This window comes from Terriglobus roseus, assembly GCF_900105625.1.
In the GTDB taxonomy this organism is placed as follows: domain Bacteria; phylum Acidobacteriota; class Terriglobia; order Terriglobales; family Acidobacteriaceae; genus Terriglobus; species Terriglobus roseus_B.
On sequence record NZ_FNSD01000001.1, the window covers coordinates 4,091,279 to 4,148,949 of the forward strand.

Here is a 57,671-nt window from a genome sequence, read left to right on the forward strand (position 1 = left end):
GAACCGCGTGGAGAAATCCACTTCGCGGGCCTTCCAGGAGAGATAGAAGGGATCAATGGGAATACAGTGGCCACCCAGTCCCGGCCCGGGATAAAACGGCTGGAAACCAAAAGGCTTGGTTGCGGCAGCCGCAATAATTTCCCAGATATCAAGGTTGATCCGCTGGCACAGTAACTTGAGTTCATTGACGAGCGCGATGTTGACACACCGATAGATGTTCTCCAGTAACTTCGTCATCTCGGCTGCGCCGGTGCTTGAGACCTTGACGGTGCGAGTGAAGATTGTGCTGTAAAGGTCCGACGCAATCTGCTGGCTCAACGTGCACGGTGCTCCCACTACCTTCGGAACATCCTTTCGCGCAACCAGGTCATTGCCAGGATCTTCCCGTTCGGGAGAATAAGCCACGTGGAAGCAAAGCTCTTCCTGCGAATGGTCGCGGAAGCAATTCAGCTTTGAGCCTCTCTCCAGCAGCGGAATCAAAACCTCTTCCGTCGTTCCTGGATAAGTGGTGCTTTCAAGAACGATCAACTGCCCGGGTTGAAGGTACGGTGCGATCGCGCGTGCGGTCTCTTCAATAAAGCTTAGGTCTGGCTCGCGATGCTCGTTCAGCGGTGTTGGCACACAAATGATGACGGCGTCCATCTCGCGGATAGCGGAAAAATCGGCGGTGGCGCGCATGCCGCTGTTGACCATGGCTGCGATTTCTTCGGAGGTGATTCTTTGGATATAGGACCGGCCCTCGTTCAGCGCGGCCACCTTGCGGGTGTCAACGTCGAATCCTGTCATGGTGAATCCGGCGTCGGCGAGCAGCATGGTGAGTGGCAGGCCAACGTAGCCCAGACCGACGATGCCTATCGATGCAGTGCGACCGATGAGCTTTCCAGTTAATTCCGTTGCTGACAGAAAGCGCTGATCGTGTTCGGCGGTGAGCAGGTTCATTGGTCTCGTTCCTTTTCGTGTCAATGCGTAAACTTACGGCCGGCTTGCGTGTTCAAGTGCCGGATCTGCGGTCGGTGCAACTGGAGAGGTGGAGTCGGCGGGACGATTTCGCTGTAAAAGCCGCAACTGTATGTCGACGAAGCGACTGTCACTGCAGCGCATCTCGAATTTGCCGACCGTTCGCTTCGCTTCACAACCAAGAGCCTCGCGCAGATGCGGATCGCGAAGACTGAGGATGGCGGAAGCCAACGCAGAAGGATCGCCCGGCGGGATCAGCAAGCCGGCTCCACCGAGTGCCTCACGGTTCCCACCCACATCCGTGGCAACGATCGGAAGGCCGAAGGACATGTACTCCAACAGGGAATTGGAGAAGCCTTCCGCCCGGGAACTCAGCACTCCAATATCCATCCCGGACAGCGGGGCACGAACATCCATTGCCGGATCGCAGATGGTGAAAACATCCTCCAGGCCAGCGGAGCGTATGCGCTCAAGCAGGGCATCTTTTTGATCGCCTTCGCCCACCACTACGAAGCGCATCAGGGAGGTGTGGATGCGCAGATGAATGGCAGCATCGATGAAGGTGTCGATCCCTTTCACCAGACGGAGCCCGGATAGATTTCCCACCAGCAGATGATGGGGACCCAAGCCGAGTGCGCGGCGGAACCTGCTGCGCTCTTGCGCAGAGGGCTGCATCGCCCGCAGGTCTATGCCGTTGTAGACCAGGTGCAGTTTGCGCGAGGGGACTCTTTCAAGCGCCAGGACACGTTTCCGTACTGCCTCGGAGTTCACGACAACCGCATCCACCGCCAGGTTGCTGAGGCGTTGCAACAGGATGAGTGGTGCCATGGGGGTACGAAACTCGCTGCGCAGGTTTCTGCGATGCCCGACGACGACACTCACGCCCGCGATTCGGGACAATACTGGAACAATCAGGTTCGACTCGGGAAAGAGCGCATGAACAATCGAGAATTTACGATGCTGGAGATAACGCAGAAATTCCAACGCACGGACGACGGAACTGATGGAAAAGAGCGAGGCCCATTGAAAATGCTGTACGGGGCAGCCAGCAAGGTCGGCCGTTAACCACTTTGTTCCTCGCAACACGGCGACATACGGCCGCATCCCAGCCGCCTTGCACACCTTGATCAGGTGCAGCAGCTGGCGTTCTGTGCCACCTGCCGTAATACTCTCCATCTCGTCGATGACAAAGAGAATGCGTGTCTTTGGAATCGCAGTCCTTACTTCGTTCATGCCGTGTGAAGCCTTTCGTATTCAGACATTCAGGAAGCAAGCGCTCGGCCATTGTGCGCCAATGAGCCGGCCGACGTGGTTGGTCATTGTCGACAGCATCTGCTGCCTGTCGAGGCGGCTGGTTGGCAGGTTGCGTGCGTAAACACCAATATGGATTTGGCCATCAAGACAACAGGCGCGACCCTGCTCTACAACAGCGGGGCCTTCGCGCTGGCGGATCACCTGGGTCCGCGCAATGGTGGCATGATCCTGAATCTGCATCGTGTGTTGCCGGCCGGGAAAGCTGAGCTGGCTTACGATGCACACACGGTCATGTCGGCCGAGTCCTTCCGCGCCTTATTGGAATTCCTGGGACGTCGATACAAAGTCGTCGACATGGAAACTTTGCTGCATGACCGTGAGGAAAGTAAGTCGCAAAAGATTGCACTTACCTTTGACGATGGTTGGATTGATACCTTCGAGGTCGTGCGTCCCTTACTGCTGCGTTTCGGCATGGCGGCTACCGTCTTTGTTTGCACAGACCTCGCTGGCACAGTGGCAATGCTCCCGGAGGAGCGACTGACAAGGATCTATGACCTATGCCGGAAGGGCGGCGTTTATGATGTGTTCGTCAATACCTTGCAGACCTGGGCGGGCAGGCATGACTGTATCCCGCTGGAAAACTGGTCGGCCTTCGCGAAGGGCATGACCTTGTCGACCAAGCTCTCATTTGCTGCGCACATGGAAGAACGACTCGGCATCTGTTGTGGACGGAAAGCAAGCTTTATGAACTGGAATCAGATCCGCAGCATGGCTTCAGCAGGCTTTGAGATCGGCTCTCACACGGCATGTCATGCCACGCTCGGTGCCGAGGACCGAGAGGTCGTTCGCCTGGAGATGACTCGCTCCCTTCGGAGAATCAAGTTCGAGACGGGGGAGAAGCCGAAGTATTTCGCATATCCCAATGGTTCCCTCAATGCGGTGACGGAGCAGATCGCGATGGAGGTTGGATACCAACAGACCTTCAGCACCGTTCCTCGCGCGATCTCCAATCGCTATCGGGGCGGCGCCCGTCCTCGCATTCCGATGGACGATACCCTTATGCTCGACGCCAATGGCAGGTTCAGCGCAGCACGTGCTGCGTTTCATCTGCTGCGATGGCGACGTTGATCTGACCGACGTCGAGGGCTGCATCTTTGAATGTCTGCGGGCCTGCTCCTGATATTGTTTCCATCAACATGCCGGTGCCGAGCCCAAGATGTATGACTGGCAAAATAACGGCGGCAGCAAAAGCTGACCTTCGGCGATCGTTCCACGTAGTCACCGTTGCAAGCAGGACGATCACCGCCACGTAAGCGACGAGTGGCAGCGCGCATACCCAACTAAACCAGACGCCAGTAGCAGTCATCAGCAGGATGACAAGCATTGCAGGGGCCAGGCTGCGAATGCTGCGTTCGGATCGGTGCTTTCTGGCGAGACGAACGCGGCCCTGGCCGTAGCGCACCATCTGCCTCCACAAACCCCTGATCGTGGACCTCGCCTGGTAGTCGATCGCAAGGTCGGGATGCGCGTACGCAAGTTTGCCACTGAGCCAAAGGCGCGTATTGAATTCCACGTCTTCACACGCGTCAAAGCTTTCGTCATAAAGGCCCAGCGCTTTGAAGACTTCTCGTCGGTAGACAGCGCCTGAGCTACGCGGATCGCACGGCCCGATGAAGTTGCGATCGTAAATCAATGAAGCTGAGCCGTGGCCGAAGCGGGATGCCCGCGTAGCCGCGATGTTCTCGCTCCAGCGGTTGCCAGGGAGACCAACTAAAGGTTGAGCTCTGCAGAGGCAATGGGCCCCTGTCGTTTCAAACAGCTCTGCGGTACGAAGGAGCAGTTGGGGATTCTGGACGCGAGTATGGCCGTCGATGAACGCAACAATCTCTCCGCGAGCGGCTTTCACCCCGGCGTTCCGACCCGCGCTGCTGCGTCTTCTTAAGTTCGGTACGAGCGATAGTGCGACCGGATAATCTCCGGATTGAGAGCGGACAAAATCAACAGTGCCGTCCACGGAGCCACCGTCCGCGACGATGATCTCCCATCGGTCTCGCGGGTACTGCTGCAATGCCAAGTCCTTCAGGAGAAGTGGCAGGCAAAGCCGTTCATTCAGCACCGGGATGATCACGGAGAGAAAGGGGTAATGCACCATCAGCGTTCTGTCCGAGTCCATACGCGTTGTCTCAGATGAACAAGCGCCTGCCATTGGGCGCTCGCGATTCGAGTCGCATACTTCATTTCTTCCAAGGCGCTGTGATCTCGCGAGGACCGTGTCGCTATCAGAATGGCGGCCTGCGCTGCGGCTGAAAGGCCGATCAAGCTTACGATAGCCGCTCGGAATGCGGGCGGCGCAAGGATCAGACCGCCGAACGTGAATATCAGGGCATACGCAGTTGTGACTCTGCTGTTGCAAAGCAGAAGCAGTGCGCCGTGCATCGCGAAGGTGTCGCGGAAGCGTAGAGCCCGATAGGCGAGAGGGCTGAGACGCGTGAAGAGCAGGTGCAGATTACCCTTCGCCCAACGAATGCGCTGTGAACTGCAATGGGCCGCTAGCGCCGGAAGGCGGGCGCTGATGCTGACCCGATCGATATATCGGACCGCGATCCGATGCATCATCAGGTCCAGTGTGTATTCCATGTCTTCTGCGATCGAGTCCGCACGCCATGGGACGGCTTTCAAGACGCTCTTTGGAAGACAGAAGCCATTTCCCTGAAGGACAACGGGAAGACCCAGGGCCATTCGCGGATGGTGAACGCTCCGGTGTTCCAAATCCTTTGCATTTATGCTCGCGTTGGAAGCCCACGCATGACCCTCGGCATGAAACCGATATCGAACCTGGTAGGCCACGGTTCGCTTCGCTTCCTCATCCTTGCGAAGCTCATCATCCAAAACTCTTAACAGGTTCGGGTCGGCGATGGTGTCCGCATCCAGAACCACCACTGCGTCATGCTGCGTACGTGTCACGCTCTCCAGCGCCCAGGCGAGCGCGAACCCTTTACCAAGCCTTTCAGAGTCCACACGAACCCATACCTCTGCGCCAGCCCTGCGAGCAAAGAGACCGGTTGAGTCGGTGCAGTTATCGGCAACGACGATCGTCCGGACGAGAGACGGGGGATAGTCCAGCGACCGAAGATTTCCCACCGTGTCCGCAATATCAGCGCCCTCATCATGTGCCGGCACAAGCAAAATGAAGCGCGACAGAGGCGTTTCACGGAATGGCGGACAGCGCGTATCTGCATCGTCGATCCGTTCGCCCAGTATGGTCAGGCAAAGCTGAATCGTGGACGTAAGAAGTACTACGGTCGCCAATCCGATCAACAACGTGCCGACAAGGATCACTGTGCACCCCGACCAATCAGGCACATCTTGACTGTCTTCAAAAGGATGAACAAATTGAACGAAAGGGTACGATGCTTCAGGTAATAGAGGTCGTACTCGTGCTTGGTATACGCGTCGGCAATCGATTCGCCATATCGGGAACAGACCTGTGCCCATCCGGTCACACCCGGTGTGACGGTATGCCGAAGTGCGTAGAACGGCACCTGATCGCGCAGCACTTCGGTGAAGTGCTTTCTCTCGGGCCGCGGGCCGACCATCGACATCTCACGCCGAAGCACATTCCATAACTGCGGCAACTCATCCAGATGATATTTGCGCAGCGACCGACCGATGCGTGTGACGCGTGGATCGTCTTTGCAGGCCCAGATAGGACCGGTGGAAGTCTCTGCGTCGATGCGCATGGTCCTGAGCTTGATGATGTTGAATAAGCGTCCGTCGCGGCCCACGCGCTCCTGCCGATAGAGGCAGGGGCCCCGTGACTCGAGCTTGATCAGGATCATGCAAATCAAGATGGCTGGAGCAGCCGCCATGAGCATCAGCGATGCGACAATCAAGTCCATTGCGGTGGTGGCCAGGGCAACCCAGCCGCTTGCATTCAGTGCCGGTCCATGGGCTACGTCGGCCTCGGTAAGGCTACGGATGGGAAGCCGGCCGGTGATGGCTTCATAGACGTCCGTCGCATCTTCCACACGGACTCCGCGCTGGCGTAGACCGATAAGTTGCGTGGCGAGGTCCGGACGAAAGCGCGCTGGCTGGTCGACCGCGATCCACGTCGGATGAAAGCTCCTCTCCAACGCCCCCAGGGTGCTCCGGAGCGGGGAAGACAGTCGCATGACCGAGGTGATACTGACCGGTAAGCTTCGTTGTGTGCGGACGTGGCGCGCCATCTCGTCGATCAAGGGACTGTCTCCGATCAGCAACAGCTTCTCGCGCGACGCCGGATGCGAGTAACGCTCGTAGACCAGGTGAAGACAGAGCAGGAACGAGACGATGCCCACGAAGCCTGCGCACAGCCAGGTGGCGGAGCGTGATGGTGCCAAGGCTATCGCGCTGAGTGGCGCGGCGGCCAGGGTGGCGACGCCGACCGTCAGAAAGACAGTGCGCGCCAGTCCTTTCAACCCGTGGCGAAGATCAAGGTCATAGAAGTCGAAGACATAGAAGACGAAGAGACACAGGCACGCTGTCGCCGCGACCCAGGCTCCCTCGGCAGGAAGAAGGTTTGATCCGGGTGTATGGAATCGCATCAGTTGCAGCAGACATGCCGACGCGATGATGCCGTCGAGTGCAATCATCAGGAACAGTCGGCGTGGATAGTAATGGCTGAAAATACGGACCATCGAATAACTCCAAGCTATTGATAGCTGTAGTAATGTTGTTCGTGCTTCAGGTGTTTCACCTTGTTCAGGACCACCCCAATGGTCTTGTCTCCCAATTGCTCGAGGGCGTCCTGTATGTCGCTGATCCGTGTGTGTTCAGCCTTGACGACAAACAGAACATTCGCAACGTGCGGCAGGATACTTTGGGTGTCGACTGTCGCCAGCAACGGTGCAGTATCGATGACGACCATGTCGTATTGAGCGCTTGCTTCCCGCAACATACTGGCCAGTCGTGGGGACTGAAGAGCTTCGTTTGCCCGCGGAACACTGTCAAACACCAGCAGGGCATCCAGGTTTTCGCGGAGATGAATCACTGCGTTTTTCCAGGGCTCCGTTGATTCAAGACTCAGGCGGCGAGACCCGCCCTTCAGACCGAGCATCTTTGCGATATTGGGACGCCGAAGGTCCAGTTCGATCAGAAGCGTGCGAATGGACTTGACCCGCGCAAGGCTGAACGCAATGTTCAGTGCGGTGACAGTTTTCCCATCGCCTGACAGGGAGCTGGCCACAGCAAATGTATTGCCACGCCCTCCGCGCGCTACGGCGAGCAGCCGCGTTCGGAGGAGGTGGTACTGCTCGGCACCCAGCAAAACGCGCTGGTGCCCGGGAGTATGGGAGATATCGTCCACCAGAATCATCGGGCTCGCCTTACGAAGATCCGCGTGCGTTTCGTTCATCGAGACGGGTGGTGGACCCGCCGCGGGTCGTGGGATCACGGGAATCACTCGTGCGGGGGCTGCATCGCGTAAACCTAATGTCGTCATGTCGTCTTCCCATTTCCAGTGAGGGATGGAATGCTGGCGATAAGCGGGGCGCTCAGGTAAAGAGCGACATCACCCTCGTCGTGCAATGTGTCGTCGAGCAGATGCGAAAGGAGAGAAAGGGCGAGTCCCAGGGCAATGCCAAGTCCCGAGCCGGCCACAATCAACATGCGTGTATTCGGAGAGAAGGGCGCCGTGGGGAACGATGCGTTATCCAGGACAGAGATCGTGTCGTCGGCGTTGCTGCTCTCCAGCGTTTGAACCAGCGTGGAGTTAGCCTGGCGAGTCTCCAGTGCATCGAGTCTCTTCCGTGCGCTCTCGTATTGTTCCTGCAACTCGACCAGGTTGGAAGACAACAGGCCACTGGCTTGCAGGGAGGCCTTGATCCGCTGGATTTCGCCAGTGATCTCTCTCTGTCTGCGCCGTCGATCTTCCAGGTCCTGTGAAAGATTCCGCACCGGTGGTAGTCGGGTCTCTGCACGCTCCGATGATGGCGGCTTATCTTTGCCTCTCTGACTGCGAGTAGCCATCTCCAGGTCGTTGATCTGCCCCTTCAGGCGAACCATATCCGGATGCTCGAGCGTGTAGGTCTGCCGCTTTGTCTGGTACTCCTCCTGCAGCGCCGCGAGCTGGCGTTCCTCTGGACTCATCATGGCGGTGGCATCCAGAGAGCTCCGGGCGCTCGCGGACTGTGGCCGTCCAGTGTCCTCTGTCATGCGATCAATGGCGGCATTGTTCGCCATCAGCAGCGCTTCCATACTGTTTAGGGACTGAAGATTTGCCATGCTCTGTTCCGGCAACGAACCGTTGTGCTGCATGCGGAAGCGCTGCAGTAACTGCTGCTTCTCGTTTACTTCCTGACGAGCCCGTTGGACTTCGCTGTCGAGAAAAACAATCGACTGGCCGGCTTCTTCCGAACGTTTATTCTGGTGGTGAAGGACGGCGGCATCGGCCACATGCTGGGTTACGTCATGCGCCTGCTGCGCGCTGCCTGCCGTATACGTTATCCGGACGATCGCCGAATCCTGGCGCTCCGATCGCTCGTTGTCCATCGCCAGGGACAGGTGCAGTCGCAGCGCCTCAGCAGCAGCTTCACGCGTCGTCGTACCGTCGCTCCCTAACTGAAGTTCATTCACCATTTTCAAAAGCGACGCGTTGCTGAGCAGAGTGTTCGTGAGGTTCGAGAACTCGTTCTTGACGTCTTTATCGCTGGAGGATTTCACCAGGTCGGAGGTCAAGGAGTGTGCCTGCACGAGCAGCGTCGCTTCTGATCGGTACTGTCGGGGAAGCGTCCGCGCGAGGTAGATGGATGCACCCGGAAACAGGATGAGGCAGATGACGAATGGGAGCCAACGCCGCTGGAACAGGCGAAGATAGGCAGGGAGCGAGCTCGGAAGTTTCTTCATAAGATCAATCCTTTGAAGGTGGTGGTGTCAGCCAGAGCCGGATGCCGCTCGTAAGGTCAGTCCGGTGCATCGTCGCCGGCTGATTGCTGGAAAGAACCTGAGTCAGGAGGGATTGACTTACATCGAAAAACAAACCGATGCGCTCGCTGAATCGATAATCCCAGCGGGAGGTGGCTCCCAGCGTGTTTTGTGGCAGGGACGTGACGGCATCCACCGAGTGGAAGTATCGGACATCGACGTTCATGGACAATGTTCTGGTCAACGTTCGTCCAAACGATCCGCTGACCATGTGTCCCAGGGAAATGGTGTTGTTTGCATTCACCTGCAAGGACCGTGCGTACGCCGCATCCAGCGTCGTGCGCGGCGTCTGGTGTCTCAGGTCAGCAGACAAGGCATAGGTCGGGCTGTTATCGATCGGGATGTTTGAAAGCACCGCAGTATGGCGAAACATCGGCCCTGCGCGTAGCAACAGACGATCGTTTTGCGCCAGAGCGACACGGGTTCCTACCAGCACTGTCTCGAAGCTGAGGCGTTGCTGACTAGTAAGACCGCCGATCGTCGCGAACGATCCATCCACACTGAACGCCACGGAGGGTGCAACCAGTCGCTCCCAAAAGAGGTCAGCCCCTGCAGGTATGCTTCGCACGGTCTGCAGTGGCTGGTTGGTCCCTGCGGCCTGGGAGAGTTCGTGCCAGGAGCCGACCCCGGTCAGCCGGATATGTTGCCGCTCTGAGGTCGCATGATCGAAGGTCAGCGACGTCGATACGTCCTGCACAGACGTCGAGGATGCCGTCTGCTGCGCCGCACCTGCCGGCGGCTGAACGACGCTCGTACCTCCGATCGACAACACAGAAGGCAACAGTTGCCCGATATCGCGGAGTCGAGCGGCGGAGAGTTGCCAGGTGAAATTGCTTCTGCCACTCAGCTGAACGGCATATCCCTGCTGGTAGGACTGCGAAAACACTGCATCCGAAACTGCCCCGGAATAGTGAGTGAGCGTCGGCTTATAGGTCGCCTCGAAGTGATGCGTGGTGCCGCCGAAGGAGAGGGTGACAGGCAACGAGCTTCTCTGTACGGCGCCGCCCTGTGACGATATCGCAGAGAGCAGATTTGTTGAGTATCCGGCGGAACCATCGAAATAGAAGGACAGCTTCGTTCCTCGGCCGGAGGTGGTGGCGCTCGATCCCGACGCATTCAGACCAAAGACGGAGCCGGGTCCGGTCTGAGATTCGAGCAACTCATAAACGTCAATATCAGAGGCGGCCACCCGGCTCTCGACCTGCGGCGCGTTCGCAGTCCCAGCGGGATTCTGTGCCTCTGCGGTGGGGGGCGCCGCCAGCATCGCGAGAAAGCCGCAGCACGCTCCCGCACTTATGAGCGGAGGGGAATGCCTTACGGTGATCATGGGATCACCACGGTATCGCCCGGCTCCAGCATCAGATCCTTCGCCATGGTCTTCGAGCGCAGAATCTCGCTGTACCGGTATGGAATGTGACTCTTGACTCCATCGTTGTTCGAACGCAGAACGTAGATACCGTTCTTCTTTGCGAACTCCCGAAGGCCACCCGCCAGCGACAGAGCATCGAGTACACCCATCGATGAGGAGAGCGCGTAGGATCCCGGTCGTGTGACCTGCCCGAGTACGTTGACATGCAGGCTGTGAATCTCGGTAACGATGACCGTCACCTGAGGCGCAGTAAGGTAGCGGCTGATCGATGTGCGGATGTCTTCCTGCAGCTCCATGGGGGTCTTGCCGGACGCCTGTAACTCGCCGATCAACGGAAGCGAAATCTTGCCGTCCGGCCGAACAGAAACGTTCCGCGAAAGCTCCGCTTCATGCCATATGTTGATGTTGAGTACGTCATCGATGCCGATCGTGAAAGGTTTCGCTTGCGTCGACGGGTGCGCGGACGTGGATGCAGCAGCTGCGGTGACGCTGTTCACAGACTGTGCGCCGCAGGGAGCGGTGCGCACAGCGACACCACTCAGCGACACGGCTGCCAGGGCAATCATCGATTGTGATCGCAGTGTTTTCATGATTTGCCTTTCTGTGTGAGGCCGCTGGAGTGCCTACGAATCGGCGGGATGTTCGCAGCCTTGATCTTGTACAGCAGCGCGCGATAACTGATATCCAGCGTGCGTGCGGCCTTCTTGCGATTCCAGTTATTGGCTTGCAGTACCGTCAGGATGATGCGTCGTTCCAGATTGCGCATGACACGCTGCGTCTGTAACCGCAGGGGCGTGTGTGTGTCGATGATGGAATCAAAGGGGCCCGGGTCATCTTCGTGCTGGGCGCGCAGGTGGTCGATGATGAAGCGCTCATCGCCGAACGTCGCGTACTGACTCACCAGATTTTCCAGCTCGCGGATGTTACCCGGCCATGAATACCGTTCCATCAGGGTCATTGCTGACGGCGAGACAGGGTGCGTATGCACACCGTGGTAGTGAGCGAAGCCCTTCAGGAAATGTGTGACCAGCGGAGCGATATCTTCTGGCCGGTTCCGCAAGGGCGGCATGCTGATACATAGTGTGCTGATGCGAAACATAAGATCGGCCTGGAAGCGGCCGGCCGCCACTTCGTGGGCCAGGTCGCATTCCGTCGAAGAGATGAGGCGCAGATCGAGCGGGTGCCACTTCGTTCCGCCTAGTCGCGTGGAGCCGCTGTCGTGCAGGACATTGAGCAATACCGATTGAATGCGGAGATCAAGATCTTCGATCTTGTCCAGGAAAAGTGATCCATTGTCGGACAGCTCAAACAGGCCCTGCTTCCCGCGAGGATGCGCGCGGGAGTATCCCTCTTCAATCCCCAGCAGTTCTTCTTCGAAGTCCGTCGCAAATGTTTTCAGGCACAGGCGGTGCAGGAAGGGGCGACCGTGTCGCTTACTCATCTCGTGGAGCAGCTGTGCTGCAGTGTGCTTGCCTGTTCCAGTCTCGCCAACTAGCAGGACCGGCATGTTGACGGTAGCTGCCTGGGCAATGTGCTCCCGCACATCACGTATGACCTGTGATTCTCCGACCAGGCGTTGTCGAAGCGTCGCTGAAGTCAACTGGGTCACGCCTGCGGATAACTGCAATTGCCTGGCCGCAAATCTGTCGGGATGTCTTTAGGCGACAGCCTTAGAAATCGGGGAATTACGCGAAACGGGACCGCGTTGCTGGACTTGGCCAGGGCATCGGACGCACTTTCGGATGTGTAATGTTTTGCGTACTTAAAGTTGGCGTCGAGCTCATCGGCAGATCGCGTCGCAGTCAAACACGTGCGTAAGACCGGTTTTCCGTTATGAGACGCAGAACGCGTTGGCTGTTCGCAGCTCACTGTGCCGCAGTGCGCGAAAGATGGGAACGAAGACGCTGGTAGGCGTCGGTCGCGATCACGGATCGCACACCGTGTCTCAGGTAGTAGGCGGCCTGGAGTAAATGAACGGCCGTGCTTCTTCCTTCAGCATAGGTGGCGATGGTCCTGAGATTGGTGCCACTCCGAACGACACATCGACCGATGATCGTTGGAGTCATCAGGTCTCCTGAGAGAGCTGGTGGTCGGTAAAATCCCGGTTCCGAGGTGTACACCACCTCGTAGCCCGCAGCGGCGCACGCTCTTATGACGCTCTCATTCCATCGCCCATCGGGCATCGAGATTGTTTTGACCTGCCGTCCGATGTGATCTTCCAAACGCTTCCGGGAACTGACGAGTTCCTGCGCAAGCTTTGCATGGGGGCACCGGGGGAGTACGGGGTGGGAAGCGCTATGAGAACCAATCGTGTGCGCTGACTTGGCAAGGCTCCGGATGTCGTTCCAAGTCATGCATTCAGGTCGGGTTGAGATCCAGTCTGTGGTGATGAAGAAGTGCGCCTTCAGCGAAAATCCCTCAAGGATGGGTGCGGCCATCGCGATGTTCGACGCGTGCCCATCGTCGAACGTGATGGCGACGGGGCCGCGCGGGCGTCGAGAGGGGCCACACAGTGTTGCCAGTTGCTGAAAGAAGTTCTCCGGAGAGACGTTGGTGTCGCGGCCAGAGGCATTACAGATCTCGTGGTACGCGAACGCCCTCATGTTCGATAGTTCCAGGTAATCGGTGTCAACGGACTGCATCATGCTCTGCATCCCTCCGGGTGCTGAACAGCAATTGCCGTGTCCAAATCACCTGTCTGAACCATCACGCCGCTCTCCGGCGACAGGGCCAACGTAAGTGACGACTGCGTAACTACAGTCGGGTTCTCCCACGCAACGGAAGAGGACTGCGAGTGTAATCCGATCAGACCGATCCTGGACAGGCTTATTGTTCTGCGAGCAATCGTCATGCCAAGTCCGTCCGTCATGGACTGGACTGGCGTTAAGAAACTGCTGCAAGAGATCCCAATGGATAAGGCTTGGATGGAGTCAGAATCCACCGATCGATGCGAGATCGAAAGCCGGACTCTGAAGCCTCTGGCCGGAGAACGAACCATCGAAGCGTTTCGGTGTGGCTTCCAAATGCAAACTCGGACTCTGGAGGGAAGAGCTCCCATTGTTCTTATCCAGGCGAGGAATCGTCGCCTAAGCGGTTTCGGAAGCGTTTCCTGCGTTCTATGAAAACGTTTCGAACGACGATTGACCATCGTTGTCGCGGACCTCTATAGTGCAACCGGGCGTTCGTCCAAGTTCCCGTCTGAGGTATCAGCTGTGCGTCGTGAGTCTTCCGTAGTTCTTGGAGCCGGTCTCCTTGCCCTGAGTGCGTTCGCACAGGACACCCGACACGTGACCGAGCCGACCGTCCCTCGTGCCTGCACCGTGCTCAAGGCGCAACTCCATGCTGAGAACAACAATCTCCGCGAACAGGATGAGCAGCGTCTGGACACCGAGCGCATCCAGAGGGCAATGGACACCTGCGCGAAGGGCAGCGCGGTAGAGCTCCATTTGGACGGTGCCTCGAATGCCTTCCTCAGTGGCCCTCTCGAACTGCGTGACGGAGTCACCCTGCTCATCGACAAGGGCGTGACGCTGTATGCATCGCGCGACCCGAAGGTGTTCGATACCGTACCCGGCGGCTGTGGTACCACCGGTCCGGAGAATAAGCCCTGCAAGCCGCTGATCACGGTGAAGGATGTGAAGAATGCGGCCATCATGGGCGACGGCGTGATCGATGGTCGCGGCGGTAGCAAGCTGATTGGCAAGACCTACTCCTGGTGGGAGCAGTCGCGCGCGGCAGAGCCGACGAATGCTCGCTATTCCGCATTCCGCCTGGTGGTTGCGAATCACGCGGATGGCTTGATCCTGTATCGGATTCGCCTGCACAACTCTCCGAACTTTCACGTCACCGTTAGTAATACGGACGGCTTCACTGCGTGGGGTGTCCATCTGCTGACACCGACCGTGCGCGGGACTGACGCGCGCAATACCGACGGCATCGATCCCGGGTCGTCGACGAATATCACCGTCGCCAAGAGCTGGATTGATAACGGCGATGACAACATCGCCATCAAGGCCAGCGTTCATCACATGAGCGTTCTCGATAACCACTTCTACACGGGCCATGGCATGTCGATGGGCTCTGAAGCGCGCGATGAGGCGGACATTCTCGTCGATACGCTGACGCTGGATCACACGACCAGCGGCGTCCGCATCAAGAGCAACGTGCAGCGCGGAGGCCTGGTGCGAAATGTGGTCTATCGCAACCTTTGCATGCGCGACGTGCAGGTGCCGATCTCGGTGAGCCCGTTCTACAACGGACAGACGACCGATGGCATTGACGACCTTGGAATGACGGGGACATTCACACCGGACTACAAGGGAATCCGACTTGAGAATGTGTTGAGCCTGACTCCAGGCGTCGTGCAGGTCGCCGGCCTCAACGCGGAGCATGCGACGGAACTTACGCTGGACGGTGTGGAAGTACGCGGCATCAAACCCGATTCGGCAAAGGCTCGCTTCAGTTCAATCACCTACGGACCGAAGGGGGCGAATTTCACCTTCACAGGGACGGCCGTAACCAACTCACCGGCGGCGCCGACGCTGAAGACGAGTTTCTCGTGCGATGGAAAGTTTCTGCCTTACCAGGATTAGAGCACTCGCGTGACGAGCACCACCAACATCGGAAGAGAGTTCAATGCGCCTATCGCGGATCACCTTCGGCATCGCTGCAACCGCACTCCTTATCAGCCTTGCCGCGCAAGCTGAGGACGCCTACGTGCCGCAGCCACCCGAGCACCGGCGACCCGGCACGACGCTCCGCATCGACCTCATTGGCGATTCCACACAGACCGATAATGCGGGCTATGGTCGTGGCTTCTGTGCCCACCTTTCGCCGAAGGTGGACTGCCTGAACATGGCAAAGGGCGGGGCCAGCACCAAGACCTATCGCGAAGATGGCCTTTGGGATCGCGCACTGAGTACGAAGCCGGATTACATGCTGATCCAGTTTGGTCACAACGACATTGAGTCATCCGAACATCTGGCGCGACAGGTGACCATCGAGGTCTACGAGCAAAACCTGCGACGTTTTGTCGATGAGGCGCGTTCGCATGGCATCAAGCCGGTCCTGGTAACGCCTTTGACCCGTCGCTACTTCCAGAAAGATGGCAAGGTCCATAGCGACCTGCTGCAGCACGCCGCGGTCATGAAGCGTGTTGCTGCGGACATGCACGTGCCTGTCATCGATCTGCAGACCGAGAGCATCGCGTACCTCGATCGCATCGGCGAAGTTGCAGGTACAAAGCTCGGCATTACCAAGAAGGATGCAGAAGGGAAGCTGGCACCGGACAAGACGCACTTGAACTGGGCCGGGAGCTTCGTCTTTGGGCGTATGGTCGCGGTCGATCTTGGCAAGGCCGTACCAACGTTACATCCTTATCTTCTGAGGACGCCCGCCGCACTCCCGCCTGAGGGCGAGCTTGCCATGCGCGTCTTCGAGGGTAAGCCTTTCAAGATCGTCCTTGTTGGTGATTCCACGACAGCGACTGAAGGTGGTTGGGGTCCGGGCTTCTGCGCGACGCTTACCTCGAACGTCACATGTGTGGACCTGGGCGCGAACGGCCGCAGTACCAAGTCCTACCTCGACGAGGGACTTTGGACGAAGGCTCTGGCAGAAAACGGGAATTACTACACCTTCCAGTTCGGCCACAATGATCAGAAGGACGATCCGAAGCGTCACACCGATCCTGCGACGACCTACAGCGATAACCTGCGGCGCTTCATCCGTGAAACGCGCGCTATGGGTGGCATTCCGATCGTGCTTAGTCCACTGTCGCGCCGCACTTACAAAGACGGCAAGCTGGTCGAAACAGATGGTCTGAAGGAATATGGTGCTGCGGCGCGGCAGGTTGCGGCGGAGGAGAGGGTCAACTTCGTCGATCTGCTGGGCCTGTCGCAAAAGTTCCTGTCGACCATGACGCAGGAAGAAGCGGACGCCTTTGACATGGTCGGGCACCCGGACGCTAAGGCTGAGAACGCAGCACCTGCAAAGCCCGATCGGACGCATCTGAACGACAAGGGTAAGGCGGTCTTTGGCCGCATGGTTGCCGACAACATCATCCGTTCGCAGGTCGAACTGGGCCCTAACGTAAACGGACTGCCTGCAGGCGCCACGCCGATGCTGCAGCCTGCTTCCACCGACGGCCATTAAGACCACCAACAACCGAAAGGGAATTACCGTGCCACGCGTTTCCTTACTCCACGTGCTTGCCCTTGCCGGCATCTGCGCCGCCTCGCTTCCTGGCCAATCGATTAAACCCATCACCGTTGCGCCGGTCGGCAAGGCTGACTTTCACACCGTGCAGGACGCCGTCGACCACGCGCCCGACACCGGCGCCGTGATCCGTATCGCACCTGGCAAGTATCGCGAGAAGGTCCACATCTCCAAGCCGAACATCCACTTCATCGGCATGGGGAAGCAGCCACAGGATGTGGTGCTCAGCTGGAACGACTCTGCGAAGAGCGCGGGTGGCACGGGCAAGAGCGGCAGCGTCAGTGTTGATGCAGACGGCTTCGAGGCAGAGAACCTGACCATTGAGAACACCTGGGAGCTTGAGCACACACGCAGCGAAGAAGGCTCGCAGGCGGTGGCACTGCTGATGAGCAGCGATCGCGCCGTGCTGGACCATGTGCGCCTGATCGCCGCACAGGACACGCTCTATGCGAACAGCCGCACCTGTCATGAGAACCTGCCGAAGGATGGCACGCCTCCTCCGCCGGGACGGGCCGCGTGCGCGGCGTCGCGTCAGTACTTCCGTGACTGTTACATCGAGGGCCATGTCGACTACATCTTCGGCGATGCCAAGGCGGTCTTCGATCACGGCGAACTGCATGCTCGCCACAACAACAACGTGATGTTCACGGCCCAGAGCCGCCAGTACCCCGAGGAGGACTCGGGGTACTACTTCCTGCATAACCGCATCACTGGCGACACGCAGCCGGGCGACAAGCTGGTGCTGGGCCGGCCCTGGCGCGCGTACTCCACCGTGCTGTTCTATGACACGGAGATCCAGCCCATGCTGAATCCTGATGGCTGGTCAGAGTGGGCAGGCAAGTTGAAAACCAGCACTTATCGCGAGTACCGATCTCATGGCCCGGGTGTGAACGGCGGGCACCGCATCGTGGAGTATGCGCCTCTGACTGCCACCGAGGAAAAGAGACTGACCCCTCAAGCACTCCTCTCCGGCAACGATGGGTGGGATCCTGTATCCGAAGCAGATCGTCTTCGTAAGCTTCGATAGCATAGCCGTTCAGGACGCCCCGGGTCCGCGATTCCACCGCGGCCGAGGGGCCATTTCTTGTGCCCGTATTCGTCTCTCCAGAGCCTGAATCCGATGGAAATCCTGCGATTGAGACGATTCAATGATGAGCGAAGAAAAAGGGAACAGTATGTAACGATCGCCGAAACGCTTCGATGGCTTACTTCCTTCCATTTTCGAAATAAATGCACCAAGAGGCTGAGTCCATCAAATCGTTTCGATTATTTTTCACGAAACCTTGACTAGTCTCTTTTTCGCCAGCTACTATCCGCCCCGTCCTCATAAATTTCGGACACAACTGCCAAGAGCGAAATTACCCGCCGATGACCTTGGCCGAGATGGCCCGCAACACCTTTAGGAGTAACCAATGACTTTACGCAAACCATTCCGTTCGATCGTGTTCGGCGCCAGCTTCTCGTCGCCTATGCGGATCGCGGCACCGCTGGCCATCGCGGCAACCATGATGCTTTCGGCGGGCGCGCAGCTCTCCGGCAAGGGAACCATCAACGGCCGCGTGCTCGATACCGAAGGCGCCGCAGTCCCCGACGCCACCGTGACCATCACCGATAACGGCACGAACAAGAAGATCTCGATCAAGACCAGCGCATCGGGCGAGTACACCTTTTCACTCGATCCGGGTAAGTACACCATCAACGTCTCACACGAGGGTTTCAAGACCGTCGTGCAGGAGAACGTGAACGTCAATGCGCTCCAGAGCTTCTCGGTTGACGTCTCCTTGCCCATCGGCGGCACGACGGAAGAGATCACCGTATCGGACGCGCCGCCTACGATCGAGACCTCCAACGCCACCCTCGGCGTGACCATCGAGCAGGAGCAATACGCAGCCCTGCCGCTGATCCAGGATGGTGGAAGCCAGCGCCGCGCGACGGACTTCGCATCGTTGCTGCCGGGCGTGAGCGCACAAACGACCAACGGCAACCAGACCACGAACGCCGGTACGGTAAACGGTGGCGGCAGCCGCGGTGCGGTCTCCGCGATCTACATCAATGGCGTGCCCATCACCTCGGTAGCCGGTGAAGGCGACCCGCGTTTTGTTTGGTCTTCCATGGCCGTGGATGCGATCGAGCAGTTCCAGGTGCAGACGGTCGGTTACCCGGCCATCTATGAGGGGCAGGGCGTTCAGAACTACATCGTGAAGCGCGGTACCAACAAAGTTCACGGCGCCATCTACGACTACTTCCGCGACACCGGCCTGGATACCTGGGGCTTCCAGAAGAGCACAAACCCCATCACAGGCAAGCTGCAGAAGCCGACCGAACACCAGCACGAGTACGGCATGTTCCTGGGGTTCCCTATCATCAAGGACAAGGCATTTATCTTCGGTGGCTATGAGGGCTATCACTACACCCGTCAGGTGCCGTTCCAGCTCGAAACGGTTCCGACGGCGCGTATGCGGCGTGGAGACTTTGGCGAGTTGCTGACCAATCCCGCAGCTTGCGGAACAGCCCGTACCACTGTCGGCGTGGCCGGCTGTATCTATGATCCGAGCTCAACACAGCTCACCACGGCAAATGGCAGCGCGACGACCCAGGCCTATAGCCGTATCCCATACGCGAACAACATCATTCCGACGGCCGCGCAGTCTGCTGTTGCGCAGCGGTTGCAGTCCTACTTGCCGGCACCAACGAACGGCAACATCAACAACAACTACCTGGTGAACTACAAGACGGGGCTCGACAACTGGACCACGACGAACCGTGTTGACTGGACCATCAACGAGAAGCAGACGTTCTCCGCAGTGATTGCGTTCGGCCGTCAGGCCAGCGCGGGTCCGGCGGCTGTGACGGTCTCTTCCACGTCGAACGGTCTGCCGGCGCCTTACATCTCGGCACAGGCATTCACGCCGAAGACGAAGGTCTTCCTCTTCGAACACACCTATGCCATCACGCCGCACATCACCAACCAGTTGAAGTACGGCTATGGCCGCTATGACGGACCTGGCTACAACCAGGACATTGGCGGCACGTTTGGCGCTGCTGCGAACGGCATCACGGGGCTGCCCGCGGGCCAGGCTTCCGACTCGTTCCCCACCGTCACGTTCACGGGCAACACCAACATCAACCGTTGGGCTGGTTACTCCAGCAACCGTCCGGTGGCCTCGGGCTACGTTGCCCTGGATAATCTGCAGTGGGTCAAGGGCAGTCACAGCATGACCTTTGGCTTCCAGGTCGCGTGGATGCAGTACAACTACCTCGTCAACGCAACCGGTGTGAACCCCCTGCAGTTGGCATTCAACAGCACGGCCACCGCGGGCTTCAGCAACAACACGACAGCCCTGGCCACGTCTGGACAGGCTTATGCGAGCTTCCTGACCGGCGCAACCAACAGCGGTTCGTTCACACAGTCGGCCGTTCCTGAAACCGGTGCACGCTTCCGTCCGATGTCGCCTTACTTCCAGGACAACTGGAAGGTGAACAGCAGGCTGACGCTGGACTATGGTCTGCGCTGGGACTTCTTCCCGGCCTACACGGAAGTTAAGGATCGTTTTGCTTACTTCGATCCGAACGCAACGAATCCGCTGACCGGGTCCAAGGGCGCCGTGGCGTTCGGCGGTCAGGGCAACGGTCATTGCAACTGCAGCAGCCCGGTCAACAACTACTTTAAGAACTTTGGCCCACGCGTTGGCTTTGCCTTCCAGGCGGATCCGAAGACGGTCTTCCGTGGCAGCTACGGCATCGTCTACACGCACGGCAACGCCAATGGTGGTTCCGCTACCTCGCGTCAGGGCACGGGGCTCGAAGGTTACAGCGTTACGCCAACCACCACGTTTGTGCAGCCGGTTGCAGGTCAGACTGGATCGCAATACTGGAAGCTGGATAACCCCTACCCGGCCTATACCGCTCCGCCAAACCTCGATCCTTCGATCGGCACGTCTTACACCACGCTGACGTCCGCTTCGTCGCAGACGCCCACGTACGCCGACCCTTACTACGGCGGTCGTGCTCCTCAGTTCATCAACTGGAGCTTCGGCATGCAGCGGGAGCTGTCGCCCAGCACCACGCTCACTATCAGCTACGTTGGCTCGCAGGGTCACTTCCTGCAGCCGGACAGTCTGAACGCACGCGGTCTGTACAGCAACCAGCTGGATCCGAAGTACCTCGGTCTCGGTTCGCAGCTGTCCAACTCGGCTACTGCCGCAAACCGTGCTGCGGCCGGCATCACCACGCTGCCGTACGCAAGTTTCGGCGGATCGCAGAACCCGTCCATCGCCCAACTCCTCAAGCCCTACGCGCAATACAGCAGCATCAGCGACGCGTATGGTTTCGTGGGTAACACCCGCTTCCATGCGTTGCAGATCTACGCGACCAAGCGCCTGACGCATGGCTTGACCGCCATGATCAATTACCAGTGGGCACGTTCGATCGACAACAACGGGACCTTCCGGTCGGGCTATGACATCCCTGCTGCTTATTCGACGGACGGCCAGTTCCATGCGGCTCGCTCACTCGACAAGAGCTTGTCGCTCGGTGATCAGCGTCACAAGTTCGTCGTGACTGGCGCCTACAACCTGCCCTTCGGTACGGGCGAACTCGGTGGCGGCAACCCGTTTACGCGTGCGCTCTTCGGCGGTTTCCGTCTTTCGAGCATCTTCACCGCATACTCCGGCGCACCGCTGTCCATTACGCAGAACAGCTGCAATACGAATCCCTCGCAGAACGTCTGCTACCCCACCCTGAACCCGAACTACGTGGGCAACGGCCGGGTGCAGAACCTGTCACGGCCGCACACGCAGTCTGACCTGGGTTCTGTGAAGTACCTGGACCCCAGCGCGTTTGTTGCCACGCCGGACTATCGTTTTGCTACGACGGCACGTACGGCTGCTTACTCGGGTCTCTTTCAGCCTGGAAACTACAAACTGGATATGAGCCTGCGACGCGCCTTCGGCATCCCGATGGGCAATCTGCACGAGGGCACCAAGCTGGTGTTCGAGGCGGATTACTTCAACGTCACAAATCACACGCACTTCGTCTACAGCCAGTCGAACGCAGCACTGGCCACCTGGCAGCCGGCGACCTCCACCACTTCGTCCTACGGACAGATGGTCGTCGACACCAATGCTCCCACGAACCGCGCCCTGCAGCTTGCTGCTCGCATCGAGTTCTAAGAGTCACCATCAATAGGCGAGGCCGCCGGCAAACTGCCGGCGGCTTCGTCGTTCGGCTCCACATTACGATAGGAAGCTCCCTCATGCGCCGTTCGCTATCCCGCCTCGTTCTTGCTTTTGCATGGCCCATCGCAGCGGCAGGCGTCAGTGCCCAGGTGGCTGCGGGTGGCGGTGGCAACGCGACACCGCAACAGTTCTTTTCGGTGCAACCGCCTTTCAACGCTGGAGATTTCGTTCGTCCCGGCAGGGAATTGTCAACGACGCAACGCCGGAATCGAAATGCCGCGTGGCGCGCAGAGATTCGGAAACAGCTCTACGTGCCCAACAAACTGCCGGCTCTGGAGGCGAAGGTATGGTCGACATTCTCTCCCATGCCGGGCGTCATTGCGGACCGTGTGACCTACGCCACGGCGGACGGTATGCGTGTTCCGGCGATCGTCTACCGGCCCGATCCAAAACTGGTGCATGGCAAACTGCCTGGCGTCGTCATCGTCAACGGTCATGGAGGCGACAAGTTCAGTTGGTATTCCTTCTACAGCGGCATGCTCTTTGCCAAGGCGGGAGCGGTTGCCGTGACATACGATCCCATCGGGGAGGGCGAGCGCAACCACCAGCGTCTCAGCGCCGTCTCGCCCTCGGAGCATGACGCTGCTGTTGATCTGCCGCATTGGGGCCAACGCCTGGCAGGTCTTATGCAGGTCGATGTGATGCAGGGTGTCAGCTATCTGCGGTCGCTGCCGCAGGTTGACCCGGCTCGGATCGGCACCGTGGGATATTCCATGGGCGCGTTTATCACCGGCATCACCGGAGCCATCGACCCGCGGATACACGCGGTTCTGCTCAGCGGTGGCGGCACCTTCGACGGTCCCAACGACTACTTTGATACGGGCAAGTTGCCATGCCAGGCGGCGCCCTACCGCGCGCTTGGTGTACTGGGTGACCGTGGCCCAATTCTCTACACACTCAATGCGGAACGCGGCCCGATGTTTGTGATGAATGGCGACGCCGATACCGTAATGAAGATGGCAGACCATCCGCCCTCATGGTTCGCGGCGGTTCGCGAACGGACCATTGCGATGGCCGGCACGGACACGAATCTGTTCACGACGGTGCTGTACCCGGGCATCAGCCATAGAACCAGCTGGGTCGATCTGGACGGCATGCTCTGGCTCAACCACCAATTGCACTTCGCCTTCTGGGATGACGCGGCGATCCGCGCGGCCGGCACGACGCATGTGTCTACGTGGATCCATGCGAACAACGTCACCATCTCGCCCAACTACATTCGCGAGGATCGCGAAGGCGGTCTGGACGCTGTAGGAACGAGCTTTCCCGGGATCCCACGACAGGACTTGATGGTGCTGCCGGATGCGGAGTGGCAGAAGCAAAAGGATGTCCTGCTGTACGACGCATGGGCGGCAAAGACCCGACGTACCGAGCAACCGGAGGCTCGGGCGGCGGTCAACAACGGGGAGTCCGCAGTACGCGCGTTGTCTCCGCGGGAAGTTCTGTGACTGTCTGCATTCTTCCCTGTATCCTTGCGAGGATCGCGACGTGGATGAGTTTTGTGTTGTCTGATTCCACCTGTTCTTACGCTTGAAATCCCAGGAGATCGTTACGTGGCAGTCAGCCCAAAACCGCACGACAAGAAGGGTAAGCAGTCCGAACGGATCAAGATCCAGGACGTGGCGCGGCTTGCGCAAGTATCACTGAGCACCGTATCCGGCGTGCTGAATGAGAAGGAAAACGTGCGGCCCGAAACGCGGCAGCGTGTGCTGGAGGTGATCGCACAGCTCGGGTACACTCCCAATCTGTTCGCGAGCAATCTTGCGCGACGCCGCACCAAGATCATTGGCATCATCGTCAGCGACCTGTTGAATCCCTTTTTCGCCGAAATCGCGCGCGCCCTCGACAAGCAGGCACGCCAGCATGGCTACGAGACATTCCTTACGTCTACGAACTTCCTTCCCGAGCAGCAGTGTGCTGCAGTTCGCCAGATGCTGTCGTTGCGTGTAGCAGGCATCGCCATGATGACGTCTGAGAATGATCCGGAGGCCTTCATCATCCTGAAGGCCTCCGGCACACCGACTGTCTACCTGGATAACAACCACTCCGCGCAGCACATTGGTACTGTGCGCGTGGACAAGCGGCATGGCATGTACCTGGCGGTGCAGCATCTGCTGCAACTGGGTCACCGCCAGATTTTGCTGGTGAAGAATTCGCAGCAGGATGCAGCTGTGCCGCCGATGCATTCACATATGGAGCGGCAGATCGGTTTTGAGGAAGCCTTGCGTGAGTTCAACTCGCGCGACACCGACGTACACATCATCGATGAACCGGGAGAGCCCGCCGCGGCAGGTCTACGCGCGGTGGAGACGGCTTTGAAGCAGAACTATCACTTCACCGCAGTGGTCGCCATCAATGACCTGGTTGCGTTGGGCGTACTGCGTGGATTACAGGCTGCTGGTAAGACCATCCCGCAGGACGTCTCAGTTGTCGGCTTTGACGACACCTATCTCTGTCGCTTTCTTCATCCGCCGTTGACCTCCGTCGCAACGCCGCGTGAGGATCTGGCGAAGAGCGTTCTGCAGATGCTCTTCGCCTATATCGACGGCGCCGATCATCTTCCGGAACCCATGCTCGCCGCTCGCATCGTCGTGCGTGAATCAACCTCCAGGCCAACCAGGGAAGCGTTGCTGCAATAGATTTCGGCCCTGCCTTTGAATCGATTCAAAGGCAGGGCGTCGATGAGCGGCAACTGCCCTAAAATATGACTCCAGCGGCAGTGTCGGGCAGGCTAACGCCCGTTTCTTCCTCCAGGCGCGCCCGCTCCCAGGCCTCGACCAGCGCGCTTCGGACGAACTGGATGTGAGAGCTTGTCCTCTCCTTTGCAAGCAGGCGATCTCCTGAGGCGATGGCTTCCGTGATGTTCCGGTGGGCGGATGGTGTGTCTGATGAAGTCAGTTGATAGGTCTGGCATCGACACAGCCATAGCTTGTCTTGCAGATTGCTGTGCACGCGCGACAGCTCCAGGTTGCCGGTAGCGCCAACGATCATGCGGTGGAAGAAGATATCTTCCTCGATGTACTCGTCCTTCTTCCGAGAGCGGAGAAGCTCCTCCGTGCGATCCACGCTGCTTCGGAGCTCGGCGATCAACTCCGGAGTGATAGGAACGATCTCGGCTGCGAAGGTCTCGAGGGCTTCGCGGAGATTGTAGAGGTCGGAGATCTCTTTCCCGGTGAACTGATGGACATAAGCGCCGCGACGAGGCTCGATGCGCACCAGGCCCTCGCTTTGCAAGGAATTGAGCGCCTCGCGCACCGGCGACTTGCTGATACCTAACTGCTCGGCGAAAAAGGTCTCGGTCAGGCGAACATCTGCGCCTGGATTCTCTGCCAGGATGTAACGCCGGATGCTCTTGTGAGCTTGTTCCGTAAGGCTGAGCGAGGTGTGCAGTTTTTTCAAAGGAGACATGGGGCGCTTTCTCGTTCGTGACGATCGATAGAACGGACTTCGGATCAGCCAGTAACTACCACTCCTTCGCCAGGGCAGTGACGATGTCAGTGAGCGCGACCACATCGCGCATGTCAACGACCTCGGCGGGAGAGTGTGCGTAGCGCAGGGGCCAGCTCAGGGCGACATCGGTTGTGCCATAGCGAACGAAGGCTGCGCCGTCGTTGCCGCCTCCGGTAACACCGTACTGAACCGGGATGCTGTGTTTGCCAGCGATGATCCGTACGCGCTGCACTGCGCTGAGCGGAACAATGTTCGAGTTGTCGATGGCACGGATGACGAAGCCCTCGCCAAGCTTGCCATCAGCAAAGCGGTGCGATTCCAGCGGCGTGTCAGAAGACACAAAGGTATCGATGGCAAAGACGGTCTCCGGCACCTTCTTCGTTTCATTTGCCTTTCCTGCGAAGGCGGTTGCCCCCAACAGACCGAGCTCTTCCTGCGTGGACCAGACGAAGGTCACGTCGCGATTGAAGTCTTTCCCGAGAGCCCACACAGCCTCGATCATCGCCGTGCATCCGACCCTGTCATCCAGGCTGCGGACCGAGACGCGGCCATCCTGCAGCGTGCGCAGACGCTTGGGAATTGTGACAAAGTCGCCGACCTTAATGCCGAGCGAGGCGGCTTCCGCAGAGCTGGATGCGCCCACGTTTAACTTCGCAGCGATGCGAAAGTCTGATGGAAAGTGGAACTGGCTTGTGTCGAAGCTATCGGGCAGAGTCACGACAGCGCCAAGCATGCCGGCGCTTGTGTGTACCAGCGCTGGATGTCCCCAGAAGAACGCCGGTGAGCCGCCACCCTTGTTGTCGAGCTCGAGGGTGCCGTCTGCGCTAATACTCTTGATGCGGAAGCCCAGCTCGTCCGTGTGCGCCATGAAGACCGCCGCGGGCTTTTCACCCTTGCCGAAGCGAACGATCAAGTTGCCGGCCGCATCCGTCTCGGTCTTCACCCACGGCGGCAGTAGACGCTCCACAGCCTCCCGCGGCATACGCTCCACCTCACTCACGCCGTATGTCTCTGTGAGCGTTTTCAACACGGCACCTATCTCTGGCTTCACCGACAGCTTTGCAGCGGCTTGAGGGTAGGCGGTAGCCGTGGGCGCCATCGACGGAGGTGCGGAGAAGCTGGCCCCGGCGTAGCGGAACAGGTCAGTCTGCAGCGCATACAGATCGCGTTCGTCCAACATCTCGCCTGCGGTCAGCGGGTACTGCAAGGGGAGGCCAAGATGCAGCGTGTGCGCGGGAAGCGGGAAAGCCGGGCCGTAGCCCTTGATGAGGAACGAGGCCGCTCCGGTGTGCTGCAGGGGAGCGCTACCGAACCAATTGGACGCAGTGGCGTCAACATTGCTCGTGAAAGCGATCGCGCCTGATCCCAGAATTGCGGGTGTCAGGACAGATTTGGGTTCCGGGCGTCCTCGGCCGACGTAGATCAGTTCATCCGGTTGCGTGGTTTGAAGCACCCGTGTGAGTCCGCGTGAGCCGGCGTACTGCTGCGTGACAAAGGCGATTGTGGTCGTGCCCGTTCCTGGCTTTGCGGCCAGTGCCCTGGCAAGCTGCAGCAGGAGGGCTGCGCCAAAGCGGTCTCCAATAGCCGTGCCCACCCAGTCATGGGGTCCAACACGCATGACCGTCCTGTCTGCTGCCAGAGGACTCAGAACCTCGACGCCACTGCGCAGGACATCGGCGGAAGACTTCGCCCCTATGTCGACATACATGTTGTCGATGTCATCGGGATCCGGGACGTTCGCGCGGCCGGGTGTCAGGTGGATGGACAGCGCTGCCACCACGACAGGTAGGGAAGTTCCATTCGAAGTGGTGACCAGCATCTGCTGAGCGTTCTGCATCTCGTTGTAGTGGGGAGGCATGCCGGCCTGGGGCAGGCGTTGCACCCGCAGATAGCCATCCGGCTCAATATGGCTGACGACGTAGCCGGGCTCATCGATCGGAGCCGCGATCAGGCGATGGGGTGATCCGCTGCCAAAGGTGACGGAGACGTTTCCCATGGCATCCCGTTGCGGACGCATGTCTTTCAGAACGTCGGCGATGCGCGCTGACAGCGCGGACTCGTAGCCGGAGACGGCGGCAGTATTCGTCAGCCAGGTGAGATCGTCTGTCGTGGAGCGCACCTGGGCGACAGCGTGGTTGATTCCGGCCAAGGCAATCAGGAGCGAGACGAACCGAATCGGGAGAGCGTGCATGATGCCTCTATGTGAATCCACGATGAATGACGTGTTGGTATCTGATATATTACGCACCAATCGACTTATTAACCGGCGGTTCGCTGCATCCCGCCGATCCTGCGAAACTGCCGGACCCCACGGTGGCGCTGCACCTGAATTGCGTGCCAAGCCACCTACGAAAACTACGAAATGCATCGTGTACGCGGTGATGCAAGAGCTGCTCTGGAAGCAGCCATGGAGCATCCCCAGGGGTGCCCCTCACCCGCAGAAGACGTGTTCACCATTTAGGAGGCATCATGAACAAGCGCACTTCCTTCCTCGCTCTCGCGGCATTTTCTGTCGTTCCAGCGATCGTTTTCGCGCAGTCTACTGCGACCCTTTCAGGTACCGTCAAGGATCCGTCGGGCGCCGTTCTGCCCGGTGCGCAGGTGATGATTCACAATCTTGGCACCGGGGCAGAGCGCTCGCTGGTGAGCGATAGCGCCGGGCAGTACGTTGCGCCGTCGCTCGCTCCGGGCGATTACTCGGTGCGCGTCACGGCGAATGGCTTTGGCACCTACACCGTGCCGCGCCTCACGCTTCTGGTCGATGCGCACGCAAGCCTTGATGTCCCCATGTCTCCGGCCTCCGCAGGTGAGACCGTCCAGGTGGAAAGCACGGCCTCGCTGATCGAGGCGGACACTATCACCGTTGGTGAGGTCATCGATCGCCGCACCGTCCAGGAGGTGCCGCTGAACGGCCGCCACTTCCTCGACCTCACCGTACTCACCCCGGGTGGTGTGACTGCGCCTGCGAACGGCAACCTGACAACGCCGAGCCGTGGCCTTGGTGCAAACTCGTTTATCACCGCCGGCAACCGCGACGACTCCGTGAACTTTCAAATCAACGGTGTGAACCTGAACGATCTGACACAGAACCAGATCACCTTCCAGCCGTCGATCAACACCACGTCCGAGTTCAAGATCAACAACCAGACCTTCTCCGCGGAGTACGGCCGCTCCTCGGGTTCGGTAGTCAATGTCAGCACGCGCTCCGGCACCAATAGCTTCCATGGCGAAGGCTTCGACTACATCCGTAACGAAGCTCTCGATGCACGCAACTACTTCACTCCGGCGGGCACGCGCATGCCTGCACTGAAGCGCCACAACTTCGGCGGCGCCGTGGGTGGCCCCATCTGGAAGGACCACACGTTCTTCTTCGCCAGCTACGAGGGTCTGCGGCAGTCGCAGGGGCTTTCGCTGAATACTGTCGTCCTTACGGCTGCGCAACGCGCCGGAGTTACAAATCCAGTCGCGCAACGGCTGCTGGCATTGATTCCAGTTGCGAATGACAGCACGGGCACACGCCGTTTGGACACTGCGCCTGGACCGGTCCAAACCGATCAGGGCACGATCGACATCAGCCAGACTTTCGGGAAGGCCGACACGCTTCACGGCTTCTACGCGATTCAGAAGGACAAGCGCACCGAGCCGAACCTGCAGGGCAACACCATCCTTGGCTTTGGAGATAACCGCGCCGCGAGCCGCCAGATCCTCACCCTGAATGAGACCCATGTCTTCTCGCCGCGCTTCGTGAACGAGTTTCGTCTCGGTTTCAACCGGATCGCCATCAGCTTCAACCCGAATGTAACGACCGATCCGACATCGCTGGGTCTCGGTACCGGGACGACCGGACCGAACGGCATCCCGCAGTTCACCATTACCGGCACGGGCATCAACGCCGGTGGCCCGTCCGGATTCCCGCAGGGACGCTTCGATACCCTGGGAATCGCTTCGGACACGGCGAGCTACACCGTCGGAAAGCACTCGCTCAAGATCGGTGGCGAATTCCGCCGCTTCCTGAATGTGAACTTCTCCCAGGACACGGGCACCATCGGCTTTAACTCGGTAGCTCTCTTCCAGCAGGGGCAGGCAAACAGCTTCTCCATTACACCCACACGCACTTCCAACCGCCTGTATGTGAATGCCCTGGGGGCATTTGTGCAGGATAGCTGGAAGCTGACGCCGAATCTGACGGCCGAACTTGGTTTCCGCTTCGAATGGAACGGATCGCCCATGGACGGTGCAAACCGCCTGGTGGTCTTTGATACCGACACCCGTTCGTTGTTCCGGGTAGGTACGAACGGCTATGGAAACAGCCCATACAAGCAGAACTACAACTACGAGCCACGCGTGGGCTTCGCGTATGACGTCTTTGGCACCAACAAGACCGTCCTGCGCGCCGCGTATGGCTACATGGCGGATCAGCCTGAGACAAATGCCATCAGCGCGCTCAACGGAAACCCGCCGTTTGCGAGCCGCGTAACCTACAGCAGCTCCACGACGACCATTCCATTGTCGAATCTCTATGGCGGTGCCGCTGCCTCCGGTATCGGCATCAGCGGTGTCCAGCGCAATCTGAAGAATGGCTACATTGAGACATTCAATGCGAACATCCAGCAGGCACTGCCGTTCGGTGTGGTTTCGTCGATTGGCTACTACGGTTCTGTCGGCAAGCACCTGCGTACGCCGTTGAACATCAACCAGCCCAACGCGGTCGGCGTTCGGCCGTTCCAGAGCGTATCGGCGACCAGTCCTATCTCGGCCAACGCCAATATCAGCGGTGTGAATATCACGCAGGTGTCCAGCATCGGCATGTCGAACTACAACGCCATGTGGCTCACGTTGCGGAAGGAGTTCCGCAACGGCCTGAACTTCAACTTCAACTACAACTACTCGAAGTCGTTGGACACCGGCTCGCTGAGCAGCACGGTGTTGCAGGATGCAACGCGGCCCTATCTGAACTACGGTCCGTCAGACTTCGACACTGCGAATCGCATTGCCTTCAACGCGGTTTATACGCTGCCGTTCAAGGGAAACCGATTTGTAGAAGGTTGGCAGCTTTCCGGCATTTCGCAGTGGCAGACAGGGAACCCGCTGAATGTCACAACCTCGTCGACGTTTACCGGCACCGCGAACGTGCTGCATCCGAACCTGTTGCAGCCCGTGCAGTATCAGAAGTTGAAGACGTCGGCGCTGGCTGTGCAGTGGTTCAACCCAACCGTGTGCACCGCGCCTGCGACGGCAAACTGCACCTTCCAGCTTCCAACCACCGGCTTCGGAAACCTTAGCCGCAACGCTCTGCGCGGACCGGGCTTCGCGGATACCGACTTCTCGATCGAGAAGAACACGGCCATCACGGAGAGCGTGAAGTTCCAACTGCGTGCTGATGCATTCGATATCTTCAACCACGCGAGCTTCGGCAATCCCGGAACCTCGGCGTCGGTCGGATCCTCGACCTTCGGCGTCATCTCTGCAACGCGTTTTGCGATCGGTGACCTTGGCTCATCACGGCAGTTGCAGATCGTGGGCAAGATCATCTTTTAGTGAAAGACTGACTCGTAACGTGCGGCACTCGTCACCGGGTGCCGCATACTCTTTGTACTGAACGCACCTTACACATGCCGGGAGTTCGCGATGAAATTCGTTCGTTCCGCAGCGATTGCTGCGATGGGTCTGTCCGCAGGTTTGTTTGCATCAGCACAAAAGCCACATGCCACAGCCGACAAGGTAGACTTCACTGCGGTTGGCACGCCCCTCGCAAAGGCACCTGCTGATCCGGAGATCCGTGCTGCGCTGAAACAGGTATCTGTCGAACGCATCAAGGCGAACATCTCGCACCTGGTGGACTTCAACAACCGAACGACGATCTCGTCCACTGACACAGACTTGAAGCCGGGCACCGGCGTGCTGGCTGCGGCGGAGTGGATCAAGTCACAGTTTGAGGCGTACAGCAAGGAGTGCGGCGGCTGCCTGCAGGTGCAGTACGACGAGTTTGTGGAGCAGCCCCAAGCCGGCTTCAACAACAGCAAGCCACGCATCATCAAGCCCACGCCACTGCGCAACGTCTATGCCATCCTGAAGGGCACGGATCCCGTGGCCAGCAAGCGTATCTACCTCGTGACGGGGCACTACGACACGCGCGAGACCGATGTGATGAACACCCACGATCCGGCGCCCGGCGCGAACGACGATTCGAGCGGCACCGCGGTCTCAATGGAGGCTGCACGCATCCTGAGCAAGTACAAATTCCCCGCAACGATCATCTTCGTTACTGTCGCGGGTGAGGAGCAGGGACTCAACGGCTCGGGCCATCTTGCGAAGCTTGCCAAGGAAAAGGGATGGCAGCTGGAGGGCGTGCTCAACAACGACATCGTTGGCGGCGACACCACGCCGGGCGACACGCTGCAGAGCAAGACACGCATCCGCGTCTTCTCGCAGGGCCTGCTGCCCTCCGCACCCATTGAGCAGATTCGTGCCGCGTTAAACATCGGTGCAGAGAACGAGACACCCTCGCGTCAGCTCGCCCGCGAGGTGATGGATGTCGATCGGACTTACCTCGCCACGGCTGCACCGCAGCCTCTGCGCACGACCATGGAGCTACGATTGGATCGCTTCCTGCGTGGCGGCGATCATCGCTCGTTCAGCGAGCAGGGCTTCCCATCCATTCGCTTCACAGAATGGCGCGAGAACTTCGACCATCAGCATCAGCACGTTCGCACCGAGAACGGTAAGGAGTATGGCGACCTGCTGAAGTTCGACGACTTCAACTACATCGGACAGGTTGCGCGCCTGAATATGGCCGTCCTGGGTACGCTGGCGAAGACGCCGGGTGTTCCGCAGAACGTGCATGTCGTGACCTCGAACCTGGACAACGATACGATCCTGAACTGGGAGCCGCCCGTAAGCCCGGTTGGCACACCGACGTATCAGATCGTCTGGCGTGAGACGAGCGCGACCGACTGGCAGTACAGCGTGGATGCGTCCAAGTTCCCGGGCACCACGCCTAACTCTGTACGGCTGCCCGTATCGAAGGACAACGTTTTCTTCGGCGTGCGTGCGTGTGCTGGCACGTACTGCAGCCAGGCCGTTGCACCAGTACCCGCTCGCTAGCTGATCTTCATCAGCCGACAGTAACAGGGAGTTAGAGATGGACTTTCAAACTCGTCGAGCCTTTCTGGTGCAGGGCGCTGCCGCAGCTCTCTCTGTCGCAGCGTCCGCACAGACACCGGCATCGCAGGCACCGCCAACGGCCGGTGCGCCGCCGGCCTTCGGCACAGCGCCCGCGGTTGGTCCGAAGGTTACACCGGACGACTTTGCCCCCGCTGAGAGGCTGATGCAGATCTCCATGACCCCGGCCAAGCGTGCCGAGGCTGCGGGTAACTGGCAGAACAGCATGGCTGCACTGCTCGAGCGGCGCACCGGCCCACGCAAGGTAGCGCTCGACGAGGGACTGGCGCCCGCGACGACGTGGAACCCTGTGCTGTCGGGCAGCGACACGCATCGGTCGGCTGCATCGCGGCAGGAGTCAACGCAGGTCTTCAGCGAGGTCACGTTGTCAATGCCAGCCGACGAAGAGTCGATTGCCTTTGCACCCGTAGCCTCGCTCTCCCACTGGATTCAGTCGAAGCAGATCTCGTCCGAGCGTCTGACGAAGATCTACCTGTCGCGGCTGAAGCGGTACGATCCGCAATTGCGTTGTGTCATCACGCTCACGGAAGATCACGCGCTGCAACAGGCGCGTGCTGCCGACGCTGAGATTGCGTCAGGGAAGTATCGCGGTGTGCTGCATGGCATTCCCTATGGCTTGAAGGATCTGCTGGACACCGCCGGCATCGCCACGACCTACGGTGCGGAACCCTATCGCAACCGCGTGCCGAAAACGGACGGTGCGGTCGTTCGCAAACTGAATGACGCTGGTGCCGTTCTTGTCGCGAAGCTATCGCTTGGCGCCCTTGCATTGAATGACATCTGGTTCGGCGGTCAGACGATGAATCCCTGGTTGCTGGAAGAGGGTGCGTCCGGTTCGAGTGCGGGCCCCGGCGCTGCGGTGGGTGCGGGCCTGGTTGGCTTCGCCATCGGCAGCGAGACGGAAGGTTCCATCACCTCGCCATCCATGCGATGTGGTGTGACAGGTCTGCGGCCCACCTATGGTCGAGTGCCGCGCAGCGGCGCGATGGCACTGGCATGGTCGCTGGATAAGCTGGGCCCGATGACGCGCTCTGTCGAAGACACCATGATGGTTTTGCAGGCGATCTCCGGAGCCGATGCAGGCGATGTCGCAAGCGTTGGTGCGGCGATGCCCTTCGACGCTTCCGCGGGGGCCAAGGGCCTGCGCGTCGGCTATTTCCCAAAGTGGATGGCCGAGGCGCCGGCGACGGACGTGGATCGTCATGCGCTGGAGACAGCGAAACAGCTTGGCATGGTCCCCGTGGAAGTCAGCCTGCCGGACTGGCCTTATGGCAGCCTCAATACGATTCTCTTCGCAGAAGCTGCGGCGTCCTTCGAAGAACTCACACTCTCCAACGCCGACGACCAGTTGAAGATGCAGGTGCCGGACGCATGGCCTAACTCGTTCCGGCAGGCGCGCTTCCTGTCCGCCGTGGACTTCGTGCAGGCGGACCGTATGCGCCGTCGCGTTGCGATGGAGATGGAACGCGTCATGAGCCAGGTTGATCTTCTGCTGGTGCCGTCATTGCGAGATGAGATTCTGACCATCACCAACTTCACAGGCCATCCATCCCTCACGTTTCGCGCAGGTTTCGTGAACGTCAGCGAAGCGCGCAGCGACTGGGCTCCCGATCCGAAACATCCACTGCCGAAGTTCAATCCAGCCCGGCGCGTGCCGCACGGTGTCACGCTCATTGGCAGGCTCTTCGACGAGGGGACCATCGCGCAGGCAGGCATTGCGATGGAGAAGTCGTTCGGTGTATCGGGTGAGCGCCCCCGTATCTAGGAGGACGCTGTGTCTAGGCCAGGAAGGCGTATTTGGCACGCTGCGGACGCGACAGCATCGCATTCGCAGCGTCGTCATTCTTGAAGCGTTCGGCCTGCGGATCCCAGTGGAGATGCCGGTTCGTGTGCATCGCAATCTGGTGGATCAGGCAGGTCGAGCAGGCGCGGTGTCCCATCTCCACGGGTGAGATGGGCGCCTGGCGCGACCGGATGGAATCCAGCCAGTTGCCGTGCTGATCGGTGCTCTTGTAGAGATGAATCTCATCCGGCCCGATCACGGACTTGAGGATGCGTGGATCGCTCGCCTCGAGCCCGGATGCTTTCACGCTGCCGCCCGGATCGCTCGGCGTTGTCTGCTCCGTGCGCGTGACGAAAACCCAGCCCTTGGTCCCGATGAACTTGATACCGTTCGGGAAGTCGCCCGAGATGTCCATCGTGACGCCATTCGCATAGACGGCATGGGTCAGGAACTTGCCGTGGACATTCCAAAGGCCGCTCTTCGGGAACTCTGCAGATCCCCAGACCTCAACTGGCCCGGTGTACTCCGTATTCATGCCCCAGTGCGCGCTGTCCACGTGATGCGCGCCCCAGCCGGTGATCATGCCTGCACCAAACTGTTCGCAACGCAGCCATCCCGGCCGGTCAAAGCCAACCTGCGGATGCACACGCATTTCGGTGTAATAGACCTCGGGCGTCGTGCCCAGCCATGCGTCGTATTGGAAGCCCTTGGGAACCGGCATTGGGGCGGCCTCAGGTCCGGCAGGATCACCCGGCAGACCGACCTCAACATGTTTCAGATCGCCGATGCGGCCGTTGCGTACGAGCTCTGCGGCGTATCGGAACTGGGACCACGACCTCTGCTGGCTGCCCACCTGCAGGATGCGTCCGGACGCCTGCACCGCGTTGGAAAGATAGCGGCCCTCCGCGATCGTCAGTGACGCAGGCTTTTGCAGGTAGACATCTTTACCGGCGCGCACGGCTGCTACGGCGATCGCCGCGTGCTGGTGGTCTGGTGTGCTGATGACGACAGCGTCAATGTCGGGGTTCGCGAGGAGTTGGTGGTAGTCGCTGTAGCCGGTGACGCCGCTATAGGGCTTACCCGACTTATTTGCGTAATAGTCGTTGATGAGCTGCTTGCCGGACTCGACGCGATTGTCATCCAGGTCACACGCAGCCATCACGCGCGCTCCATCGAACTGCCATATGCCCGGGAGATCATGCCCACGCGAGATGCGGCCGACACCAATGGCGCCAACATTGATGCGCTTCGAAGGCGAGCTTTGTCCCAGCGCGGACCACGGCACAATGGTGGGAAAACCGGCGGCTGCAGCGGTCACTGCTGAGCCCTTCAGGAAGGTTCTGCGGGTCGCGATCATGGCCAGACTCTCGGCGTCTCATGTGGTGACAACGGCTTCAAGTGTCCCCGGTCAGGGGATAATTCAACACGCGAACTATACCGGGCAGACATGCAACTGTCCACGGCGGCTCCCTCAGCACTGAGGGACTGTTCTATTCTGAAGGGGTCACGATCAGGCGCCAACATTGCCGGTCAGTTGCCGTCAGGTGCTTGGGACTAGTTCGATTTCGCGAACAGCCGGCGCCACCACGGGGATTCCGGCTTCCCAAACTTCTGTGCCGCGAAGTCGGCGGCTTCCTGCCGCGACTTCAGAACCTGCTCGCGCTGGGTCTGCGTGATCTCCGTAGCGGAGGGGTACCAACTCGGCACTTTGGAACGTAGTTCAGTCTGCTTTTTCAAAGCTCTTCCTTCGTCGGTCTGGACGGTTCTGCGCTTGCGGAGTAACGTTCAATCTTCGCTGTTTGTTCTCTGATAGTGACACATTCGCAGCCGCGCCGCTACAACTCACTCCAGGACTGGCAGCTTTACGCTCCTGTGCGATACGGGTTGCGGGCATCGACATTCAATGCTTCAATCGTGACGGATGCGACTTCTTGCCATTCTTCTGCTGATCGTCATGGGACTGCCCATGACGTCGCCGTTGCTGGCGCTGCAGGCAAACAGTGAGGGCCATCTGCCGGCGTGCTGCCGTCGCAACGGCAAGCACCAGTGTACCGGCATCGCCGGCACGGATGGCCGCATGGACGCTGCCAAAGGTGCGCACATACACGCCCTGGCAGAGAAATGCCCCATGTACCCCCAGGCATCGGTTGCCGCACCGCATGATTTGGCAACACCGCCCGCATCCCGTGTGATCTTCGCTTCGATCGTCAGCCATCCCACCGGGACGGCGCAGACGGAATCCAAGTGGCGCGTCTCGCGCTTCCGCAGCCGCCAGAAGCGCGGCCCTCCAGCAAGCCTCTTCGTGTAGTTCCTCACCACTGCATGCTGCTGCCTGTAGCGCCTCAAGGGATTCGTCCCTTGAAGGCCGTACAGAGGAGGAGCAGCGCTGCTGTGGCGTGCATACCCATCTGGAAGCTGCACACGATCGCGTCGAACAGGACCGGTCGCTGGAGAGTACCGTGTTTCGATCAAGACCTGCTTTGCTGGCGCTCTGCTGCCCGTTTGCCATACCTGCCATCGCTTCTTCACAAGAGGGCCTGACCACGGCGTCTGTTACCGGACGCGTCATTGATCCCAGTGGCGCTGCGATCCCGCATGTTGTCGTCAAGGCGCTGGACCGTGCCACGGGACAGTCAAGAATGGCCGAGACGGATGCGCTGGGGCGCTTTCGCATGCCGCTGTTGCCGGTCGGCGCCTACCGGTTTACGGCGAATCCCGCGGGCTTTTCGGAGGCTGCGCGCGATGTTCCGCTCACCGTTGGAGCCGCGTTCGACGTGGTTCTTCAGGCCTCCATCGGAGAGGAGAAGACATCCGTCACGGTTGCGGCGGATGCTCCGCTGCTGGAACAGGATCGCAGCCAGATCTCAGAGACGGTCCGGCTGACGGAGGTAAACGACCTCCCGTTCAACGGTCGCAACTTCCTGGACCTGGCGCTGCTTGCGCCGGGTGTTTCGCCCACAAATACCGCCAGCGTGCAGACCTTCGCGGAGACGTCCCCGGTGGTTGGGCAGGGTTATTCCGTGAACAGCCAGCGCAATTTCTCGAACAGCTTTATCGTCGACGGTCTTTCTGCAAATGACGACGCGGCAGGGCTCGCCGGCAACTCCTACAGCATGGACGTGGTGCGTGAGTTTCAGATCGTCACATCGGGTGGGCAGGCCGAGTTCGGCAGGGCGATGGGCGGCTACTTCAATGTCATCACCCGCAGCGGATCGAACGACCTTCACGGCACGGCCTACGGCTTTCTTCGCAACCAGCGGCTCAACGCTCAGAATGCCCTCTCACGCAACAAGTTGCCGCTTACGCAGGGGCAGTATGGAGTGAGTCTCTCCGGGCCCATTCGGAAGGACAAGACGTTTCTGTTCGGCAACTACGAGGGACGGCGGCTCAACACCAACGGCATCATCACCATCACGCCGGCAAATGCTCAGGCGGTCAATCAGCGTTTGAATGCCGTTGGATTCGCAGGACCGCGTCTCACCGTTGGCACCGGTCCCACCACACTCTATGGAACGACTGTTCACACGGATACGGCGTTCCTGCGTGCGGACCATCGCTTCAGCGAGCGCGATCAGCTGAACGTGCGCTACAGCTACTACCGCATGAACAGCATCAATGCCCGTGGCGTGGGCAGCCTTGCCGACGTGAGTTATGGCACGGCGGTTCGCGATGAAAATCACACGGTCGCAGTGAGCAACGTCGCTCTTCTCTCGCCGCGTACCTTCAACGAGACGCGCGGACAGTTCACGTACGACGGTCTGAACGCGCCACCGAATACGGATGCGAGTCCTGCCGTGACCATCAGTGGCGTCGCGACGTTCGGGCGGTTCTCATCCTCTCCAACAGCACGCGTGAACTATCTCTACGAGGTAGTCGATAACCTCGTCCTGCAGCGGGGGGCACACACCTTCAAGATGGGCGCGGACTTCCTCGACAACCGCGACACCATCACCTTTCCGCAGACGATTCGAGGCTCCTATACCTTCGCATCGCTTGCCGCGTTTCAAATCGGCACTTACAACACAGGCGGCTTTTCTCAAAGCTTCGGCACGCCTTTTGTCCAGCAGAACAACCCGAACATCGGCTTCTATGCTCAGGACCAGTGGAAGCCAGCGCAATCGTTCACACTGAATCTTGGTGTTCGTTACGACCTGCAGTTCCTGCGGACGATCAAGACCGACATGAGCAATGTCTCGCCCCGTGTCGGCTTCGCGTGGTCGCCCTATGCTTCCAGGACAACAGTGGTGCGCGGCGGCTTCGGACTCTTTTACGACCGTGTTCCCCTACGAGCACTGGCGAATGCGTTGCTGTCCGCAAACAACACTACGGACCCCACGCAAGGACGTTTGCTGAGCTATACCTACTCACCGACAACGGCAGGGGCACCGGTGTTTCCAAACACTGCCTCCACGCCGCCAGCCGGCGCATTGCTCAACTACGCGACGATGAATCCGAATGTGCAGAACGCCTACTCGGAACAGGCAAACATTGGTTTGGAGCAGCAGATCTTTGGAGGAGGATCACTTGGCATCAGCTACCAGCATGTTCGCGGCCTGCATCTGCTGTCTTCCTACAATACGAATATCAACCTGAATGGGACGCGCCCCGATCCCACGCGCGGCAATGTCAAGCCATATGACTCGCGCTTCGATTCCAGCTACGACGGCCTCGCGGTGTCGTTGCTGGATCGGCCAGCGAAGTGGGCCAGCATGCGTATCTCGTACACATGGTCGAAGGCGATGGACAATGTTGGCGAGTTTTTCTTCAGCTCTCCGACGAACAATTTCGACTTCAGTGTGGACCGCGCGCGCTCCGACGATGATCAACGTCATCGCGTGGTCTTTGACGCCACGGTGAACTCGCCGACAACCCATGCCGCCACAGCCGCTGCGCACCTGACACACGGCTGGCGGCTTGGCGGCATTCTGCAGTATTACTCGCGACTGCCGCTCAACCTGGTCACCGGTGCGAACACACTGCAGCAGACCACGGCACGGCCGTGCACCGTGGCGTCGTTTGGAACGCTCGCATGTTCCGAAGGCATCAGGGGCGCAGTGATCGGCCGTAACACGGGCGCAGGGTTTGACTTCTTCAGTCTGAATGCACGTCTCAGCCGCACCTTTGCTCTCTCGGAACGGCTGAAGCTAGAGACCATGGCCGAGGCATTCAACGCGCTGAATCATCGCAATGACGCCGTGCCAAACGGAACGTTTGGGACTGGTCGCATCGACCTCGCTCCCACCAACGCAAGCTTTGGTCTGGCGACCGCCGTCAACGATCCACGCAGCGTTCAACTCGCAGCACGATTCAACTTCTAAGGTAAGGGGACACCGTGAACGAGACTGTATTGGCTGACGCGTCTTCCAAAGGGCTCGACCATCGCACCGTATGGCGCTGGCACTTTTATGCTGGCCTCTTCTGCATTCCATTCGTGCTGTGGCTGTCTGTTACGGGCACGGTTTTTCTCTTCCACCCACAGATTCAGCGCATGCTTGATCGCCCTTACCATCACTTGTCGATCCAGCAGCGGAACTCCGCGAATGATCAGGTGCAGGCAGCATTGGCTGCAGTGCCGGGCAGCACGCTGGATGCCTATGAATTACCGCACTCTCCAACGTCAGCCGCGCAGGTTCTGGTGGACAGGGGCACGCAGCAATTTCGTGTCTATGTTCATCCGCAGTCGCTCGCGATTTTGAAGGTTGATAACGAAGACTATCGAGTCGATGTCTTCACCTCGCGACTCCATGGTGAGTTGCTCCTGGGTAAGTATGGCTCGTGGATCGTGGAGCTTGCCGGCAGCTGGGCAGTGGTGATGATCCTGACGGGCCTGTTCCTGTGGTGGCCGCGCAACTCAAGAGGAGTGGGGGGCGTGCTTTATCCACGCACTGGTCTTGGCAGCCGCGCTTTCTGGAAAGATATCCATGCCGTAACTGGCATCTACGTCTCCTTCTTTGCACTCTTTCTTTTGCTCACGGGCTTGCCATGGGCAAAGAGCTGGGGCGGATACCTGAAGGCAGTTCGTCATTTTAGTGCAGGCCACGATGTCAGCCAGGATTGGACGACCGGCAGCGCTGATCGACTCGCTGCGCGCAGTGCTCGAAGCACCTCCGCGATGCATGACATGTCGAGTATGCCGGGTCACGACATGTCGCACATGCAAAGCGGGGAATCCATGGAAGGCATGCCAGGCGTGGGTGTAGCGCCGCATGCGGATCATGCGAGCGTCTTCGGCCGGCACGCCACCATGTTGCGTGGTCCCGATGCCTTTACTGCCATCGATGCGATAGTCACCAGCGTTGCACCACTGAACCTCCCCAGCCCTGTCCTCATCTCGCCACCCATGCACGCTGGAGGCAATTGGAGCGCGAAGTCGGATACGCGGGATCGTCCGCTGCGCGTTGACCTGGTGCTTGACGGCAGATCCGGCGCCATCCTGAAGCGGACGGACTTTCGATCAAAGCCCTGGCTGGATCGCGTGATCAACACCGGCATCGCTGCGCACGAAGGACAACTCTTCGGATTGGCCAATCAGCTTGTCAGCCTTTTTACGACGGTGGGACTCGTCCTGTTGAGCATCAGTGGCTTGGTCATGTGGTGGCGAAGGAAGCCGGACGCAACGCTGGGAGCACCGCATGCCGTTCGTCCCGTTCGCTTCTCAGCGGGTCTCATAGCGCTCATGGTCGCCCTTGGAATGTACTTCCCATTCCTTGGTGCGTCGATGATCGTGGTGGGACTTGCAGAGCGCTTCGTTTTGCGGGCCTTGCCATCAACGCGACGCTGGCTTGGGCTTCGTCCCGTGAGCGCGTGACACGACGCTGGTACGTGACGATCTTTGTCGCGCTACAATCTGCCTCATTGGCCCATGATCTATAGCCACACAGTGCGGGGTGTGCGGCACAGCTTCGCAGACCTGCGGACACTGCTGGCGCGCGCCTCGCCACTGCGATCAGGGGATGAACTGGCAGGCATTGCCGCGTCCAATGCGCAGGAGCGGGCCATCGCGCAGATGACACTCGCGGAAGTGCCCTTGCGTGCCTTTTTGGAGGAGCCGTTGATCCCGTACGAAAGCGATGCGGTTACGCGGCTCATCTTCGACACGCAGAGCAGTACGGGGCACCAAGTGGCCTTCGCGCCTTTCGCATCGCTCACCGTTGGCGACTTTCGCGACTGGTTACTCTCCGATGACGCGACGGGCGAGCGGCTTTCAGCGCTTTCCGGCGCGTGGATGCCGGAGATGATAGCGGCCGTCAGTAAGCTGATGCGTGCGCAGGACCTGATTTATGTGGCAAGCAAGATCAGCGTGGTCACTCGCTTCCGCACCACGTTGGGCCTGCCGGGGAGGCTTTCCACTCGGCTGCAGCCAAACCACCCGACGGATGATCCGCTGGGCATCGCAGCCAGCATCCTCGATGGGCTGCTGCTCGGCTCCGGCGATGCCGTCATCGGGATTAACCCGGTTTCGGACAATGTATCGACTGTGACCCGCCTGCTGCGGCTGATTGACCATGTGCGTGTGCGGTATGCCATCCCCACGCAGAACTGCGTGCTGGCGCACATCACAACACAGATGCAGGCGATGGAGCAGGGAGCACCGCTCGATCTACTCTTCCAATCAATCGCCGGGACAGAGGGAACGAATACCTCTTTCGGCATCAGCATTCCTCTCTTGGAAGAGGCGCACGCGATGGCTCGCGCGCGGAAGCGCGGTGGCCTGGACGGTAAGACAGGCGCAGACAACGTCTTCTACTTCGAGACAGGGCAGGGCAGCGCACTCTCTGCCAATGCGCATCACGGTGTCGACCAGCAGACGCTGGAGGGGCGTGCTTACGCGGTGGCGCGGCATTTCAATCCCATGCTGGTGAATACCGTGGTCGGCTTCATCGGCCCCGAGTACCTCTACGACGGCAAACAGATTCTGCGCGCGGGACTGGAAGATCACTTCTGCGGCAAGCTGCTTGGACTGCCCATGGGCTGCGACATCTGTTACACGAACCATGCTGAAGCCGATGGCGATGACATGGACGCACTACTGACGATGCTTGGCGCAGCAGGCGTCAACTACATCATGGGCGTGCCCGGCGCAGACGACATCATGCTGGGCTACCAGAGCACCTCCTTCCACGACGCGCTGTATCTGCGCCGACTGCTGGGACTGCGGCCCGCCCCGGAGTTCGAAAACTGGCTGGCCGGCGATGACTTCCATCGCCTGCAGCATGCTGGACAGGCTGCGGCCTTATTGCCTGCGGGAGCGCGGCCATGAGCGAAGATCTAAGTGCTTCAGCGCAGAGCAGCCTGGCCGTGCTTTCAGCAGCACGCATTGCACTCGGCCTGACGGGCCCATCGATTCCGACGCGCGAGCAATTGCGCTTTCAACTGGATCATGCGCTGGCCCGTGATGCGGTGCACGCTGCGATGGACGCCGGTGGTCTGCTGCAGCAACTGCAGCAACGAGGTCTTGAGGGGATGCAGCTTCGCAGTGCCGCATGCCAGGACGCATGGCCACGCGACCGCAGTGTCTACCTGCGACGGCCGGACCTTGGGCGCAGCTTGCATGAGAGTTCGCGTAGAGAGCTGGAGGTCACAGCGGAGAACAGGGTTGAGCGTCGAATCGTCTTCGCCATCGTTGACGGTCTGTCGGCACTTGCAGTGGAGCGCCATGCTCTGCCCTTGCTGGATGCGACGCTGCCACTGCTGCAGCCGGAGGACGTGGGAGAACCGATCTGCCTGGTGCGCCAGGGCCGCGTTGCCGTGGGCGATGAGATCGGTGAGTTGCTGCGTGCGGAGTTGATGGTGCTGTTGATTGGTGAGCGACCGGGACTCAGTGCCTCGGATTCGCTGGGCGTGTATCTCACGTGGCAGCCGCGGCGCGGTCGCACGGATGCGGAGCGCAACTGCATCTCGAATGTGCGGCTTGAGGGTCTGAGCTATGAGATCGCAGCACAGCGCATCGCCTTCTATGTGCGTGAGGCCCGGTGGTTGCAGACCACCGGCATTGCATTGAAAGAGACAGCGGCAGATCCTGCCACGCTGGCGCTGGAATAGTGCGATCTACTTCGCGCGGGTACCGGGGATGACGCTCACGGGAATCTCAATGGCGCCCACCTTGCCGCTGAGATCATCCTTCAGGCCGATGCGCAGGAAGTAGTCTCCCTTGAGGGGAACACTGATCTGTTCCTGGAGCTTCACGCCCGTCTCCAGCATCTGCTTGTATTCCGCAGGACTGATCGCAGCCTGCTTGTCCTGTGAGAGCAGGGTCATCGGCTGCCCGTCCGGGGCGTACACCACCGTTGCCAGGTGCACCCTTGAGGAGCGGTTGCCATCGGGTTGCAGGGCAAACTGGAAGTCATCGGCACTGGCCGCAAGGAAGACGTTGAAGGTACGGTAGGGTGGTTTCGCCTTTGCTGCCGCCACGCTCCCTACGGTCAGTTTGTCTGCTGTGCCCTCCACCGGAACGATCTTCGCCTTGAACAGGATCTGCGTTGGATCGGGCGCTCCGCGCTGCATCGCCGCACTCATGGGATCGATGGTCGCCGCAGCGGACTTGGTGGCGGCCGTGCTGTCATGGTCCAGCGTCTTGCGCGAAGGATCATCCGCATAGTATCCGTGGCGATAGCTCAGCGTGTACTTCGTGCCGGATGTGGTTCGTACGACGATCTTGCGATAGCCACCATTCCAGTTGTGATTCGTCGGGCTGTAGACGAGCGTGTAGTAATTCGAGCCGGCGCGCAGCGCGGAGTCGGCAGCACCAGCGAGGTCATTCGTATTGATGTATGCCTTGCCACCGGTGGCATCCGCCATGGCCTGCATGGTGCTGTGTTCTTCAAAGGTGCTGGTCGAGAACTTCTGCATGTCCTTGCTCATGCGTGTGGGGTCGCGGGCATACTTACCTCCGGCGATCGAGGCATCGAACATAGGCGGCGCGAACAGGCCGCGGGCATCGACCGGATAGACCGCCACCTGCGATCGTGTGAGCAGGTTCGTCGTCTCGCGGAAGCTGTCTTCCATGGAGAGTGCCGCGGCAAACGGGTTTGGCAGGTCGCCATCGGGCAGCACATTCAAAGGAAACGAGCCGGACATCCAGATCAGGTTTTTACGGCCGGGCAGACCGTTCAGATAACGTGCCAGTTGATTGATCGCCGTCAGCGTCAGCAGCACGCGATTGCGGATCTGTTCTGTCGCTACGATGGCCTCGAACTGTTGCACATTCGCGATCACGGACGCGGCCCCGGGATTATTTCCGAACGAGTCTGCCATCTGGTCAGAGACGGTGTCCGTTCCAAGCGGCTCCGCGAGCAGTGGCGAGGTCTGCCCATCGTGGCTCTTTCTGCCCAGGGCGGCCTGTAGCAACGCAGGGTTCGATGTAAATCCCTGCAGGAGATACAGCCTCGTGGACAGCCCGAAGATGGCGACATGGCGGTTCGGCGGTGAATTCTTCAGGAATGAGATCATCAACTGCCGAACTCTCATCTGGTCGGTCGTGGGCGTATTGAGCGTGTCGAGTAATAACACGTTCAGCGGGCCGTCCTCCGGCACCACGGAGTAGTTGGTGTACGTACCCGGTGGCAGTCGGGGCATCTTCGGCATCGGAGTGCCGGCCGCGGTGTCCCCGTGCTCCTCGAAGTGCTGTACCTGCTGCGCTGCGCCATTCTCCAGCACGGTGAAGTCGCCGGCCTTCAAGTGCCGCACGGGCGCCCCATCCGGCCCGTTCACATTCACATCCAGGATGACGATCTGGGCTCCCGTGCGGATCGTGTCGGCAGGCCCTGTTGCCTTCGGCGCCGGGGTCTGCGCGGCGAGCGCGGCCGTGAACGCGAGGGCACAGAGCAACGTAAGGCAAAGACGCACGAGAGTCTCCGGGTGGGTTCCGGACCATGCTCCCATAAGCCCGGCCCCCGTCCAAGTGATTTCTTGCAAGTCTCGGGCGGAATCCGGGCCGCATTCCTGGATAGGTACTGCGCGAACGCAGAAGAGCGCGCCTGTCGGCGCGCTCTTTGCTGTTTCGGGTTGCGCGATCGATGTTAGAAGCTGAAGTTCATCTGCAGCGTAACGGTGCGCACTGCGGAGGAACTGCCGCCGGGGCCAAAGGCGCTGAGCGAGGTGGACCGACCGAAGAGGTTCTTCGAAGGATCGGCGTTGTAGCTCGACAGCGAACCGTTGGGTGTTGCGTACGGCACGTAGTTGAACAGGTTCTGGATCTGTGCCCCGATGTTCAGCGTGTACTTGTTGCGCGAGGCAATGCCGCCACCGAAGCCGCCAGGTCCGCCGCCACCGGGGCCTCCACGTCCGCCGCCACCTCCAGGGCCACCGCCGGGACCACCACCGCCAGGAGGCGGTCCGCCTGCGCCAGGTCCACCGGCCTGTGCGCCGCCGCCGGGAGCAGCAGCCTTCTTGCCGAAGCCGAAGACCTTCACGATGCGGATATTACCCTGCACGTTCGATGGGCCGGTGCAGTAACCGGGTGCAACCCGGTTCGCTGCCGTCACCGCAGTGGTAAAGTCGGTTGCTGTTTTGCAGTTGCCAGATACGCCGTTCGCAAAGCCCGCGCGATCGTTGATGATCGTATCGCCGTTCACGTCGGTACCGGTGGTGATGTTGTAAAAGTTACCCGAGTTGACGGAGAGGAACGGGCTCAGGTTGATCCCATACTTGGCCTGGATGTTGCCGAAGAGGAAGACGCGGTGACGCTGCGCGAAGAGCGAGCGGCCGTAGTCCGTCTTGGGGTTCAGGCTGTCCGTGGGGAAGTTGTCCGGACCGTTCGCGTTGGAGTTGGCATACTGCAGGCTGTAGAAGCCGAAGAGGGAAAGGCGGCTGGACACCTGCGTGCGGAAGTTCGCGATGAACTGGTTCTGACGGAAGACGCCGCCCGATTGGTACTGGTAGATGTAGTTGTTGCCGCTGGGAATGGAGCGCGACATGTACTGGTGATCGCCAATGCTGTTGATGTAGTTGAATGATACGGTCGTCCGCTTGCCAACCTGCTGATCCAGGCCGATGGTGGTCTGCATGGTGTAGGCACTGCGGAGTCCAGCGCCGAGCTGGTACACCGTCTGCGATGCTGCGGTGCTGCTGCCGCAGGCCGCAATGTTCGTGGGGCTGCAGCCCGGCAGGGTGCCGGTGGGGGTGGCGGCGCGGTAGATCTGAGTGACCTGGTTGATGCCGTTCTGCCGCAGCGTTTGAATCGTGTCGCCGATCACGAAGCGGTCGTAGAAGATACCCCAGCCAGCACGTACCACGGTGAGCGGATTGCCCGTCTTGCGCGGAATGCCGTACGAGAGCGAGAAGCGTGGCGCAAAGTCTGCGTTGCTGTTGATCTTGTTCTGCATTTCATAGCGAATGCCATAGCTGAGCGATAGATTCGGCTTAATGCGCCAATCGTCTTCCGCATACAGACCCAGGTCGGCTACGCTCTGCTCCGCCTTGGGATTGTTGATGGTGGTGACGCGGTACTGGAACGGGTTGTTGCTGGCATAGTTTGCGGCGCTCTGGTAGGTGAAGGATCCATTGGAACCCGCCGTCGAGAACAGCGCCTCCCGATCGATGCGCAGACGTGCACCGGCGCGGATGAAGTTCTTCTGCAGTGCGATAGATGTGTAGTTCTGCAACTCGAAGTGATCGATGGTGCTGCTCTGCGTGCCCGTTGCCGAGCCGCCACTGGAGAAATATCCGGTCAGCGTCAGGGTCGGTGCCGTGCTCTGGGGATTCTGTGTATTGTTCTGGCGTTCAATCGCCATGCGGGTTTCGTTGATGATCTTCGAGTTGAAGATCTGCGTGTCGCTGATCTGCAACTGGCTTTCGCGCTGTCCGGTGTTGTACGCCGTGGTGTTCAGGGAGGTAGAACCCAGGCCACCGTTCGTCTGTACGTTGTGCTCAAACTGGTAGCGAATCGTCAGCGTGTTGCTTGGGCTCAGCGCCAGATCGATACGCGGCGTGATCTCGTAGCGCGTCTGCGGATGGAAGGTCGCGCGCAATGAGTCAGGAAAGGAATTCAGAGAGCAGGTCAGGTCGCCAGGAGCGCACAGCACGCCGGGAGCTGCGGGATTGCTGATGATCTGGCCGGCGAAGATGCTGTTGTCCTGAATGACGCGGTAGTTGCCACCCAGGGAGTAGGAGCTGCTCTTCGTCATCGGTCCGGTCACCGAGCCCAGGAAGAAGATGCGATGGTAGTCCGGCTGCTGATTGGTCGACCCAAGAAACGGGCTCGACGTATTGAAGGACTTGTCGTTGCCCTGCAGGCTCATCTGGCCGTGGATCTTATCGGTGCCGGGCTTGGTGAAGACTTCCACGCGGCCGAAGCCCTGCTTGTCGAACTGTGCTGAGAAGGGGTTCTGGTTGACGCGAATTTCGCGAATGGACGACTTCGGCGGCAACGTACCGCCCGTGAACCCGTCCACGTAGATCTGTCCGCCGCTGGGACCCGCCGAGGGACCGGCGAGCGCGGAGAGCTGGTCGGCGAGTTCATCGGGATCGTCCGAGAGCGCCTCCAGATCCTTGTCCTTGATGACCACGGCGCTGCCGTTGGCGTCAGCGTCGACTGACACCTTGGTGTTGTCCGTCGTGACATTGACTTCGGTATTTTCCGACTGAATAGCCATGCCGGCGTTGATGGTCAGATTCGTGGAACCGACGCGCACACCCTGACGCACGAAGGACGCAAAGCCGGGCATGGACACGGTCAGCGAGTATGTTCCTGCAGGCACGCCACGGAAGGTGTATCCGCCATCGGCGCCCGAGGTAACGGAGCGCGGCGCGCCGCTTGCGGGCGTCAGCGTTACGGTCGCACCGGGGATCGCAGCCGAATCCGGATCCAGAACAAAGCCGGTCACGGAGCTGCCTGCAGTCGCCTGCGACCACGCGGGCGGCGCTTGCAGCGTCGTCGCAACGGCCGCAAGGGGGATGGCAGCGAGCAGAAGCGAGCGTGCGAAAGAGGGAATGGGGTTCTTCATGTGTGACCTCAAAGTAAAACAAAACTGTGCCGAAACAAACTGGCCCATGAACAGGAAACCGTGTTTCCACCACGCCGAAAGTCACGGAGTGTAAAGGTTTGTAACAAACGCGAAAAACATGCGGTCCTGAGTGACAAACTATGGCTGTAAGCGAGGGGCGTTGACGGCTTTGGCACCGGATCAGGAGAGCGTTCTATTGGTCGACGACGACCTGGAGCTATGCACCATGCTGGACAGCTACCTGTCCCGGCATGGTTGGAAGGTCACGTCGACCCACAACGGCCAGGACGGTATCCGGGCCGCGCAGACGCTGTCACCCGGCCTCATCATCCTGGACGGCATGCTGCCGGATATGGACGGCTTTGACGTTCTGCGCCGGATCCGCGCCACCGATAATGTCCCGGTCCTGCTCCTGACGGCTCGTGGAGAAGAGATCGACCGCATCGTCGGCCTTGAGATGGGCGCGGACGATTACCTGGGCAAACCCTTCAACCCACGGGAGCTGCTGGCGCGCATGCGTGCAATCCATCGCCGCGCAGCGCCGCGTGAAGAGGCGGAATCCGCAGTGCCGGCGTTTGTGATCAATGAAGCCAAACGAGAGATCAGCTACCGTGATCAGCCCATCGTTCTTACCGACATTGAGTACCGGTTGCTTGCCACGCTGCTGCGTCGTGGAGCCGAGGTCGTCGACCGCGAAGACCTGACCCGGCAGGCCTTCGATCGTGAGTCGCGTCCCTTTGATCGCAGCCTCGACATGCATGTTTCGCGGCTTCGAAGAAAGCTTGAACAGTTACAAGGTTTCAAAGGTACTGTGAAGTCGATAAGAAACAGCGGCTACCTGCTGGTGCAGGACGAAGGGGACGGAGGCGTGCGCGCATGAAGACGTTTTTTCTGCAGTTGTTTCTGTCCTTCTGGCTGGCGGCAATCGGTATTCTCATTGGCTCGACTGTGCTGTTCCCTGGATCCAATCCCGGGCCCGTCGAGAACTTTCGAGCCGCGGGCCAGGCCAGCAGCACACGCATCGTCGACGACTCACTCCGCGAATTCGCCGAAGATGGCTGCCCCGGCCTGACACAGATGGAAGGCGCCTTCATCGTTCTGCAAACAGATGGCACACCGTTGTGCAATGAGAAGCTGAGCGCGGAAGAGCAGAGCCTCATCAAACGCACGCTGGGCGACCTGCACGGCTGGGGACTGAACACGCGTTCCGGTGAGTCGTGGATCCAGATGCATCCCGCAACCAGTTCGGACGGACGCCACTGGCTGCTCTTCGGCCGTACGAAGTACGTGCACGGGCTCGGGATCCCGCCGCTGCCGCGCAGCGCGTTTCCCGCCTCCATCATCGTCACATTTATTCTTGCGCTGATCCTCACACGTCCTGTGCGTCGCCTTTCCGCAGCATTTCGTGCGTTCGCAGCGGGTGACCTCTCGGTTCGCCTGCCGGTCGCACGAAACTGGTGGAGCAGTGTTGGCGGCGCCGACATTCGCGAGCTGATGCTCGACTTCAATCACATGGCCGAACGTGTCAACGAACTCATCGAGGCGCAAAAGGTGCTTGTGCGTGACATCTCGCATGAACTGCGATCGCCGCTTGCGCGCCTGCGCCTGGCGCTTGAGATGACGCGCGAAGAGACACAGGAGCACCTTCCATCGCTGGATCGCATGGAGGCCGAGGCGGAGCGAGTGAACGAACTGATCGGCCAGATGCTGACCCTGTCGTTGATGGAGAGCACGCGTCAGTCGGCGCTGAAAGAGACTGTTTCCGCGGAAGAGGTCGTGCGTTCGTTGCTGCCAAACATGGAGTTCGAAGCCGCCGGCCGTGGCTGCAACATCCTCTTCCACGCCCGCGGACCCGTGCCGCAGACGTTTGGGAATCGGGAGTTGCTGCGTCGCGCGCTGGAGAACGTCATCCGTAACGCCATCCGGTTTACGGAGGTGGGCACTACGGTTGAGGTTGAAGTCTACGCCGAGCAGCATGCCATGCTTTTCGGACCCGCCGTGCACGTCATCGTCAGCGATCGCGGTCCGGGAGTTCCCGAGCAGAACCTGGGGATGATCTTCCGTGCCTTCTATCGGACCGATTCTGCGCGGCGCGATGCCACGGGCGGCTTCGGCGTCGGCCTTTCGATCGCCGAGAGGTCCGTCGCGCTGCATGGTGGCCGCATCAGCGCGCATAACCGCAGCGGTGGCGGACTCAGCGTGGAAATCCTTCTACCGGTCGCGGTGAGGGAGAGAACAACTCCAGAGCTCGTCGGAGCGACCACGTAGCACGAACCTCATACTCAGTCTCCGGGTGCTCCGTTCTCTTAAAGTAAAGGGCGGGCTATCGCGCGAAGCGCAACCTCTAAACCTCTCAAGACAACACTGATGTCAATGCCCGCCACGAAAGACCCCCGGCCTACGGCCCGAGAGGAGTGGTCATCCCCGCATCGCATCTCTATCGTTTAGAGTGGGTCCGAAGGGTCCCGACACGATGTCCGCATCACCATTTCCCATCCTTACGAATCCTGCAACGAACCACTCGCACCCGCACGAAAACTTCTCTGCGGCTTCGGGGCTTGAGGCCTTGCTGAGGCAGACTGTGCGCGGGGAAGTGCGCTTCGATGCTGCATCGCGCGCGTTGTATGCGACGGACGCTTCGAACTACCGGCAGGTTCCCATTGGTCTCGTCGTGCCGAAATCCGTCGAGGATGTCATCGCAACGGTGGCTGCTTGTCGGCAGTTCGACGCACCCGTGCTTTCACGAGGCGGAGGCACAAGCCTTGCCGGTCAGTGTTGCAACGTGGCTGTCGTCATGGACTTTTCAAAGTACCTGCGCAAGATTGTTGCGCTGGATCCCACGACGCAAATGGCCCGCGTGGAACCCGGCATCGTGCTGGATGCTCTGCGCCTCGAAGCAGAGAAGCATGATCTGACCTTCGCACCCGATCCTGCAACGCATAGCCGTTGCACGCTTGGCGGCATGATTGGCAACAACTCCTGCGGTGTGCACGCACTGATGGGTGGCAAGACCGTCGACAACATCGAAGAGCTCGACATCCTGCTCTATGACGGCACACGCATGCGCGTCGGGAAGACAAGCGAGACGGAGCTTGAGGCGATCATCCAGGCTGGCGGGCGCAAAGGCGCGATCTATGCGGGACTGAAGTCGCTACGGGATCGTTACGCGGTCCTGGTGCGTGAACGCTTCCCGGATATTCCGCGTCGCGTCTCTGGCTACAACCTGGATCAACTGCTGCCGGAGAATGGTTTCAACGTAGCGCGTGCTCTCGTTGGCACCGAAGGTACATGCGTCACGATCCTGGAAGCCACGTGTGAGCTGAAGCCGAGCCCGCAGCATCGACGCCTTGTCGTACTCGGCTTTGCGGACGCGTTTATCGCGGCAGACCATGTGCCTGCGGTCTTGGAGCATAAGCCCATCGGTCTGGAAGGCTTCGATGGTCTGCTGGTTGACTTCATGCTGCGCAAGAATCTTGTCGTTGACGATGTGCGCCTGCTGCCTGCGGGTCGTGGCTTCCTGCTTTGTGAGTTCGGAGCGGACTCCGATCCGGCAGTTGATGCGCAGGTGCAGCGTTTCGTTGATGCTGCCGAGGCCTATCCGGAGCAGCCCATCATCGCTCGCTACACCGAAGAGGAAGCTGCAAGGGTGTGGAAGGTGCGTGAGTCCGCGCTTGGGGCCAGCGTGTTTGTGCCTGGCGAGAAGAGCGGATGGGAGGGCTGGGAAGACTCTGCCGTGCCACCGGAAAAGCTTGGTGCCTATCTGCGGGAACTCTTTGACCTGCTGACGGCCTATGGCTACCGCACGCCGATGTATGGGCACTTCGGCCAGGGCTGTGTGCATCTGCGGATAAGCTTCGATCTCAAGACGTCGGAAGGCGCAGCGAAGTATCGCGACTTCATCGACAAGGCCGCGGACATTGTTCTGAAGTATGGCGGCTCGTTCTCCGGTGAGCATGGGGATGGACAGGCGCGCGCGTGCCTGTTGCCCAAAATGTTCGGCCCGGAACTGATGTCTGCCTTCGCAGAGTTCAAGGCGCTGTGGGATCCGACGAACTGCATGAATCCCGGGAAGCTCATCGATCCCGTCGCCGTCTATGACGCGATCGACAACCTGCGCGTCGGGCCGGGCTACCAGTCCACACCCGCAAAGACGTGGTTCCAGTATCCGAATGACAACGGCATGTTTGCGGAAGCGACCGAGCGCTGCGTGGGCGTGGGTGCGTGCCGCCGTCAGGATCATGGCACCATGTGCCCAAGCTACATGGCAACGCGGGAAGAGAAGCACAGCACACGTGGTCGCGCGCGATTGCTGTGGGAGATGATGCAGGGCGATACCATCCCGGGCAAGTGGGATAACGAGGAGATCCACGAAGCGCTGGATCTTTGCCTCTCCTGCAAGGCATGCAAGACGGAGTGCCCGGTCAACGTGGACATGGCGACGTGGAAGGCGGAGTTTCTTGCGCACCACTACGAGCACAAACGCCATCCGATGTATCACTACGCTTTTGGCTACATGGATCGCTTCGCGCATGCAGCGTCGGTAGCACCAGCGCTCGCGAATTTTCCCATGAAGTTTGCGCCGGTGGCCGCGGTGGTGAAGTCTGTACTCGGCATCGCGCCGCAACGGTCTCTGCCTGCGTTCGCGAGCGAGAATTTTCGTGATAATTATCAGCGTACCCATGGCTGGCGGCCTCAGGCGCAACGCGCGGATGTTTTGCTGTGGGCCGACACATGGAATAACTACTTCCATCCGCAGGCGCTGCACGCAGCGTCCAGCGTGCTCGGCGATGCTGGCTATTCGATCCAGGTACCGAAGCAACATGTGTGTTGCGGTCGTCCCCTGTACGACTTCGGCTTTCTTGACGAAGCGAAGCGTTACCTGCGAAAGATCCTGACGATGTTCGCAACGGAGATCGACGCGGGCATGCCCGTGGTGATGCTTGAGCCGAGCTGTGCAACTGTCTTTCGCGACGAGCTGATCAATTTCTTCCCGCACGACGAGCGCGCGCAGAAGCTTGCCCGGCAGACCATCATGCTCAGTGAAGCTCTGGCCAACAGTCCTGAATCATGGCAGCCACCAAACCTTGCAGGTCGCCGGATCGTGGTGCATGGACACTGCCATCAGAAGACGCAGATGACCATGAAGGACGAGATGAGATTGCTGTCGGCGACGGGCGCCTCCGTCGAACTACTTGACTCCGGCTGCTGCGGCATGGCGGGGCCGTTCGGATTTGAGAAAGACAAGTTCGAGGTGTCGCAGACGCTGGCTGAGCGTGTGCTGCTGCCTGCAGTTCGAGCGGCTTCCTCGGACGACATACTCGTGACCAACGGCTTCAGCTGCCGTGAACAGATCAGTCAGAATTCTAGCCGGCGTGCGGTGCATCTTTCGGAGGTTCTTGCCGGGCGGTACTGACCCGCCGCTTCTTTGGCGCTGCAGTCGGCGCAGGTGTTTCATCGGCCGGTCGCGCTGCCAAGTGGTAACGATTGCTCTGAAGCTTCTCTACGATGTGGCAGGTGGACATCGTGTAGAGCAGACGGAAGACCATTGACTTCGGCAGACCGCACCGACGCACGATCTCTTTCAGCGGCAGAACTTCGCTGGTGTCGTGGAAGGCGGCCAGGATCTGGGAGGCATGGACGACCGACTTCACCAGATAGGGATCACGTTGCTGGTGCTCCGCACCAGCACTCAAATGGGCCTGCAGCCCTGCATCTCCTGCCAAATCGTGCGACCCCTGCATCTCTTCCATCACGTGTCCTTCCAAGGGAATTTGGCGGCGCAAAACGGCCGCCTTCCCGAAACGCCGAGGAGTGTATGGCGTGAAGATGCAAAAGTGCAAGTGGCTTTTTTGCAGCGAATTATGAAGAAATCCTGAAGGTGATGAATCGTCTCAGATTCGAGGGCTTAGGGGGCGAAGAGGGCATCGCGGACTCACCTATGATGAAAGGGGTACGGCCAGAGCCGTACCCCCTTCACATCTTCAGTAGCGATTTCAACTACGGTTTCGGCAGTTGTGCCTGGTTCCATCCGCCACCCAGCGCCTTGATCAGCAGGACGGTGTCGTCCAGCCGGCGGCGCTCGATGTCGATGTCATTACGCTGGTTCTGCAGCAGCGCTGTCTGCCACGTAATGACCTGCAGATAGTTGTCCACGCCACCTTCATACCGGATGTTGAACAGATCGAGCGACTGCTGCGCGGAGGCGGTTGCGTCCTTCTGCTGTTGTGCTTCGATCTCCAGCTGGTGCAGTGCAGCCAGATTGTCTTCCACCTGCTTGAAAGCGTCGAGCGTCGTCTGCTGGTAGTCGGCTACGGTGCTGTCATAGTTGGCACGCGCAACATCCGTCAGAGAGCGGCGACGGCCATGATCGTACAGCGTCTGGGAAAGCGTTGGTCCAACTGCGAAGAAGCGCGAGGGCCACGTGAACCAGTTGACCGCGGAGGTGCCGACGAAGCCTGCTGCCGCCGAGATCGACAGCGTGGGATAAAACGCTGCTTCGGCGATGCCGATCTGCTCGTTGGCTGCGGCCATGTGACGCTCTGCCGAAGCGATGTCTGGCCGGCGTTCCAGCAGTACCGATGGCAGCATGCCGGGTACGTCCGGGAGTGCGGGCGGCGCGACCGTAACCGGCGTGCGCGGCAGTGTAAGGTCTGCCGGAGCTTTACCGATCAGAACAGCAATGGCATGTTCCAGTTGTGCGCGCTGTACGTCGACATCGGTCTCCTGGACCTGTGCGGACTGAAGCTGCGTGCGTGCCTGGGACACATCGCTGAGGGGGGATGCGCCGCCGTCGTAGCGGTCCTGCGTCAGTTGCAGTGCGCGCTGAAAGGCTCCCACGGTGTCATGCAGAAGTTTCTTCTGCGCATCGGCTGCTCGCAGATCGAGATAGTCATTCGCCAGCTCAGCGTGCAGCGACAGCCGGACGTTTTCGCGGTCGGCCGCTGACGCCTGCGCCTGGTCGCCGGCCTGTTGAATGGAGCGGCGGACGCGGCCCCATAGATCCACTTCGTAGTTCAGCGAGAAGGGTAGCGACAGGTTCCCAACGCCGTTGGCGCCGGCGGCCGCACTGTTCTGGTTGAAGTACGGCTGGTTTGACGAGGTACGTACCGTTGAGACTGCAGGTGCGACACCCACGGTAGGGGCGCGGTTTGCGCGGTAGAACGCTACATCCGCGGCCGCCGCACGATAGTTCGCTTCGGCAGCGCGCAGGCTCTGGTTCGCACCGTCAACCTGCGACTCCAACGCGTTCAACTGCGGATCGCCGAACATCGTCCACCAATCGCCCTTGATCTGCATGTCGGCGGGCTGCGCCACCTTCCAGCCTTCGGCGAAGGTGGAGGGTGGCTGCTCCTTGAAGGACGGTGGTGTGGCTACTGCGGCGGGCCGCACGTAGTTTGGACCAACGCGGCAGCCCGTGACCGTCAGCGCGACAAGGCTGATGCCAATGAGTGCAAGCCGTTTCATCGTGTGCCTTTCGTTGTGGTCGCAGCCTGCGTATGAACCTGCGCACCATCGACCAGCGAGTCAGAAGGATCGAGGACGATGGCATCACTTGCATTGACGCCGCTCACAACCTCGATCGAGTCGCCATAGTCATGACCGACCCTGACAGGCACCAGGTGCACGCGGTCTCCGCGAACCACAGCCACCCGCGGGCCCTCCGCACGGAACAGCAGGGTATTCGATGGGATGGTGAAGGCCGAACCGGATCCGGGGAGGTTGAAGTGCGCGAAGACGTAGGAACCCGGGCGCAATCTGCCATCGGGATTATTTAGATCGACCTCGACATTCAGCGTTCGCGTGGTGCGATCGATCGCGTCAGCGTTTCGTGTCACAAAGCCATGCATCGCATCGCCTGGTGAAGCGTCTTGTGAGATGGTTGCTTCGGTGCCGTTGTGCACGCGATTCGCATAGAGTTCGGGGACGGATGCGAAGACACGCATCTTGTCCGTCTGTGCCAGTTGGAAGAGAGCGCGTGGCGACGCCGAACCTGAGCCTGCATTAATGAGGTCACCGATATCGGTGTTGCGAGCGGTAATGGTGCCGTCGAAGGGCGCCACAATGCGCTCATAGCCCTGCAGTTCCTGCAGACGCTTCACGCCGGCGCGGCTTGCATCGGATGCAGCCTGCGCGGCGATGTAGTTGCTTTTGGCCTGGTCGGCTTCCTGCTGCGAGACGGCGTGCTTGGCCAGCAGTGACTGCCAGCGATCGCTGGTGGTCTTTGCAAGCTGCTCGTTCGCTTCCTGCCGTTCGAGTTCGGCCTTCGACTGCAGCAATTGCTGATCGGTCTCAGGCGTCTCGATGATGGCGAGGAGCTGCCCCTTCTTCACGCGCGATCCGATGTCGAAGAACCACTTGCGCAGATAGCCGTTGGTACGCGAATAGATGGGTGTCTCAACAAACGCCTGCACGGTGCCGGGTAACACCAGCTGGTCGGCCTTGGAGCCGCTGACAGGGTGCGTGACCGAGACGGTCGGGATGGCATCGACGTCTGTCTTCTCCACCAGGCTGCGCTCCGTCTGGTGGCGGTGATAGATGCCGTAGGCCACTGCAGCCAACACGACCAAAGCGAAGAGGAGTCCGATGGTCTTGCCGCCACCCGGGTTGTCGATGTGCCGGTCGGAGGGGGCCTGGTCGTGCGGCTTCACGATGTCCGTGTGAATGTTGTGCACGTCTGTGCGTGCATCGTTGGCGGTCTCTGGATCAACGGCCGGTGTGATTGTCTGTTCGCTCATGCGTGCACCTCTGTCAGCTGCTGCGTGTTGCTGGTTGCTTCATTCTTTTTGCCGCGTCCATGGATCAGCGCGAATACCGTTGGCACAAAGATCAGCGTTGCTACGGTTGCGCAGGCCAGACCGCCGATAACGGCTCGGCCCAACGGTGCATTCTGTTCGCCGCCATCGCCCGCACCCAGTGCCATGGGCACCATGCCGATGATCATGGCGATTGCCGTCATCAGCACGGGCCGGAAGCGTGTAGCGCCGGCTTCAATGGCAGCCCGCAGCGCGTCGCCATGTTCTTCGTATTGCTGCTTCGCGAAGGAGACGACAAGGATGCTGTTCGCAGTCGCAACGCCCATGCACATGATGGCGCCCATCAGTGCGGGAACGCTGAGCCGCGTGCCGGTCAGGAAGAGGAAGAGGATGATGCCTGCCAATGCTGCGGGCAGAGCCGTGATGATAATGAAGGGATCGACCCAGCTCTGGAAGTTGACCACGATCAGCAGGTAGACCAGCACGATGGCGAAGGCGAGGCCGCCGATGAGACCGATGTAAGAGGCCTTCATCGTTTCAACCTGGCCCTTCAATGTGATGAAGGTGCCT

At 59.8% G+C, this 57,671-nt stretch carries 39 protein-coding genes (2 of these 39 running past the window's edge); 18 read left to right on the plus strand and 21 right to left on the minus strand.

What is annotated here, in order from left to right; translation table 11 throughout:
- Window positions 1-939: the 5' portion of a nucleotide sugar dehydrogenase gene (locus BLW03_RS17050; RefSeq protein ID WP_074655229.1), read on the minus strand. The gene continues 426 nt to the left of window position 1, outside the view; the window shows 939 of its 1,365 coding nt (coding positions 1-939); the start codon lies at window positions 937-939; the stop codon falls past the left edge of the window.
- Window positions 940-972: 33 nt separating this feature from the next.
- Window positions 973-2,190, minus strand: coding sequence for a glycosyltransferase (locus tag BLW03_RS17055; protein WP_074655230.1), 1,218 nt, complete (start codon window positions 2,188-2,190; stop codon window positions 973-975).
- Window positions 2,191-2,340: 150 nt separating this feature from the next.
- On the opposite strand from BLW03_RS17055, the gene BLW03_RS17060 reads away from it, so the two are divergent.
- The gene (locus tag BLW03_RS17060) at window positions 2,341-3,339 is read left to right on the plus strand and encodes a polysaccharide deacetylase family protein (protein WP_139285237.1); all 999 of its coding nucleotides are present in this window, start codon (window positions 2,341-2,343) and stop codon (window positions 3,337-3,339) included.
- Here the strand turns inward: BLW03_RS17060 and BLW03_RS17065 are convergent.
- The 9 genes from BLW03_RS17065 to BLW03_RS17105 form a co-directional block, all read right to left on the minus strand.
- Complete coding sequence (locus BLW03_RS17065) at window positions 3,293-4,417, minus strand: glycosyltransferase (protein WP_083350606.1); 1,125 nt, start codon at window positions 4,415-4,417, stop codon at window positions 3,293-3,295. The genes BLW03_RS17060 and BLW03_RS17065 overlap by 47 nt on opposite strands.
- Window positions 4,363-5,550, minus strand: a complete 1,188-nt coding sequence (locus BLW03_RS17070) for a glycosyltransferase family 2 protein (RefSeq protein ID WP_074655233.1) — start codon at window positions 5,548-5,550, stop codon at window positions 4,363-4,365. Before BLW03_RS17070 ends, BLW03_RS17065 begins: the two co-directional genes overlap by 55 nt.
- Complete coding sequence (locus BLW03_RS17075) at window positions 5,547-6,887, minus strand: sugar transferase (protein WP_074655234.1); 1,341 nt, start codon at window positions 6,885-6,887, stop codon at window positions 5,547-5,549. Before BLW03_RS17075 ends, BLW03_RS17070 begins: the two co-directional genes overlap by 4 nt.
- Window positions 6,888-6,901: 14 nt before the next feature.
- Entirely contained in the window at window positions 6,902-7,690 is a 789-nt protein-coding gene (locus BLW03_RS17080) for a CpsD/CapB family tyrosine-protein kinase (protein WP_083350608.1), read from the minus strand.
- A complete protein-coding gene (locus BLW03_RS17085; RefSeq protein ID WP_074655236.1) occupies window positions 7,687-9,093 on the minus strand; it encodes a GumC family protein in 1,407 nt (468 codons plus the stop codon). The genes BLW03_RS17080 and BLW03_RS17085 overlap by 4 nt, the downstream gene beginning before the upstream one ends.
- Window positions 9,094-9,097: 4 nt before the next feature.
- A complete protein-coding gene (locus tag BLW03_RS17090) occupies window positions 9,098-10,498 on the minus strand; it encodes a hypothetical protein (protein WP_139285238.1) in 1,401 nt (466 codons plus the stop codon).
- Window positions 10,495-11,130 (minus strand): polysaccharide biosynthesis/export family protein, encoded by a 636-nt coding sequence (locus BLW03_RS17095; protein WP_074655238.1) that lies wholly within the window; start codon window positions 11,128-11,130, stop codon window positions 10,495-10,497. The genes BLW03_RS17090 and BLW03_RS17095 overlap by 4 nt, the downstream gene beginning before the upstream one ends.
- A complete protein-coding gene (locus BLW03_RS17100; RefSeq protein ID WP_170835068.1) occupies window positions 11,127-12,149 on the minus strand; it encodes a sigma 54-interacting transcriptional regulator in 1,023 nt (340 codons plus the stop codon). The genes BLW03_RS17095 and BLW03_RS17100 overlap by 4 nt, the downstream gene beginning before the upstream one ends.
- A 256-nt stretch (window positions 12,150-12,405) precedes the next feature.
- Window positions 12,406-13,185: a polysaccharide deacetylase family protein gene (locus BLW03_RS17105; RefSeq protein WP_170835069.1), complete on the minus strand. Its 780-nt coding sequence runs from the start codon at window positions 13,183-13,185 to the stop codon at window positions 12,406-12,408.
- A 642-nt stretch (window positions 13,186-13,827) separates the two neighbouring features.
- On the opposite strand from BLW03_RS17105, the gene BLW03_RS17115 reads away from it, so the two are divergent.
- The 6 genes from BLW03_RS17115 (at window position 13,828) to BLW03_RS17140 (ending at window position 24,629) form a co-directional block, all read left to right on the plus strand.
- Window positions 13,828-15,132, plus strand: a complete 1,305-nt coding sequence (locus BLW03_RS17115) for a glycoside hydrolase family 28 protein (protein ID WP_244502135.1) — start codon at window positions 13,828-13,830, stop codon at window positions 15,130-15,132.
- 43 nt (window positions 15,133-15,175) lie between these two features.
- Window positions 15,176-16,690 (plus strand): rhamnogalacturonan acetylesterase, encoded by a 1,515-nt coding sequence (locus tag BLW03_RS17120; protein ID WP_074655242.1) that lies wholly within the window; start codon window positions 15,176-15,178, stop codon window positions 16,688-16,690.
- Between the two features lie 28 nt (window positions 16,691-16,718).
- Entirely contained in the window at window positions 16,719-17,780 is a 1,062-nt protein-coding gene (locus tag BLW03_RS17125; protein ID WP_212733226.1) for a pectinesterase family protein, read from the plus strand.
- A gap of 385 nt (window positions 17,781-18,165) precedes the next feature.
- On the plus strand, window positions 18,166-21,924 hold the full coding sequence (locus BLW03_RS17130) for a TonB-dependent receptor (protein WP_244502136.1): 3,759 nt from the start codon (window positions 18,166-18,168) through the stop codon (window positions 21,922-21,924).
- A gap of 83 nt (window positions 21,925-22,007) precedes the next feature.
- On the plus strand, window positions 22,008-23,438 hold the full coding sequence (locus tag BLW03_RS17135) for an alpha/beta hydrolase family protein (RefSeq protein WP_074655244.1): 1,431 nt from the start codon (window positions 22,008-22,010) through the stop codon (window positions 23,436-23,438).
- Between the two features lie 105 nt (window positions 23,439-23,543).
- Window positions 23,544-24,629, plus strand: coding sequence for a LacI family DNA-binding transcriptional regulator (locus BLW03_RS17140; RefSeq protein WP_074655245.1), 1,086 nt, complete (start codon window positions 23,544-23,546; stop codon window positions 24,627-24,629).
- 58 nt (window positions 24,630-24,687) lie between these two features.
- Here BLW03_RS17140 and BLW03_RS17145 read toward each other — a convergent pair whose 3' ends face one another.
- Together BLW03_RS17145 and BLW03_RS17150 are read right to left on the minus strand one after the other, a co-directional pair.
- A complete protein-coding gene (locus BLW03_RS17145) occupies window positions 24,688-25,398 on the minus strand; it encodes a GntR family transcriptional regulator (RefSeq protein WP_074655246.1) in 711 nt (236 codons plus the stop codon).
- A 55-nt stretch (window positions 25,399-25,453) separates the two neighbouring features.
- Complete coding sequence (locus BLW03_RS17150) at window positions 25,454-27,631, minus strand: M20/M25/M40 family metallo-hydrolase (RefSeq protein WP_074655247.1); 2,178 nt, start codon at window positions 27,629-27,631, stop codon at window positions 25,454-25,456.
- A gap of 278 nt (window positions 27,632-27,909) precedes the next feature.
- Between BLW03_RS17150 and BLW03_RS17155 the strand changes: the two genes are divergently transcribed.
- The 3 genes from BLW03_RS17155 (at window position 27,910) to BLW03_RS17165 (ending at window position 34,387) form a co-directional block, all read left to right on the plus strand.
- On the plus strand, window positions 27,910-30,978 hold the full coding sequence (locus tag BLW03_RS17155) for a TonB-dependent receptor (RefSeq protein ID WP_074655248.1): 3,069 nt from the start codon (window positions 27,910-27,912) through the stop codon (window positions 30,976-30,978).
- Window positions 30,979-31,068: 90 nt separating this feature from the next.
- Complete coding sequence (locus tag BLW03_RS17160; RefSeq protein ID WP_074655249.1) at window positions 31,069-32,544, plus strand: M28 family metallopeptidase; 1,476 nt, start codon at window positions 31,069-31,071, stop codon at window positions 32,542-32,544.
- A gap of 37 nt (window positions 32,545-32,581) precedes the next feature.
- On the plus strand, window positions 32,582-34,387 hold the full coding sequence (locus BLW03_RS17165) for an amidase (RefSeq protein WP_074655250.1): 1,806 nt from the start codon (window positions 32,582-32,584) through the stop codon (window positions 34,385-34,387).
- Between the two features lie 13 nt (window positions 34,388-34,400).
- On the opposite strand, the gene BLW03_RS17170 is transcribed toward BLW03_RS17165, so the two are convergent.
- Together BLW03_RS17170 and BLW03_RS17175 are read right to left on the minus strand one after the other, a co-directional pair.
- Window positions 34,401-35,762 carry a Gfo/Idh/MocA family oxidoreductase gene (locus BLW03_RS17170; protein ID WP_074655251.1) on the minus strand — a complete coding sequence of 454 codons (1,362 nt, stop codon included), beginning with the start codon at window positions 35,760-35,762 and terminating at the stop codon, window positions 34,401-34,403.
- 197 nt (window positions 35,763-35,959) lie between these two features.
- Window positions 35,960-36,142, minus strand: a complete 183-nt coding sequence (locus tag BLW03_RS17175; protein WP_074655252.1) for a hypothetical protein — start codon at window positions 36,140-36,142, stop codon at window positions 35,960-35,962.
- 184 nt (window positions 36,143-36,326) lie between these two features.
- Between BLW03_RS17175 and BLW03_RS17180 the strand changes: the two genes are divergently transcribed.
- From BLW03_RS17180 to eutC, 5 genes are all read left to right on the plus strand, one after another.
- Window positions 36,327-36,713, plus strand: coding sequence for a hypothetical protein (locus tag BLW03_RS17180; RefSeq protein ID WP_074655253.1), 387 nt, complete (start codon window positions 36,327-36,329; stop codon window positions 36,711-36,713).
- Between the two features lie 151 nt (window positions 36,714-36,864).
- Window positions 36,865-39,723, plus strand: a complete 2,859-nt coding sequence (locus BLW03_RS17185; RefSeq protein ID WP_074656103.1) for a TonB-dependent receptor — start codon at window positions 36,865-36,867, stop codon at window positions 39,721-39,723.
- Window positions 39,724-39,737: 14 nt separating this feature from the next.
- The gene (locus tag BLW03_RS17190; RefSeq protein ID WP_083350611.1) at window positions 39,738-41,213 is read left to right on the plus strand and encodes a PepSY-associated TM helix domain-containing protein; all 1,476 of its coding nucleotides are present in this window, start codon (window positions 39,738-39,740) and stop codon (window positions 41,211-41,213) included.
- A gap of 54 nt (window positions 41,214-41,267) precedes the next feature.
- Window positions 41,268-42,665, plus strand: a complete 1,398-nt coding sequence (locus BLW03_RS17195; RefSeq protein ID WP_074655254.1) for an ethanolamine ammonia-lyase subunit EutB — start codon at window positions 41,268-41,270, stop codon at window positions 42,663-42,665.
- A complete protein-coding gene (gene eutC, locus BLW03_RS17200) occupies window positions 42,662-43,447 on the plus strand; it encodes an ethanolamine ammonia-lyase subunit EutC (RefSeq protein ID WP_074655255.1) in 786 nt (261 codons plus the stop codon). Before BLW03_RS17195 ends, eutC begins: the two co-directional genes overlap by 4 nt.
- Before the next feature lie 6 nt (window positions 43,448-43,453).
- On the opposite strand, the gene BLW03_RS17205 is transcribed toward eutC, so the two are convergent.
- Window positions 43,454-45,250: a VWA domain-containing protein gene (locus BLW03_RS17205; RefSeq protein ID WP_170835070.1), complete on the minus strand. Its 1,797-nt coding sequence runs from the start codon at window positions 45,248-45,250 to the stop codon at window positions 43,454-43,456.
- Between the two features lie 173 nt (window positions 45,251-45,423).
- Complete coding sequence (locus BLW03_RS17210; RefSeq protein ID WP_074655257.1) at window positions 45,424-48,348, minus strand: TonB-dependent receptor; 2,925 nt, start codon at window positions 48,346-48,348, stop codon at window positions 45,424-45,426.
- Between the two features lie 196 nt (window positions 48,349-48,544).
- Between BLW03_RS17210 and BLW03_RS17215 the strand changes: the two genes are divergently transcribed.
- From BLW03_RS17215 to BLW03_RS17225, 3 genes are all read left to right on the plus strand, one after another.
- A complete protein-coding gene (locus tag BLW03_RS17215) occupies window positions 48,545-49,228 on the plus strand; it encodes a response regulator transcription factor (protein ID WP_244502137.1) in 684 nt (227 codons plus the stop codon).
- Entirely contained in the window at window positions 49,225-50,616 is a 1,392-nt protein-coding gene (locus BLW03_RS17220) for a sensor histidine kinase (RefSeq protein ID WP_074655259.1), read from the plus strand. The genes BLW03_RS17215 and BLW03_RS17220 overlap by 4 nt, the downstream gene beginning before the upstream one ends.
- A 205-nt stretch (window positions 50,617-50,821) precedes the next feature.
- Window positions 50,822-53,761 (plus strand): FAD-binding and (Fe-S)-binding domain-containing protein, encoded by a 2,940-nt coding sequence (locus BLW03_RS17225; RefSeq protein WP_074655260.1) that lies wholly within the window; start codon window positions 50,822-50,824, stop codon window positions 53,759-53,761.
- On the opposite strand, the gene BLW03_RS17230 is transcribed toward BLW03_RS17225, so the two are convergent.
- The 4 genes from BLW03_RS17230 to BLW03_RS17245 all read right to left on the minus strand — a co-directional run.
- Window positions 53,712-54,131, minus strand: coding sequence for a helix-turn-helix domain-containing protein (locus BLW03_RS17230; RefSeq protein WP_212733227.1), 420 nt, complete (start codon window positions 54,129-54,131; stop codon window positions 53,712-53,714). The two genes, BLW03_RS17225 and BLW03_RS17230, sit on opposite strands and share 50 nt — an antisense overlap.
- 214 nt (window positions 54,132-54,345) lie before the next feature.
- A complete protein-coding gene (locus tag BLW03_RS17235) occupies window positions 54,346-55,812 on the minus strand; it encodes an efflux transporter outer membrane subunit (protein WP_074655262.1) in 1,467 nt (488 codons plus the stop codon).
- The gene (locus BLW03_RS17240; protein WP_074655263.1) at window positions 55,809-57,083 is read right to left on the minus strand and encodes an efflux RND transporter periplasmic adaptor subunit; all 1,275 of its coding nucleotides are present in this window, start codon (window positions 57,081-57,083) and stop codon (window positions 55,809-55,811) included. Before BLW03_RS17240 ends, BLW03_RS17235 begins: the two co-directional genes overlap by 4 nt.
- Window positions 57,080-57,671, minus strand: partial view of an efflux RND transporter permease subunit gene (locus BLW03_RS17245; protein ID WP_074655264.1) — the final stretch only. The gene runs 2,603 nt beyond the window's last position; the window shows 592 of its 3,195 coding nt (coding positions 2,604-3,195); its start codon lies beyond the right edge, outside the window — the gene reads right to left on this strand; the stop codon is at window positions 57,080-57,082. The genes BLW03_RS17240 and BLW03_RS17245 overlap by 4 nt, the downstream gene beginning before the upstream one ends.

What these genes read in the sequence shown, in the direction of transcription:
- BLW03_RS17055 (WP_074655230.1), bottom strand. Translation starts at nt 2,190, where the DNA reads ATGAACGAAGTAAGGACTGCGATTCCAAAGACACGCATTCTCTTTGTC.
- BLW03_RS17060 (WP_139285237.1), top strand. Translation starts at nt 2,341, where the DNA reads ATGGATTTGGCCATCAAGACAACAGGCGCGACCCTGCTCTACAACAGC.
- BLW03_RS17065 (WP_083350606.1), bottom strand. Translation starts at nt 4,417, where the DNA reads ATGGCAGGCGCTTGTTCATCTGAGACAACGCGTATGGACTCGGACAGA.
- BLW03_RS17075 (WP_074655234.1), bottom strand. Translation starts at nt 6,887, where the DNA reads ATGGTCCGTATTTTCAGCCATTACTATCCACGCCGACTGTTCCTGATG.
- BLW03_RS17080 (WP_083350608.1), bottom strand. Translation starts at nt 7,690, where the DNA reads ATGACGACATTAGGTTTACGCGATGCAGCCCCCGCACGAGTGATTCCC.
- BLW03_RS17085 (WP_074655236.1), bottom strand. Translation starts at nt 9,093, where the DNA reads ATGAAGAAACTTCCGAGCTCGCTCCCTGCCTATCTTCGCCTGTTCCAG.
- BLW03_RS17090 (WP_139285238.1), bottom strand. Translation starts at nt 10,498, where the DNA reads ATGATCACCGTAAGGCATTCCCCTCCGCTCATAAGTGCGGGAGCGTGC.
- BLW03_RS17095 (WP_074655238.1), bottom strand. Translation starts at nt 11,130, where the DNA reads ATGAAAACACTGCGATCACAATCGATGATTGCCCTGGCAGCCGTGTCG.
- BLW03_RS17105 (WP_170835069.1), bottom strand. Translation starts at nt 13,185, where the DNA reads ATGATGCAGTCCGTTGACACCGATTACCTGGAACTATCGAACATGAGG.
- BLW03_RS17120 (WP_074655242.1), top strand. Translation starts at nt 15,176, where the DNA reads ATGCGCCTATCGCGGATCACCTTCGGCATCGCTGCAACCGCACTCCTT.
- BLW03_RS17130 (WP_244502136.1), top strand. Translation starts at nt 18,166, where the DNA reads ATGACTTTACGCAAACCATTCCGTTCGATCGTGTTCGGCGCCAGCTTC.
- BLW03_RS17135 (WP_074655244.1), top strand. Translation starts at nt 22,008, where the DNA reads ATGCGCCGTTCGCTATCCCGCCTCGTTCTTGCTTTTGCATGGCCCATC.
- BLW03_RS17145 (WP_074655246.1), bottom strand. Translation starts at nt 25,398, where the DNA reads ATGTCTCCTTTGAAAAAACTGCACACCTCGCTCAGCCTTACGGAACAA.
- BLW03_RS17150 (WP_074655247.1), bottom strand. Translation starts at nt 27,631, where the DNA reads ATGCACGCTCTCCCGATTCGGTTCGTCTCGCTCCTGATTGCCTTGGCC.
- BLW03_RS17155 (WP_074655248.1), top strand. Translation starts at nt 27,910, where the DNA reads ATGAACAAGCGCACTTCCTTCCTCGCTCTCGCGGCATTTTCTGTCGTT.
- BLW03_RS17160 (WP_074655249.1), top strand. Translation starts at nt 31,069, where the DNA reads ATGAAATTCGTTCGTTCCGCAGCGATTGCTGCGATGGGTCTGTCCGCA.
- BLW03_RS17165 (WP_074655250.1), top strand. Translation starts at nt 32,582, where the DNA reads ATGGACTTTCAAACTCGTCGAGCCTTTCTGGTGCAGGGCGCTGCCGCA.
- BLW03_RS17170 (WP_074655251.1), bottom strand. Translation starts at nt 35,762, where the DNA reads ATGATCGCGACCCGCAGAACCTTCCTGAAGGGCTCAGCAGTGACCGCT.
- BLW03_RS17180 (WP_074655253.1), top strand. Translation starts at nt 36,327, where the DNA reads ATGCGACTTCTTGCCATTCTTCTGCTGATCGTCATGGGACTGCCCATG.
- BLW03_RS17195 (WP_074655254.1), top strand. Translation starts at nt 41,268, where the DNA reads ATGATCTATAGCCACACAGTGCGGGGTGTGCGGCACAGCTTCGCAGAC.
- eutC (WP_074655255.1), top strand. Translation starts at nt 42,662, where the DNA reads ATGAGCGAAGATCTAAGTGCTTCAGCGCAGAGCAGCCTGGCCGTGCTT.
- BLW03_RS17210 (WP_074655257.1), bottom strand. Translation starts at nt 48,348, where the DNA reads ATGAAGAACCCCATTCCCTCTTTCGCACGCTCGCTTCTGCTCGCTGCC.
- BLW03_RS17220 (WP_074655259.1), top strand. Translation starts at nt 49,225, where the DNA reads ATGAAGACGTTTTTTCTGCAGTTGTTTCTGTCCTTCTGGCTGGCGGCA.
- BLW03_RS17225 (WP_074655260.1), top strand. Translation starts at nt 50,822, where the DNA reads ATGTCCGCATCACCATTTCCCATCCTTACGAATCCTGCAACGAACCAC.
- BLW03_RS17235 (WP_074655262.1), bottom strand. Translation starts at nt 55,812, where the DNA reads ATGAAACGGCTTGCACTCATTGGCATCAGCCTTGTCGCGCTGACGGTC.
- BLW03_RS17240 (WP_074655263.1), bottom strand. Translation starts at nt 57,083, where the DNA reads ATGAGCGAACAGACAATCACACCGGCCGTTGATCCAGAGACCGCCAAC.